This window comes from Streptomyces sp. NBC_00316 (genome assembly GCF_036158715.1).
GTDB lineage: Bacteria > Actinomycetota > Actinomycetes > Streptomycetales > Streptomycetaceae > Streptomyces.
Map to the genome: position 1 here is coordinate 1,089,503 of NZ_CP108023.1, position 56,291 is coordinate 1,145,793.

Annotated in this window: 54 protein-coding genes (1 of these 54 cut by a window edge); 22 read left to right on the forward strand and 32 right to left on the reverse strand. The window is 70.4% G+C overall.

Annotated features, from left to right (window positions below; all coding sequences use genetic code 11):
• Both OG878_RS04990 and OG878_RS04995 read left to right on the forward strand, forming a co-directional pair.
• Positions 1 to 639, forward strand: the 3' portion of a protein-coding gene (locus tag OG878_RS04990; RefSeq protein WP_328885622.1) for a hypothetical protein. It extends 78 nt beyond the left edge of the window; 639 of the gene's 717 nt are visible here — the last part of the coding sequence; the start codon falls outside the window, past its left edge; the stop codon is at positions 637 to 639.
• An 823-nt stretch (positions 640 to 1,462) separates the two neighbouring features.
• On the forward strand, positions 1,463 to 3,904 hold the full coding sequence (locus tag OG878_RS04995) for a phosphoketolase family protein (protein ID WP_328885623.1): 2,442 nt from the start codon (positions 1,463 to 1,465) through the stop codon (positions 3,902 to 3,904).
• Between the two features lie 252 nt (positions 3,905 to 4,156).
• Here the strand turns inward: OG878_RS04995 and OG878_RS05005 are convergent, their stop codons facing one another.
• The 6 genes from OG878_RS05005 to OG878_RS05030 form a co-directional block, all read right to left on the reverse strand.
• Positions 4,157 to 4,297, reverse strand: a complete 141-nt coding sequence (locus OG878_RS05005; protein ID WP_328885624.1) for a hypothetical protein — start codon at positions 4,295 to 4,297, stop codon at positions 4,157 to 4,159.
• Between the two features lie 113 nt (positions 4,298 to 4,410).
• Entirely contained in the window at positions 4,411 to 5,304 is an 894-nt protein-coding gene (nadC, locus tag OG878_RS05010) for a carboxylating nicotinate-nucleotide diphosphorylase (RefSeq protein ID WP_328885625.1), read from the reverse strand.
• 90 nt (positions 5,305 to 5,394) lie between these two features.
• Positions 5,395 to 5,568, reverse strand: coding sequence for a hypothetical protein (locus OG878_RS05015; RefSeq protein WP_328885626.1), 174 nt, complete (start codon positions 5,566 to 5,568; stop codon positions 5,395 to 5,397).
• 97 nt (positions 5,569 to 5,665) lie between these two features.
• Positions 5,666 to 7,111: an MFS transporter gene (locus tag OG878_RS05020; protein WP_328885627.1), complete on the reverse strand. Its 1,446-nt coding sequence runs from the start codon at positions 7,109 to 7,111 to the stop codon at positions 5,666 to 5,668.
• A 154-nt stretch (positions 7,112 to 7,265) separates the two neighbouring features.
• A complete protein-coding gene (locus tag OG878_RS05025) occupies positions 7,266 to 7,724 on the reverse strand; it encodes a MarR family winged helix-turn-helix transcriptional regulator (RefSeq protein WP_328885628.1) in 459 nt (152 codons plus the stop codon).
• A 58-nt stretch (positions 7,725 to 7,782) separates the two neighbouring features.
• Positions 7,783 to 8,754: a hydroxyacid dehydrogenase gene (locus OG878_RS05030; RefSeq protein WP_328891135.1), complete on the reverse strand. Its 972-nt coding sequence runs from the start codon at positions 8,752 to 8,754 to the stop codon at positions 7,783 to 7,785.
• Positions 8,755 to 9,082: 328 nt separating this feature from the next.
• Here OG878_RS05030 and OG878_RS05035 point away from each other — a divergent pair, with 328 nt between their 5' ends.
• From OG878_RS05035 to OG878_RS05050, 4 genes are all read left to right on the forward strand, one after another.
• A complete protein-coding gene (locus OG878_RS05035) occupies positions 9,083 to 9,937 on the forward strand; it encodes an ABC transporter permease (RefSeq protein WP_328885629.1) in 855 nt (284 codons plus the stop codon).
• Positions 9,934 to 10,851 (forward strand): carbohydrate ABC transporter permease, encoded by a 918-nt coding sequence (locus OG878_RS05040; RefSeq protein ID WP_328885630.1) that lies wholly within the window; start codon positions 9,934 to 9,936, stop codon positions 10,849 to 10,851. Before OG878_RS05035 ends, OG878_RS05040 begins: the two co-directional genes overlap by 4 nt.
• Before the next feature lie 55 nt (positions 10,852 to 10,906).
• Positions 10,907 to 12,553, forward strand: coding sequence for an extracellular solute-binding protein (locus tag OG878_RS05045; protein ID WP_328885631.1), 1,647 nt, complete (start codon positions 10,907 to 10,909; stop codon positions 12,551 to 12,553).
• 81 nt (positions 12,554 to 12,634) lie between these two features.
• Complete coding sequence (locus tag OG878_RS05050; RefSeq protein WP_328891136.1) at positions 12,635 to 13,684, forward strand: LacI family DNA-binding transcriptional regulator; 1,050 nt, start codon at positions 12,635 to 12,637, stop codon at positions 13,682 to 13,684.
• Between the two features lie 236 nt (positions 13,685 to 13,920).
• On the opposite strand, the gene OG878_RS05055 is transcribed toward OG878_RS05050, so the two are convergent.
• Positions 13,921 to 14,703, reverse strand: coding sequence for a hypothetical protein (locus OG878_RS05055; protein WP_328885632.1), 783 nt, complete (start codon positions 14,701 to 14,703; stop codon positions 13,921 to 13,923).
• Positions 14,704 to 15,017: 314 nt separating this feature from the next.
• Here OG878_RS05055 and OG878_RS05060 point away from each other — a divergent pair, with 314 nt between their 5' ends.
• Positions 15,018 to 15,902: an LLM class F420-dependent oxidoreductase gene (locus tag OG878_RS05060; protein WP_328885633.1), complete on the forward strand. Its 885-nt coding sequence runs from the start codon at positions 15,018 to 15,020 to the stop codon at positions 15,900 to 15,902.
• Positions 15,903 to 16,234: 332 nt separating this feature from the next.
• On the opposite strand, the gene OG878_RS05065 is transcribed toward OG878_RS05060, so the two are convergent.
• A complete protein-coding gene (locus OG878_RS05065; protein WP_328891137.1) occupies positions 16,235 to 17,200 on the reverse strand; it encodes an aldo/keto reductase in 966 nt (321 codons plus the stop codon).
• Between the two features lie 316 nt (positions 17,201 to 17,516).
• The gene (locus OG878_RS05070; protein WP_328891138.1) at positions 17,517 to 18,464 is read right to left on the reverse strand and encodes an NADP-dependent oxidoreductase; all 948 of its coding nucleotides are present in this window, start codon (positions 18,462 to 18,464) and stop codon (positions 17,517 to 17,519) included.
• Between the two features lie 114 nt (positions 18,465 to 18,578).
• Here OG878_RS05070 and OG878_RS05075 point away from each other — a divergent pair, with 114 nt between their 5' ends.
• Together OG878_RS05075 and OG878_RS05080 are read left to right on the forward strand one after the other, a co-directional pair.
• Positions 18,579 to 19,538 (forward strand): GlxA family transcriptional regulator, encoded by a 960-nt coding sequence (locus tag OG878_RS05075; RefSeq protein WP_328885634.1) that lies wholly within the window; start codon positions 18,579 to 18,581, stop codon positions 19,536 to 19,538.
• Positions 19,539 to 19,668: 130 nt separating this feature from the next.
• A complete protein-coding gene (locus OG878_RS05080; RefSeq protein ID WP_328885635.1) occupies positions 19,669 to 20,373 on the forward strand; it encodes an NADPH-dependent F420 reductase in 705 nt (234 codons plus the stop codon).
• Positions 20,374 to 20,557: 184 nt separating this feature from the next.
• On the opposite strand, the gene OG878_RS42185 is transcribed toward OG878_RS05080, so the two are convergent.
• A complete protein-coding gene (locus OG878_RS42185; RefSeq protein ID WP_443049059.1) occupies positions 20,558 to 20,686 on the reverse strand; it encodes a hypothetical protein in 129 nt (42 codons plus the stop codon).
• A 255-nt stretch (positions 20,687 to 20,941) separates the two neighbouring features.
• On the opposite strand from OG878_RS42185, the gene OG878_RS05090 reads away from it, so the two are divergent.
• Positions 20,942 to 21,526 carry a DUF302 domain-containing protein gene (locus OG878_RS05090; RefSeq protein ID WP_328885636.1) on the forward strand — a complete coding sequence of 195 codons (585 nt, stop codon included), beginning with the start codon at positions 20,942 to 20,944 and terminating at the stop codon, positions 21,524 to 21,526.
• Between the two features lie 3 nt (positions 21,527 to 21,529).
• Positions 21,530 to 21,658, forward strand: a complete 129-nt coding sequence (locus OG878_RS05095) for a hypothetical protein (RefSeq protein WP_328885637.1) — start codon at positions 21,530 to 21,532, stop codon at positions 21,656 to 21,658.
• A gap of 491 nt (positions 21,659 to 22,149) precedes the next feature.
• On the opposite strand, the gene OG878_RS05100 is transcribed toward OG878_RS05095, so the two are convergent.
• On the reverse strand, positions 22,150 to 22,995 hold the full coding sequence (locus OG878_RS05100) for an NAD(P)H-binding protein (RefSeq protein ID WP_328885638.1): 846 nt from the start codon (positions 22,993 to 22,995) through the stop codon (positions 22,150 to 22,152).
• Positions 22,996 to 23,144: 149 nt separating this feature from the next.
• Between OG878_RS05100 and OG878_RS05105 the strand changes: the two genes are divergently transcribed.
• The 5 genes from OG878_RS05105 (at position 23,145) to OG878_RS05125 (ending at position 27,719) form a co-directional block, all read left to right on the forward strand.
• Entirely contained in the window at positions 23,145 to 23,537 is a 393-nt protein-coding gene (locus tag OG878_RS05105) for a winged helix-turn-helix transcriptional regulator (RefSeq protein ID WP_328885639.1), read from the forward strand.
• A 378-nt stretch (positions 23,538 to 23,915) separates the two neighbouring features.
• On the forward strand, positions 23,916 to 24,803 hold the full coding sequence (locus OG878_RS05110; RefSeq protein WP_328885640.1) for an SPFH domain-containing protein: 888 nt from the start codon (positions 23,916 to 23,918) through the stop codon (positions 24,801 to 24,803).
• Between the two features lie 124 nt (positions 24,804 to 24,927).
• Positions 24,928 to 25,458 carry a universal stress protein gene (locus OG878_RS05115; RefSeq protein ID WP_328885641.1) on the forward strand — a complete coding sequence of 177 codons (531 nt, stop codon included), beginning with the start codon at positions 24,928 to 24,930 and terminating at the stop codon, positions 25,456 to 25,458.
• Positions 25,459 to 25,939: 481 nt separating this feature from the next.
• Positions 25,940 to 26,758 carry an SDR family NAD(P)-dependent oxidoreductase gene (locus OG878_RS05120; RefSeq protein ID WP_328885642.1) on the forward strand — a complete coding sequence of 273 codons (819 nt, stop codon included), beginning with the start codon at positions 25,940 to 25,942 and terminating at the stop codon, positions 26,756 to 26,758.
• 172 nt (positions 26,759 to 26,930) lie between these two features.
• A complete protein-coding gene (locus OG878_RS05125) occupies positions 26,931 to 27,719 on the forward strand; it encodes a GNAT family N-acetyltransferase (RefSeq protein ID WP_328885643.1) in 789 nt (262 codons plus the stop codon).
• 130 nt (positions 27,720 to 27,849) lie between these two features.
• Here the strand turns inward: OG878_RS05125 and OG878_RS05130 are convergent, their stop codons facing one another.
• Together OG878_RS05130 and OG878_RS05135 are read right to left on the reverse strand one after the other, a co-directional pair.
• The gene (locus OG878_RS05130; protein ID WP_328885644.1) at positions 27,850 to 29,799 is read right to left on the reverse strand and encodes an NAD-binding protein; all 1,950 of its coding nucleotides are present in this window, start codon (positions 29,797 to 29,799) and stop codon (positions 27,850 to 27,852) included.
• 325 nt (positions 29,800 to 30,124) lie between these two features.
• Positions 30,125 to 32,641 (reverse strand): ATP-binding protein, encoded by a 2,517-nt coding sequence (locus OG878_RS05135; protein WP_443049234.1) that lies wholly within the window; start codon positions 32,639 to 32,641, stop codon positions 30,125 to 30,127.
• A gap of 623 nt (positions 32,642 to 33,264) precedes the next feature.
• Between OG878_RS05135 and OG878_RS05140 the strand changes: the two genes are divergently transcribed.
• Positions 33,265 to 33,639, forward strand: a complete 375-nt coding sequence (locus OG878_RS05140; RefSeq protein WP_443049060.1) for a hypothetical protein — start codon at positions 33,265 to 33,267, stop codon at positions 33,637 to 33,639.
• A gap of 180 nt (positions 33,640 to 33,819) precedes the next feature.
• Positions 33,820 to 34,377, forward strand: coding sequence for a hypothetical protein (locus OG878_RS05145; protein WP_328885646.1), 558 nt, complete (start codon positions 33,820 to 33,822; stop codon positions 34,375 to 34,377).
• A gap of 10 nt (positions 34,378 to 34,387) precedes the next feature.
• Here OG878_RS05145 and OG878_RS05150 read toward each other — a convergent pair whose 3' ends face one another.
• Entirely contained in the window at positions 34,388 to 35,479 is a 1,092-nt protein-coding gene (locus OG878_RS05150; RefSeq protein ID WP_328885647.1) for a PP2C family protein-serine/threonine phosphatase, read from the reverse strand.
• Between the two features lie 158 nt (positions 35,480 to 35,637).
• Between OG878_RS05150 and OG878_RS05155 the strand changes: the two genes are divergently transcribed.
• A complete protein-coding gene (locus tag OG878_RS05155) occupies positions 35,638 to 35,835 on the forward strand; it encodes an antitoxin (RefSeq protein ID WP_328885648.1) in 198 nt (65 codons plus the stop codon).
• Positions 35,832 to 35,954, forward strand: a complete 123-nt coding sequence (locus OG878_RS05160; RefSeq protein WP_328885649.1) for a hypothetical protein — start codon at positions 35,832 to 35,834, stop codon at positions 35,952 to 35,954. Before OG878_RS05155 ends, OG878_RS05160 begins: the two co-directional genes overlap by 4 nt.
• A gap of 44 nt (positions 35,955 to 35,998) precedes the next feature.
• On the opposite strand, the gene hypE is transcribed toward OG878_RS05160, so the two are convergent.
• From hypE to OG878_RS05235, 16 genes are all read right to left on the reverse strand, one after another.
• Positions 35,999 to 36,988 carry a hydrogenase expression/formation protein HypE gene (hypE, locus tag OG878_RS05165; protein WP_328891139.1) on the reverse strand — a complete coding sequence of 330 codons (990 nt, stop codon included), beginning with the start codon at positions 36,986 to 36,988 and terminating at the stop codon, positions 35,999 to 36,001.
• 121 nt (positions 36,989 to 37,109) lie between these two features.
• Positions 37,110 to 38,234, reverse strand: coding sequence for a hydrogenase formation protein HypD (gene hypD / locus OG878_RS05170; protein WP_328885650.1), 1,125 nt, complete (start codon positions 38,232 to 38,234; stop codon positions 37,110 to 37,112).
• A complete protein-coding gene (locus tag OG878_RS05175; RefSeq protein ID WP_328885651.1) occupies positions 38,231 to 38,551 on the reverse strand; it encodes a HypC/HybG/HupF family hydrogenase formation chaperone in 321 nt (106 codons plus the stop codon). Before OG878_RS05175 ends, hypD begins: the two co-directional genes overlap by 4 nt.
• A 48-nt stretch (positions 38,552 to 38,599) precedes the next feature.
• Positions 38,600 to 41,008, reverse strand: coding sequence for a carbamoyltransferase HypF (gene hypF / locus OG878_RS05180; RefSeq protein ID WP_328885652.1), 2,409 nt, complete (start codon positions 41,006 to 41,008; stop codon positions 38,600 to 38,602).
• On the reverse strand, positions 41,005 to 41,916 hold the full coding sequence (gene hypB / locus OG878_RS05185; protein ID WP_328885653.1) for a hydrogenase nickel incorporation protein HypB: 912 nt from the start codon (positions 41,914 to 41,916) through the stop codon (positions 41,005 to 41,007). Before hypB ends, hypF begins: the two co-directional genes overlap by 4 nt.
• A 3-nt stretch (positions 41,917 to 41,919) precedes the next feature.
• The gene (locus tag OG878_RS05190; RefSeq protein WP_328885654.1) at positions 41,920 to 42,312 is read right to left on the reverse strand and encodes a hydrogenase maturation nickel metallochaperone HypA/HybF; all 393 of its coding nucleotides are present in this window, start codon (positions 42,310 to 42,312) and stop codon (positions 41,920 to 41,922) included.
• 128 nt (positions 42,313 to 42,440) lie between these two features.
• A complete protein-coding gene (locus OG878_RS42190; protein ID WP_443049061.1) occupies positions 42,441 to 42,545 on the reverse strand; it encodes a DUF6893 family small protein in 105 nt (34 codons plus the stop codon).
• A 29-nt stretch (positions 42,546 to 42,574) separates the two neighbouring features.
• Positions 42,575 to 43,114 (reverse strand): hydrogenase maturation protease, encoded by a 540-nt coding sequence (locus tag OG878_RS05195; RefSeq protein ID WP_328885655.1) that lies wholly within the window; start codon positions 43,112 to 43,114, stop codon positions 42,575 to 42,577.
• Positions 43,111 to 44,559: a hypothetical protein gene (locus OG878_RS05200; protein WP_328885656.1), complete on the reverse strand. Its 1,449-nt coding sequence runs from the start codon at positions 44,557 to 44,559 to the stop codon at positions 43,111 to 43,113. Before OG878_RS05200 ends, OG878_RS05195 begins: the two co-directional genes overlap by 4 nt.
• The gene (locus tag OG878_RS05205; RefSeq protein ID WP_328885657.1) at positions 44,556 to 45,257 is read right to left on the reverse strand and encodes a DUF6084 family protein; all 702 of its coding nucleotides are present in this window, start codon (positions 45,255 to 45,257) and stop codon (positions 44,556 to 44,558) included. The genes OG878_RS05200 and OG878_RS05205 overlap by 4 nt, the downstream gene beginning before the upstream one ends.
• Complete coding sequence (locus tag OG878_RS05210) at positions 45,254 to 45,916, reverse strand: DUF5947 family protein (protein ID WP_328885658.1); 663 nt, start codon at positions 45,914 to 45,916, stop codon at positions 45,254 to 45,256. The genes OG878_RS05205 and OG878_RS05210 overlap by 4 nt, the downstream gene beginning before the upstream one ends.
• Positions 45,913 to 46,524, reverse strand: a complete 612-nt coding sequence (locus OG878_RS05215; RefSeq protein ID WP_328885659.1) for a hypothetical protein — start codon at positions 46,522 to 46,524, stop codon at positions 45,913 to 45,915. The genes OG878_RS05210 and OG878_RS05215 overlap by 4 nt, the downstream gene beginning before the upstream one ends.
• The gene (locus tag OG878_RS05220) at positions 46,521 to 48,305 is read right to left on the reverse strand and encodes a nickel-dependent hydrogenase large subunit (protein ID WP_328891140.1); all 1,785 of its coding nucleotides are present in this window, start codon (positions 48,303 to 48,305) and stop codon (positions 46,521 to 46,523) included. Before OG878_RS05220 ends, OG878_RS05215 begins: the two co-directional genes overlap by 4 nt.
• A 106-nt stretch (positions 48,306 to 48,411) precedes the next feature.
• On the reverse strand, positions 48,412 to 49,497 hold the full coding sequence (locus OG878_RS05225) for a hydrogenase expression protein HypE (RefSeq protein WP_328885660.1): 1,086 nt from the start codon (positions 49,495 to 49,497) through the stop codon (positions 48,412 to 48,414).
• A 59-nt stretch (positions 49,498 to 49,556) separates the two neighbouring features.
• Positions 49,557 to 51,341: a hydrogenase maturation protein gene (locus tag OG878_RS05230; RefSeq protein ID WP_328885661.1), complete on the reverse strand. Its 1,785-nt coding sequence runs from the start codon at positions 51,339 to 51,341 to the stop codon at positions 49,557 to 49,559.
• 240 nt (positions 51,342 to 51,581) lie between these two features.
• Complete coding sequence (locus OG878_RS05235; RefSeq protein ID WP_328885662.1) at positions 51,582 to 52,106, reverse strand: DoxX family protein; 525 nt, start codon at positions 52,104 to 52,106, stop codon at positions 51,582 to 51,584.
• Positions 52,107 to 52,319: 213 nt separating this feature from the next.
• On the opposite strand from OG878_RS05235, the gene OG878_RS05240 reads away from it, so the two are divergent.
• Positions 52,320 to 54,335: an NADPH-dependent 2,4-dienoyl-CoA reductase gene (locus tag OG878_RS05240; protein WP_328885663.1), complete on the forward strand. Its 2,016-nt coding sequence runs from the start codon at positions 52,320 to 52,322 to the stop codon at positions 54,333 to 54,335.
• 62 nt (positions 54,336 to 54,397) lie between these two features.
• Positions 54,398 to 54,958: a PadR family transcriptional regulator gene (locus tag OG878_RS05245; protein ID WP_328885664.1), complete on the forward strand. Its 561-nt coding sequence runs from the start codon at positions 54,398 to 54,400 to the stop codon at positions 54,956 to 54,958.
• Positions 54,959 to 55,234: 276 nt separating this feature from the next.
• Here OG878_RS05245 and OG878_RS05250 read toward each other — a convergent pair whose 3' ends face one another.
• A complete protein-coding gene (locus tag OG878_RS05250; RefSeq protein WP_328885665.1) occupies positions 55,235 to 55,588 on the reverse strand; it encodes a BBE domain-containing protein in 354 nt (117 codons plus the stop codon).
• Positions 55,589 to 55,688: 100 nt separating this feature from the next.
• Positions 55,689 to 56,054, reverse strand: a complete 366-nt coding sequence (locus OG878_RS05255) for a hypothetical protein (RefSeq protein ID WP_328885666.1) — start codon at positions 56,052 to 56,054, stop codon at positions 55,689 to 55,691.
• Positions 56,055 to 56,291: the final 237 nt, after the last annotated feature.

Below are 56,291 nucleotides of genomic sequence, written 5' to 3' on the forward strand. Positions count from 1 at the left end.
GTGGTCGGCTCAGCGCTCGCCCTGTTCGGCATGATGGAGTTCGACGAGCGGTGCATGCAGGGACTGACGCAGGGACCGGGTCGGCTCCTGCGGGTACGGGATCAGGCGTTTCCGCCTGCCACCATCTGCGAGTTCCAACGTGGAGAGGTGTCGTCCGTCGGAGGGCACGGAGTGCTCGGCGTGCTGCTCTGGGCCAGTCTGCTGACCATGGTGACCTGCCTGTTCGTAGCCCTGATCGCGGAGTGTCTGGATCCGCGCCTCGGAAGCGGTCTGGTGGTGCCGATGCCCAGAGGTGCGAAACTCCGCCGCACGCGAAGGGCGTTCGTCGTCACCGGCGCCGTGTTCCTCATGTTCTACGCGCTGGTCGGATGGCGACTGCTGGCGGGGCCGTCGTCGGCCTGCTCCGCAGGCGCGGACTGGGGGACCAATCCGCCACGGACTCTGGAGTACAGCTTCTTCCCCCCTCAGGCCACCTGTCAGTACTCCAGCGGCTTGACGCACCAGATGAACCCCGGCTGGATGGCGTCGCTGGCAACCGAGTTGGCCATCCCCGCGCTCATCGCGGGAGTCGGCTTCATCCTCGCCTGGCGGCGCTGGAGCACGGAACGACGGGCGACGCCACACGACACCACCCCCTGAGTAAACCGCGGGCGACCACGGATGGATGGATGAGGCACCAAGGAATGAGTTACCGGCCGACGTCGAGGTGGGGTAAAGGCCGACACCGGACACCTGTCCGCCGATGTGCCGACGAGAACGATCTTGGTCCCCTCTGACGGTCGGGAGCCCGCGAAGGGGATCGACTCCCCTGCGTCGGCGGAGGCGTGCGGCGGGTGACGACCTCTGTCACGGGATCGAAAGTCCGGTGACGACGCGGGAGCGGACCTCGTGAAAGGTCCTGACGCCGGGCCGGGCGGCACGATGCGGGCGCGGTTGCGCCCGGCCGGGCAAGGATTCACGCTGGGAAGGGCCGGGCCGGGGTGTTCGACGAGCTGGGGGTCGTCGGTTCCGCCTGATCCCGACCCGGGGCACCGTTGCCCACGGCGCGACAACCGGCTGCGAGGACCTCGTCGCAAGGGTGACGCGTCGGCTCCGCGCCGCGGCCGGACCGATCCGTGGTGTGTCCGTGGAGCCGAGGAGTCCGTCGCCATGGGCCAACCGGTTCGCCGCCTCCGAGTCGGACCGCGAACAGGTCGCCGCTCCGGTGCAGACACCGCTCGCCACACCATCCCGACCGCCGCGAGAGGGGTCCGGCGGGAGCCCCGGCCTCGTCCGTCACCACGCGTGGCGAGGCCGAGGAGGACCGCCCGCCTCGCGCGCACTCACGACGTGGCCCTCGTGACCGGCGTGCCTGCTGCCGTCGTGCATTCGTGCACCGCTGATCGCTGTGGGCCACCAGTCCGTCGTGGCGCTGCGTACTCCCCGGTCGTGGCAGCCGGGCTGTACCTAAGGGAAGGTTGGGATGGACATGGACGGAACGCAGACTACGGCGACCCGAGTCGCCGCGGGCCCACTCGATCCGGAGCAGTTGCGCCGGATCCACGCGTGGTGGCGGGCGGCGAACTACCTGTCCGTCGGCGAGATCTACCTGATGGACAACCCACTGCTGCGCGAACCACTGCGCCCCGAACATGTGAAGCCGCGACTGCTCGGGCACTGGGGCACCACCCCGGGGCTCAACTTCATCTACGCCCACCTCAACCGCTGCATCACCCGGCGCGACCTGGACATGATCTACGTGATGGGTCCCGGTCACGGCGGGCCGGGACCGGTGGCGGCGGCATGGCTGGAAGGCACCTACAGCGAGGTCTACGCAGACGTGCCCCAGGACACGACCGGACTCAAGAAGCTCTTCACCCAGTTCTCCTTTCCCGGCGGCATCCCCAGCCATGTGGCCCCGGAGACCCCGGGATCGATCCACGAGGGCGGCGAGCTCGGCTACGCGCTGTCGCACGCCTACGGCGCCGCGTTCGACAACCCCGGGCTGACCGTCGCCGCCGTCGTCGGCGACGGGGAGGCGGAGACGGGCCCGATGGCGACCAGCTGGCACTCCAACAAGTTCCTCGACCCGCAGCGGGACGGTGCGGTGCTGCCGATCCTGCACCTCAACGGCTACAAGATCGCCAGCCCTACCGTGCTCGCCCGCATCGAACCCGAGGAGCTGGACCAGCTGCTGCGCGGCTACGGCTACGTCCCCCATTTCGTGGAGGGTTCCGACCCTGCGGAGATGCACCAGGACTTCGCGGCCACCATGGACCGGTGCCTGGACGAGATCGCACGGATCCAGCGGCGCGCCCGCCGGGACGGAGTCACCGAGCGGCCCCGCTGGCCGATGATCGTCCTGCGCACGCCGAAGGGGTGGACCGGCCCCAAGGAGGTCGACGGGCTGAAGGTGGAGGGTTCCTGGCGCTCGCACCAGGTGCCGTTCAGCAACGCCCGCGGCGACGACGCACACCGGGCGGTGCTGGAACAGTGGATGCGCAGCTACCGCCCCGAGGAACTGTTCGACGAGTCCGGCGCCCCGGTACCCGAGATCCGTGACCTGCACCCGGCGGGTGACCGGCGGATGAGCGCCAACCCGCACGCCAACGGCGGTGTGCTGCTGCGCGACCTACGGATGCCGGACTTCCGCGACTATGCGGTGCCGGTCGAGTCACCTGGCACGGGTGCGGTGGAGTCGACCCGGGTCCTGGGCACCTTCCTGCGGGACGTGATGCGCCGCAACATGACCAACTTCCGGGTCCTGGCGCCCGACGAGAACAACTCCAATCGGCTGGGCGCCATCCTCGAGGCCACGCAACGCACCTGGGAGGCCCGGATGGAGCCGGACGATGTGGGCCTCGCCGTCGACGGACGGCTGATGGAGATCCTGTCCGAGCACACCTGCCAGGGTTGGCTGGAGGGCTACCTGCTGACCGGCCGGCACGGGTTCTTCTCCTGCTACGAGGCGTTCATCCACATCGTCGACTCGATGTTCAACCAGCACGCCAAGTGGCTGAAGACCACCGAAGGCATCGAATGGCGGCGTCCCATCGCCTCCCTCAACTACCTTCTGAGCAGCCATGTGTGGCGGCAGGACCACAACGGGTTCTCCCACCAGGACCCGGGCTTCATCGACCACGTGGTGAACAAGAAGGCCGACGTGATCCGGGTCTATCTGCCGCCGGACGCCAACACGCTGCTGTCCACGGTCGACCACTGCCTGCGGAGCAAGCAGTACGTCAACGTCATCGTCGCCGGCAAGCAGCCGCAACTGCAGTACCTGGGCATGGACGACGCGATCGTGCACTGCACCAAGGGGATCGGGATCTGGGAGTGGGCCAGCACGGACGCCGGCGTCGAGCCCGACGTGGTGCTGGGCTGTGCCGGCGACGTACCCACGATGGAGACCCTCGCCGCGGCCGAGATCCTGCGCGGCTGGTTCCCGGAACTGCGGGTGCGGGTGGTGAACGTGGTGGACCTGATGCGCCTGCAGAGCGAACGGGAACACCCGCACGGACTGTCGGACCAGGATTTCGACGCGCTGTTCACGACCGACCGGCCGGTCATCTTCGCCTACCACGGGTACCCGTGGCTGATCCATCGCCTGACCTACCGGCGCACCAACCACGACCAGATCCACGTCCGCGGCTACCTCGAGGAGGGCACCACCACCACCCCCTTCGACATGTGTGTACTCAATCGGATCGACCGGTTCGACCTGGCCATCGACGTCATCGACCGCGTGCCCCGGTTGCAGGGGATCTCCGCGCACCGCCGGGAGGAACTGCGCAACAAGCTGATCGAGCACCGCCACTACGTCCGCACCCACGGCGAGGACCTGCCCGAGGTCCGCGACTGGCAGTGGTCGGCGATCCCCGGACGGACCACGCCCGCCGAGGACCCGCAGGGGACCGCTCCGTGAGTACGGCCGCCGGCCACGGGCACGTCCGGGCCGGTGGTTCCCGCCGTGCGACCCGGCACTTCCCTGCGTGCGGGGCCCGTCGCGCGCGGAAAGACCCGACTCAGGGGCGAGGACCGTGAGTTGGGCCCGGCCACGGGCGCCGAGCCCGGTCATCGCCCGGCTGATGTGGGTCTCCGCGGTGTACGGGCTATGTGCGCGGCACGGCTGACAGGTGACCGGTCCGCCTCACCGGCGCCTTGGCTGTCGTCAGGGTCAGGGGGCGGGTGACGCGGGCCCGGGGATGACGATCGGTGCCACGGCCTCGGCGCGGCCGCGCGCCACGGCGGTCTCGACCTCCTCGCGGGTGACTTCCTTGAAGAGGCGCTCCCCCTGCGCGTCGGTGATGTCGATCACGATGCCGGTCGGTGCGGTCTCAACCTGTGGGTATTCCGCGTCGAGCGGGCCGGCTGGGGAGCTCCCGGGCCGGTCTCCACGCCTCAACCGCAGGCGTTGGTGGATGGGGTGGTTCACTCCTTGGCGACAACATCGACGTGCCTCCGAGGGCTCCGGTCCCGGATCCGGCTCAGGAGCAGGGTGAGGTCGAAGGCGGGTGCGCTGTGGGTGATGGCGCCGACGGAGATGGCGTCGACTCCGGTGAGCGCGATCGCTTTGACGCTGTCCAGGCCGACGTTTCCGGAGGCTTCGATGCGGGTGCCGTGTGCCGCGCGCATCGCGACGACCTGGCGTATGTCCGGCAGGGACATGTTGTCCAGCATGATCCACTCGACTCCGGTGCGCAGCGCCTCGGCTGCCTGGGCCACCGACTCGACTTCGACCTCGACGGCGATGCCGGCGGCGTTGTGTGCGCGGACGGCTGCGACGGCGGCGCCGACCCCGCCCGCCGCGGCGATGTGGTTCTCCTTGAGCAGCACCATTGCGGCCAGGTTGAGGCGGTGGTTGCTCGCCCCGGCGGTCGCGACCGCGTACTTGTCCAGGGCGCGAAGCCCGGGTGCCGTCTTGCGGGTGTCCAGGATTCGCACCGGCAGTCCGGCCACCGCGTCCACGAACGCCGCGGCGTGGGTGGCGATGCCCGACATGCGCTGCAGGAAGTTCAATGCGGTGCGCTCTCCGGTGATGATGGCGCGCGACGGTCCGGTCAGTTCCGCCAGGCTCTGTCCTGCCTGAACACGTTCTCCGTCCTTTACGTGCACACTCACCTCGACGTCGTGGCCGAGCTGTCGGTAAACCTCGCCGAGAATCGGGAGGCCGGCGACCACGCCGTCTTGTCGGGCCAGGATGCGCGCGTGGGCACGCGCGTCGGCGGGCACCGCCCAGAGTGTGGTGACGTCGTCGCCGGCGCAGTCCTCAGCCAGCGCGGTTCGCACCGCCGACTCTCGGACCTGCGCATCGATTTCATTCATCGGGAGCCTCCGGTAGGGAAAACCGCGAAATTCGTGCATTCGGTGAAGTCGGTGCAGCTGCGGCGCCCGGCTTGGGTCGCAGCCGCGCTCTCACAGTCGCAGCCTTCGAACGTGAGCGACGGTTGCGGCACCGGCGAGCTCGACACGGGGGCCCGACGGCGTGCACCGGACGGTGGCCGTGATCGAGGAGGGGCTGCCGAGGCTCTCGCCCATCTCCACGGTGAGTTCGATCGCGCCCTGCCCGGCCCGGTGGGCGGCGAGCACGCGGTGCTGTTCGCGTTGGCGATGTCCTCCGGTACCCCGATCGAGGGTGCGAACATGCGGGCCGCCACGTCGGGCCGCCGCCCTTCCGGCGGGCCGGTCATCGACTCGACCGGCCCTGGCTCGGCGTGCCGGTCGGGGCTGCGGTCGGGTTGGTCCCGGGCGAGCGTTGGCGGGCGAGAGCGAGGCCGGCCATGGTCGTGATCGCCATCGCGGCGATGCCGACCAGCGCTGCCGTGGTGTAGGCGCCGTCGTTCGGGAAGAGATGGCCGGTGTCGGTGCCGGTGGCCAGGACCAGGCCACCTATGGCGCTGCCCAGGGAGTAACCGACGCTACGGACGACATAGTTGAAGCTCATGGCGCTCGACGTCTCGCTCTTGGGGGTGACGGCCAGGATGACGCCGGGCATGGCGGCCGAGAAGCTGCCGACACCGAAGCCCAGCACACCCATTGCTACGAACAGTTCGGCCAGGTTCGACCGGGCCGCCGCAAAGAGGACGAACCCGCCACCGACGACGACGGCGCTGCCGGCCAAGAGCAAGGGGGCGTCGACCCGTTCGCGAACCCGAGGCGTGAGCTTGCCGGCGACGAACCCCAGCACAGAGAACGGGACAAGGACCAGCCCGGCGACGAAGGTGGTCAGCCCGAAGCCGTAACCGGCGCTTTTCGGCGTCTGCGCGTACCGGGTGATGAGCGTGAGCAGGAGGTACATGCCGATCCCGCCGATGAACATGGCGATATTCGCCCCGGCGACCGCCGGGTGCCGCACCGCCCGGACATCGACCAGGGGCGTCTTACTGCGCAGCTCGGAAGCGGTCCAGATGCAGAGCAAGAGCACGGCAACGATGGTGAGGACCACCGCCACGGCGAGGTGATGGCTCCATAGACTCGTCTCGCTTGCGAGGAACAGGACGAGGAACAGTCCACCCGCCAGGACGAGCGCGCCCGCTACGTCCACGTGAGCGGAGCGGCCTTCGGGAGCTACGGGGATGGAGCGCCACGCGGCCAGGAAAGCGATAGCGGTGACGAACAGACCGAGGCCATAGGCGGCCCGCACCCCGCCGAGCTCGGCGAGCAGCCCGGCGAGCGGGTAACCGACGCCGGCCCCGATGATCGAGACCACCGAGATCAGGGCGATCGTGGCCGCGCTGCGCCCCTCGGGAAGATGGTCACGGGCCACGCCCATCATCAGCGCCGTCAGACCGAGCCCGACGCCTTGGGCCGCCCTACCGACAAGCAGCCACGCGAACGGCAGCGGCAGCACGGTGAGCGCACTGCCGGCGACGACGACCGCCAGCGTGGCGAGAATCGTGGCTCGTCGGTGTGGGCCGGCTCCGAGCCGGCCGAGGACGGGCGTAGCGACGGCGCCGCTCAGCAGCGCGATGGTCAGCGTCCACTGCGCGCTGTCGAGTGAGACGTGGAACGTGGTCGCCACGCTGGTGATGAGCGGCGTCCCGAGGCTGGCGACTGCCGCCACGACCAGGGCGATGAACATCAGGGAGGGGACCAGCAGCCGCGCCTCGGAGTGCTCCGGGGTAGTGCTCATCGGTTGGTCCCGGTCGTGATGTGGTCGAACAGGCCGGGACGGATGCGAGTCCGGACCCCTTCCGCCCACGGCTCGTCCAGCTCGGCGACCATCTCCCGCATCCGCCCCAGGCCTCCGTCGGAGTTTGAGTGACCCCGCCGAGTGAACCAGCCTGTCACTGCTTCGACTCTTCTCGATCTTGACTGTCGAGCTCTGTCAGATGCAGCAGCGCCGGAAGGGCTGCCACCAAGGCCTCGACCTCGTCGTCAGTGAGTTTGTCGATCAACTGCCCAAACGCATCGACGCCCGCCCGGCGCCGCGCCCGGACGTAAGACGCGCCGGCCTCGGTCAGACACACCAGCGTGACCCGCTTGTCGGACGTGTCGCCTCTGCGCTCGACCAGCCCGGATTTCTCCATCACCCGAACCAGGACGGTCATCGCGGGCTGGGTGACACCCTCAATCACGGCCAAATCGGTGATGCGTCGTGGGCCGGTCCTGTCCAGGGTGGCCAGGGTGGCAGCGGACGTGAGGCTCAGGTCACGTGGAAGACGCCTCACGGCCCTGGTAGCCAGTCCGTAGAGGGCTGACCCGATTGCAGTGGAAGCGCGACGAGTTGCGTCTTGACTGCCCATGCTTGAAGCATAGCATTTTTATATGAATGCTTTATGCATCTCTCGCCCGTGAGCGGCCTCAGGCGAGCCGTGTCAGGTCGGCTCGCCCGAGGCCGCCGCGCAGGGGCTGCCCGCGGGCGAAGCGCTCCGCCTCCTCGACGGCGTAGACGCCGAGGCGGCGCACCTCGCTGCCCTGGGCACCCGCGAGATGCGGGGTGGTCAGGACGTTGGGGAGCGTGAGGAGGGGATGGCCGGCGGGGAGCGGCTCCGGGTCGGTGACGTCGAGGAAGGCGTCCAGACGGCCCGAGGCGCATTCACGGGTCAGGGCGTCGGTGTCGAGCAGGCTGCCGCGCGCCGTGTTGACGACAGTGGCCCCGTCCGGGACGAGCGCCAGCATCGCCGCGTCCATCAGGTGCTGCGTTTCGGGGAGTTGGGGGGCGTGGATGCTCACCACCGAGCTCCGGCGGCAGAGTTCGTCGAGCGGGACCAGCTCGGCGCCCAGGGATGCCGCCTCCCGCCCGGTGACGTACGGGTCGGTGAGCAGAAGGTGGTAGTCGCTGTCCGAAGCGGAGAGCCGGGCGAGCACGCCGCGGCCGATACGCGAGGCGCCGACGATGCCGACCGTCCGGCCGTCCGCGCCCTCCCGCTCCGAGAATGCGGGCCAGCCCTCCCCGTAGCGCGCAGCGGTGGACAGGGCGCGTTTCGAGGCGAGTGTGATGACGGCGACGGTGTAGTCCACGACGGGGCCCGCGTTGGCGTCCGCCGCCGAGGAGACGAGCAGACCGCGCTCCCACACCGCTTCTGTGACCAGGCTCTTGACGGATCCCGCGGAGTGGACGACCGCCTGCAGCCGTGGCGCCAGGGCCAGCACATCCGCGGCGAGCGGCGGGCAGCCCCAGCCGGTGATCAGGAGCTGCGTGTCGGCGAGGACGGCGCCCGCCTCCGTTCCGGTGAGCGACCCCGTCAGCGGTTCGTCCGCCAAATCGACGCAGCGCAGCAGCCGTTCACGCAGCTCGGGCGGGAACACCGCCCGTGCCACGTCAAGACCCATGGCCAGCGCGGTGGTTGGTCGGTCGGCCACGGCACCCACTCTCTGACTGTAACCGGTTCCACAACAGTGCAGGAGGTTAGAGCGATTTCTCGCGAGAGGTCAAGAGGACCATGGACGCGATGGGTTGACCGCCTCATGTAACCGCTTTAGATTCCTCGCACCTTGTTCCCACGACGGAGGGGTTGCCGTGCCCACGGTGACAGAGAATCGGACCGGCGGCGGAGCGGTAGAGCCACCCATCGAGCGGACGTATCCCCCTAACCCACCCAATCCCTCAGGCAATTACAGGTGGAAGCGTTTCCATTCGAGTCGGACCCTGGTGCTGCTGATGCTCCCGGGGCTCGTGTACTTCCTGCTCTTCCACTACGGCGCCTTCGTAGGCAACGTCGTGGCGTTCAGGGAGTACGTGCCGTTCGACGGACTGTGGGCCAGCCCCTGGGTCGGCGCCGAGAACTTCAGCCGGATGTTCGGCGACCCGGACTTCTGGCACGCCACCTGGAACACCCTGGCGATCGCCCTGCTCCAACTGATCTTCTTCTTCCCCGTACCGCTGGCCATCGCCCTGCTGCTGCACGGCCTCACCTCGGACCTGCTGCGCCGCTTCGTGCAGTCCGTGGTCTATCTGCCGCACTTCCTGTCCTGGGTCATCGTCGTCGCCCTCTTTCAGCAAGTCCTTGGTTCGACGGGCCTGTTGAACAGCGTGCTGGGCGATGCAGGGCTGCACACGGTCGACATCATCGGCAACCCCGACGCATACAGGCCGCTCGTCGTCGCCCAGGTCGTCTGGAAGGACGCCGGCTGGGGCACGATCATCTTCCTCGCCGCCCTGATGCAGGTCGACGAGCAGAGTTACGAAGCGGCCGCCATCGACGGCGCGGGCCCATGGCGCCGCTTCTGGCACGTCACCCTGCCGTCCATCAGGCCCGTCATCGTGCTCCTGCTGATCATGCGGCTCGGCGACGTACTGTCCGTCGGCTTCGAGCAGATGCTGCTGCAGCGGTCCACGGTGGGACCCGGCGCCGGGGAGATCCTCGACACCTTCGTCTTCTGGCAGGGCCTGGTCGGCGGTGACACCGGATACGCGGCCGCGGCGGGCCTCTTCAAGGGAGTCGTCGGCGCGGCCCTCGTCTTCGCGGCCAACAAGGTCGCGCACCGGCTCGGAGAGCAGGGGATCTACAAGTGACCACCACAGCGAACCACGCACGCCCGGCCCGGCACATCCGTCCCGCCTGGGCGGAGAAGCCCAGGCCCGTCACCCAGGCGGGCAAGGCCGTCGCCCTCACCGTCCTGCTCGTCCTGGTCCTGGTGCCCTTCCTGGTGATCGTCTCCACCAGCCTCGCCTCCAACCAGGAGGTGGTCGACAACGGCGGCTGGGTGCTCTGGCCCTCGCACCCGACCACCCGCGCCTACCGGCAGATCCTCGACGGCGGCATCGTCACCAAGGCGCTCGGGGTGAGCGTCGGCGTCACCCTGTGCGGGACGCTCCTCTCGCTCGCCTGCACGACGTTCCTCGCGTACGCGCTGAGCCGTCCCAAGGTCTTCGGCGCCAAGCCGGCACTGATGCTCATCCTCTTCACCTTCCTCTTTCCGCCAGGCATGATCCCTGCCTTCCTTCTGGTCAAGGGGATGGGGCTGCTCGACAACTACGCCGCACTGATCGCCCCCGTGCTCATCAATGTCTTCAACCTGGTGGTCCTGCGCGGCTTCTTCCAGGGGATACCCGAAGAGCTGTACGAGGCCGCCCGCCTGGACGGCGCGGGCGACTGGCAGACCCTGTGGCGCATCGTGCTGCCGTTGTCCAAGGCCGCGCTCGCAGTGGTCGGCCTCTTCTACGCGGTGAGCTACTGGAACGCCTGGTTCCATGCCTCGATCTATATGAACTCCGACCACTGGCCGCTCCAGCAGGTCCTGCGCACCTATGTCATCGGCGGCGCACAGATCGCCGACACCGGGGCCAGCGAGGCGGGCATGATCTCCGCCCCGCAGACGACGCAGATGGCGGTGCTCGTCATCGCGACCGTACCCATCCTGATCGTCTACCCCTTCCTGCAGAAGTACTTCACCAAGGGCGTGCTCACCGGCGCCATCAAGAGCTGACCCCCACCTCTCCCACACCCCAGCCCCAGAGCCGACTCGAAGGGTTTACCTCGCCATGTCCTCCTCCCTCTCGCGCCGCACCCTGCTGCGCTCCATCGCCGTCGGTGGCGCCGCGATCGCCGCCCCCTCCGGACTCACCGCATGCTCCACCAGCTCCAAGGACCGTCAGGTCAGCAACGCCGGTACGAAACTGGCGCCCTGGCCCGCCTACGTCGCCGCCCCCGTACCCGCGCCCGAACTCGCACCGTCCTCCAGCGGCGTACAGGCCGGGTACACCCGCTACCCCGACAAGCTGGTCAAGGCGGTGGCCGACAAGCCCGGCAGGGGCGAGAAGATCAGGGTCATCACGATCACCTACGGCACCCCGCCCAAGCCCGCCTCGCAGAACAAGTACTGGGCCGCGATGAACGAGGCCCTCGGTGTGGACATCGAGTTCACCGTCGTACCCGACGCGGACTTCGACGCCAAGATGGCCACCGTGATCGCGGGCGGCGACCTGCCCGACATCATCAACGTCGGCGGCGGCCATGTGCTGCCCAGCAAGGAGCAGTTCGTACGGGCACGCTGCGCCGACCTCACCGAGTTCCTGTCGGGCGACGCGATCAAGGAGTACCCCAACCTCGCCAACATCCCCACCTACTCCTGGCAGGGCCTGGGCCGGATCGCGGGCCGGCTGTACGGTGTGCCCATCGAACGCCCGAAGCCGAACGAGGCCATCTTCATCAACCGCACCGCGTTCGACGCCGCGGGCTACAAGCCGGGGATGTCCGCCGAGGACTTCGCGGCCGTGGTGAAGGAGGCCTCGACGTCCAAGAAGTTCGCGCTCGGCTCGTCCATGTCCACCGTCTACGGGCACAAGACGCACGCCATGTGGCACGGCGCCCCCAACGACTGGGAGATCAAGGACGGCAAAGCCATCGACATGTGGGGCACCGAGGAGTTCAAGGCGACGCTGGAGTACCTGGTCGCCAGGAACAACGACAAGGTGTTCTACCCGGACGCCTCCTCCACCTCCACCGTCGACATCAAGACCCTCTTCTACAACGGCACCCTGCTCTCCATGGCGGACGGCTTCGCCGGCTCCCTCCTCCCGGCTCAGCAGGGCATCAAGGGCGCGTACGAACTCGACGTCCTCACCCCGTACACCGTCAGCGGCGCGACCGCCCACTACCAGCAGAACACCGGCTATTTCGGTGGCACCTACTTCAAGAAGGCGTCGAAGGACCGCATCAAGCTGCTGCTGCGGGTCCTGGACTGGCTGGCGTCGCCGTTCGGCTCCGAGGAATACCAGCTGATGCACTTCGGCGTCGAGGGCACCCACTTCACCCGCGACGCGACGGGCAGTCCCCTCCTGACCTCGCTCGGCCTGATCGAGAACAAGATCAATGTGCCGTTCGCCTACCTCTGCGACGCCCCCACCGTGCTGTTCGTGCCCGGCGACCCCGAACTCACCGAGCGGGTGCACGCCTGGGAGCAGCAGGTGATGCCGATGATGAAGCCCAACGACAGTGCGGGCCTGGTCTCGGAGACCCTCAGCAAGCACAACGCGACCCTCAGCCAGCTCCTCAGGGACGGGACCACCGCTGTCATCTCCGGCCGCAGCAAGCTCTCCGACTGGGACTCCATTTACAAGAAGTGGCGCAACCAGGGCGGTGCCAAGGCCGCCGACGAACTGGTGAAGGAGTTCGAGTCGGCCCACTGACCAGCAGGTAGGGCAAGATGGTCCCGGGTGGCAGCCGCACGTGCTGCCGCCCGGGGCGGCGAACGACCAGAGGGGGCAGTGGTGGGGGAACGGGTCACCATCCGTGATGTGGCGGCGCGTGCCGGGGTCTCGGTGGCGACCGCCTCCCGGGTCCTGTCCGGCACCCATGCGACCTCGGCCGGCGCCCGGACCAAGGTGCTCCGTGCCGTCAAGGACCTCGACTACGTGATCAACCCGCACGCCCGCGCCCTGGCCGGCACCGGCCGCAAGACCGTCGCCGTCCTCATCTCCCAGGTCACCAGCCCGTTCTACGCGAAGGTCGCCCAGGGCGTGGAGGAGGAGAGCGCCAAGCGCGACCGCCTCTGTCTGGTGTGTACGACCGGGGGTGACCCGGCCCGCGAACTCGCCGTCGTCCAGATGATGCGCGAGCAGGCGGCGGAGGCCGTGGTGCTGGTCGGCGGGGTCGCGGAGGACGAAGAGTACCGGGCGCGCATGGCGCAGTACGCCCAGGCGCTGGCCGCGGCCGGTTCGCGTCTGGTGCTCTGCGGACGGCCCACGCCCGCACCCGATGTGCCTGCGATCGTCGTCGAGTACGACAACGAGGCGGGCGCGCATGCCGTCACCAGTCACCTGCTGGGCGCCGGACACCGCAAAATCGTCCTGCTGGGGTACGAACCGGGGCACACCACGGGCGAGGCGCGCGTCGCCGGATACCTCAAGGCCCTCGCCGACCACGGGCTTCCGCCGTCGGCGGCCCGGCTGCACGGCACCCACTTCAGCCGGATCGCCGGGTACGAGGTGATGCGCGGGCTCCTCGACGCGTGCGACGGGCGGCCCGACTTCACCGCGGTCGTCGCGGGCGACGACGAGAGCGCGGCCGCCGCGATGCGCGCCCTCCAGGAGCGCGGGCTGCGGGTGCCCGAGGACATCTCCGTCGTCGGCTACAACGACGACCCGGTGGCCGCCGAGGTCACCCCCCGGCTGACCACGGTCCACATCCCTGCCGAGGAGCTGGGCCGCACCGCGGTCCGGCTGGCGCTGGACCGGCCGCCGGCCACCGGTCCCGAGCGGCACGTCCTGGGCACGCACATCGTGATCCGCGAGAGCGTCAGGCCGCTCCCCCGCATCTGACGTGTACCCCTGGTCGACGGCCACGCACCGCGGCGTACCCGGCCCGGACCGTCCCCGTCGGCGGAAGGCGTGCGCGTGCGCCGCATCCCGGCGATCGCCGTCGCACCACTCCGTCGGCTGCTCACCGCGTGCCCCGGACAGCAGCCGGACACCCGGAGCCCGCCCGCGCCGGCCGGCCGCCCTGAAGCTCTCTCCGCGATGAGCCGGGACCGCATGGCGCATGCGTGTCGCCACGCCTATGAGGTCTTGCCGTTCTTGGACACCCGGTAGTACTCGGCCATCGACGTCTGCAGCTCGAACACCATTCCGTACTGTCGGCGAATGTCGGCCACGGTCTTCGATGCCGGCTCACGCAGGCACCGCGTCACCGGCGGATCGCTCTTCACACACGGATCCGGCTCCGCGACCAGACTCTTCTTGGCACTGCGCACGGTGTCCCACGACAAGGTCTGCCAAGGGTCGAAAACCTGGGCCGGTTCGGGTGTGCCGGGGCCGGTCGGGTTCTGGCCGTGGCCCCGGTAGTAGGCGACGAGGCGTCTGCGGAAGTCGTCGTGGCCGAAGGGGATCGTGCCCGCGGCAGCGCCGGCGGAGGAGTCGTGGTCGCCGGCGGTGAAGATGCCGTCCAGGACGTCGCCGATCCGGTGCGGGTCGGCCCCGTAGTAGGCGGTGACGCTCATGGTGCAGCGGATCTTGTACTGGTCGTCGCCGGTCTGGAAGAACCACTCCTTCGCCGCTCCCCCGACACACCGGTCGTTCACGGTCACCAGACCAAGGGTGAGAGGTGTGTTCTCGTCGTAGGCGCGCACCATCGTCCGAAGGGGTTCCTCGGCCGCCTCCCTGGACTGTCGGGCCTGAGTGCTTCCCGCAAGCTCGCGCACTTCCTTCGGACCGGTGGCACGGTCCTGGGAAGAACACGCGGAGAGGGCGAGGAGGAGGCCGAGGAGGCCGAGGACGCCGGGAAGGCGTTCGGTGGCGTTGCGCACGGCGGATACAGCGGCCGTCGCCCGGTTCGCAGTCATGTGGCCATCGTTTCGCCGGAGTTGACATCCTCCATCCGTACAGATACTCATCCAGGCCCCGGAGGTACCCGGCTGGGAGCGGTCCAGGGCTTCTCCGGCGTCCGCAGAGTACGGGCACGCCTGCTTGCCGCCCGTCCGCGGATTCGGGCAACCACCACCGTGATGGTGTGCTCGGCGTACGTGGGGTGAGCAACCCGCTCCACGCCCATGCCCAAGGCAAGGCGCGCCGCTCAACGGCCGAATACGAGGACCGTCTTGCCGGGGCTGGTACAACCGACCTCGAACCTCAGTCTCCCGGCGACAGGAACGGTCCCATGGGTTTCAGCGACAGTGACGCACCGCGGGCCACGACCATCGGCCGGTACGGCGTGTGGACCGCGGCTCTGCACGCCTCTGACTCGGCCCGTGCCACGGAAGTCGTCGAGGCCGCCGCGGAATTGGAGGAACTCGGCTACGGCGCGCTCTGGCTCGGCACCAGTGGCGTCGAGGACGCGGCCCGGTTGATCGACGCGACCGCGACCATCACTGTCGCCACCGGCATCCTCAGCATCTGGCGATACGAGGCGGAGGACACCGCCGCCCGGTGGTCCGCCCTGGAGACTGCCCATCCCGGCCGCTTCCTGCTCGGCCTCGGCGTCAGCCACGCCAAGCTCGCAGAGAAGTACGAGCGCCCCTACGCGGCGATGAACAACTATCTGGACGCCTTGGACGCTGCCGGAGTCCCCGCCGACCGCCGGGTCCTCGCCGCCCTCGGCCCGAGGATGCTCGGGCTCGCCCGCGACCGCGCCGCGGGCGCCCACCCGTACCTGGTCACCCCGGAACACACCGCCCAGGCGCGGGAGAAGCTGGGCAAGGGGCCGCTGCTCGCGCCGGAGTTCACCGTGGTCCTGGAGGCCGATCCCGACCGCGCACGAGCTGCGGCCCGCCAGATGCTCGCGCTTTACCTGCAGCTGCCCAACTACACCGACAGCTGGCTGCGGCTGGGGTTCACCGAGGACGACTTCGCGAGTGGCGGCAGCGACCGCCTGGTCGACACACTCATCGGCTGGGGCGACGAGCAGAGGGTCCGCGAGCGGATCGACGCCTTCCTCGACGCGGGCGCCGACCACGTCGCCGTGCAGGCGCTGGCCACGGATGGGGATCGGGGCGCTCCGCCCCGCGAGGACTGGCGACGGTTGGCTGCGGCACTGGAACTGTGAGCGCACCCTGCTGTCGCAACCCTGAGGGTGAATCCCGATAGCGCGCCGCCTTGCCGAGCTCCTCCGGCACACGGAGTGCGGTGGTGAGACGTTCCCCTGCGCCTGCCCGTCACCACAGAGCCCACGACCGGAGACCTCCGCCGCCCCGAACGCGGGGATATCCTCCGAAGAATTCCTCAGCGGCTCTGAAGCCCGTGCTGATCGCCTCGCCGGTCGTCCGTGTGGCCCGGGCCCGAGCATCCAGGCCCCTGAGGCCGGCATCGGCCACGGCCGGGAGATACGGGGGTGAGCCGCGTACCGCCCGGCCGCAGCCATGGCAGGGCGCCCGTGGATCAGGAGTAGAAGTTGCGCTGCCACCGGTGCTTGGCCAGCACGGCGAGCTGGTCGGCGGTGAGCGGACGCCCGTCGCTCAGCGCCGTGTTGCGCTCGACATTGCGTACGGTGCGCATTCCGGGGATGACGGTGGAGACCGCCGGCGAACTCAGCACGAAACGCAATGCGTGCTCAGCGATCTCATCGGCGGCGATGCCGAGGTCGGCGACGATGGCGGCCACCCGCTGTTCGACCTGTGCCGGGCGGTCGTCACGGAAGTAGCGGTTGCGCCAGTCGCCCTCGGGGAATGTCGTGCCGGCGGTGATGCGGCCTGTGAGGCCGCCCTCGTCCAGCGCCACCCGCACAATGACACCGACGCCGTGCTCCTCACAGGCCGGCAGCAGCTCGTCGGCTGGCGCCTGGTCGAAGATGTTGTAGATGACCTGCACGGTGTCCACGGCGCCGCTGCGCACCAACTCGAGGGCGGTTTCGGGCTGGTGGTCGTTGATGGAGACGCCGAAGAGACGGATCTTCCCTTCGTGCTTCAGCTCGGCGATCGTCTCCAGCCAGTCGCCACGGCCGAGCCAGTCATCGTTCCAGACGTGGAACTGCAGTACGTCGAAGTGGTCCAGGCCGCTGGTGCGCAGGCTGGTTTCCAGGCTTGTGCGGATGTGCTCGCCCGGGAAGGTCTCGGCCGGGTCCAGACCGCCGGGCGCCGGCCACATGCGGTTCATGGGCGGCACTTTGGTCGCGACGCGCACCTCGTCACCGGCCCGCTCGCGGACGACCCGGCCGACGATGCGTTCACTCTCACCGTAGCCACGGGCGGTGTCGATGAAGTTCACGCCGAGGTCGATGGCACGGTGCAGGGCACGTACGGATTCGTCCTCCGTGGCGCCCACCCAGCTGGACTCGCCGATGCCCCAGGCGCCGTAACCGATCTCTGACACGGACAGTCCGCTGCGTCCCAGCTCGCGGTAGCGCACAATCATCCTCCACGTCATGGTTCCCGTCCGGCCGAGCCGAGGACTCCGCCGGAATCACGTCGACGATAAGCGACGTGGGCAGACAGGGCAGGTGGCTTTCGTCGGCCTTTCGGAGCGACGGATCGTCGCGTGCACGAAGCGTCCGGCCATTCCGCGCCCCGGTCCGGGGACGAAGAAGGGCGCGCCGGGGAGCTGCGCACGTCCGCGAGGCCGGGCCCGGAGCCGGCGTTCGCACTTCCCGTTCGTCAGGCATCCGGGCCGTGCCGTTCGCAGGGCGCGAGCTGTCAGGCCCGCGCCCTGCGGCCGCGGCGCCCGGTCAGATCGTTCCGTGCTCCTCCACCACCAGGACGATCTTGCCGGTGGTGCGGCCGGTCTCGCCCAGGGCGTGGGCCTTGGCGGCTTCCGCCAGGGGGAACGTGGCCTCGATATGAGCGCGTAGCGAGCCCGCCTCGACGAGTGCGGCGATCGCGTTCATGCCGGCGTGGTCGGCCTCGACGAGAAGGGTCTCGACGCGGACGCCCGACTCGGCGGCCCTCGCCGCTTCTTCCGGTGAGCCGCCGCTCAGCAGCGAGACGAGGATGCCGCCGGGACGGAGGACGTCCAGCGAGCGGGCGCGGGTCTCCCCGGAGAGGGGGTCGAGGACCATATCGATGTCCTTGACCACTTCGGCGAAGTCGACCGTACGGTAGTCGATCACTTCGTCCGCGCCGAGCGAGCGGACGAAGTCGTGCTTGGGGGCGCTTGCGGTGCCGATGACGTAGGCGCCGCGGGACTTGGCGATCTGGACGGCGAGGTGACCGACGCCTCCGGCGGCCGCGTGGATGAGGACCCTCTGCCCGGGGCGGACTTCGGCCGTGTCGACGATCGCCTGGTACGCGGTGAGGGCGGCGAGCGGGAGGGCCCCGGCCTGGATGTGGTCGATACCGGAGGGCTTGTGGGTGAAGGCGCGGGCGGGACCGGTCACGTATTCGGCGTGGGAGCCGACTCCGTACGGGTAGGGCAACATGCCGAAGACCTCGTCCCCGGGCTTGAAGAGGGTGACGCCGTAGCCGACGGCCTCGACGACTCCGGAGACGTCCCAGCCGAGGACGAGCGGAAGCCGGTCGAGGAAGAGGCCGTGCGCGCGGTGCTTCCAGTCGGTCGGGTTGACGCCGGCTGCACGGACGGCGACCAGGATCTGGCTGGGTCCGGGGACGGGCGTGGGAATCCGGACCTCGTTGAGCACCTCGGGGGCTCCATGGGTGTCCTGGCTGATGGCGCGCATGGTGGCGGGCGTCTGGGGTGTGCTGTTCGCGGTGGTCTGGCTCATGACTTCAGCGTCGCCGAGTCCGCCGTTCGGTACCATGGCATGATTGCCATCTTTCGACGGGATCCTGCCATGGGAAACGAGCACCGTGTCGTCGTTCTCGCCCTGGACGGGGTGTACCCGTTCGAGCTGGGCATTCCGAGCCGGGTCTTCGGGGCGGCGGAAGGCCGCTACACAGTCCTGACCTGCACCGTCGACGGTAGGCCGGTGCGTACCAACGCCGACTTCTCGATCACGGTCGAGCACGGCCCGGACGTTCTGGCCACGGCCGACACCGTCGTCATCCCGCCCTTCGACACTTCTCGCATCACGCGGGGGGTGTCTCCGGACGTGGCGGAGGCACTGGCCACCCTGACACCGGGCACACGACTGGTGTCAATCTGCACCGGAGCGTTCGTCCTCGCGGCCGCCGGACTGCTCGACGGCAGGCCGGCCACCACGCACTGGGCGCTCGCGGGCATCTTCCGCGAGTGGTACCCACAGGTGGCCGTGGATCCGGACGTCCTGTTCATCGACGACGGCGACGTGCTGACCTCCGCGGGTGCCGCGTCCGGCGTCGACGTCTGCCTGCATCTGGTGCGCAAGGACCACGGCAGCGAGGCCGCCAACCGGGTGGCGCGGGCCTGTGTCGTACCGCCGTGGCGGGACGGCGGACAGGCCCAGTACATCGAACAGCCCGTCCCCGAGCCCGGAGCGAACGGCACGGCCGCCACCCGTCAGTGGGCGCTGGAGAACCTTCACGAGCCGCTGACCCTGGCGGAGCTCGCCGGTCATGCCCGCATGAGCGTGCGCACCTTCGCCCGTCGCTTCGACGAGGAGGTCGGCACGAGTCCGGGCAGGTGGCTCATCCAGCAGCGGGTCGCTCGGGCGCGGCACCTGCTCGAATCGAGCGACCTGTCGGTGGACGAGATCGCCGGCCGCGTGGGTTTTGCCGCCGGGACCTCACTGAGACAGCACCTGCACGCCTCGATCGGCGTGTCGCCGCTCGCTTACCGGCGCACCTTCCGAGGCGCGCTGCCGGCGAGCAGCTGACGGACACCTCGGTTCGCGCAAGGTCGAGCCCCGCACGGCCGGCACCCTCGGGGCACACCGGTTGCCGTACTCATCACCCTGCCCGACGGCGAGTTCGACGCGCTCAGCAGCCCCGCCTGACCGACTCTGGATGGCGAAGCCGGATACCGGAACCATCCTCGAAGGACAGCTCATGAAGATCGGCATCATCGGAGCAGGCAACATCGGCGGCAATCTCACCCGCCGTCTCACCGCCCTCGGGCACGACGTGTCCGTGGCCAACTCCCGCGGCCCCGAGACCTTGGCCGCCCTGGCGGAGGAGACCGGAGCGACCCCGGTCACCTCCACCGAAGCCGCCCGCGGCGCGGAAGTCGTCGTGGTGACCATCCCGCTGTGGAGGATCCCCGGTCTGCCCTCCGGTCTCTTCGACGGCGCGGCCGAGGGATTCGCCGTCATCGACACCGGCAACTACTACCCCAAGGAGCGCGACGGCCGGATCGCCGCGATCGAGGAAGAGGGCCTGACCGAGAGCCGCTGGACCGAGCAGCACCTCGGCCATCCGGTCGTCAAGGCGTTCAACGGCACCTTCGCCCAGGACATCCTCGCCAAGCCGCGGCCGGCTGGGGACCCCGAGCGGATCGCCCTGCCCGTCGCCTCGGACGACGTGACCGCCAAGGCGACCGTCCGCGCCCTGATCGACGAACTCGGCTTCGACACCGTGGACGCCGGCGGCATCGACGACTCATGGCGCCAGCAGCCCGGCAGCCCTGTCTACGGGCTCCGCGCCGACGTCGCCGGCGTGACGAAGGCCCTCGCCGACGCCTCACCCGAGCGCAGGTCGGACTTCCGGGCCTGAGAACTCCTCAGGAATGAGACTGGGACCGCTTTTGGGCCGCGCCGAGCTGCCCTCTCGCAGGAGGAGTCGATCACCGCCCGCGACCACTCCGGTCTCCTCGCAGCCCGCAGCTTCTCCAGCAGCACGACGTGCAACTGGTCCCCCATGCCGGCCTCGTTCCACGCGTCCCGGCGCCGCCGGCAGGTCACGCCGGGGCCGAAGCGCAGCTCCGGGGCAGGTACTCCCGCTGGATGCCGGTGTGCAGCACGAACAGGATCCCGCACAGAGCGTGCCGGTCCGGCGGCTCGGTGAGCGAACACAGTTCATCCGACACGGCCCACGGCTGCGACTGTCCTTCCCCGCGACCAGGCCCACGAGCAGACAAGCCAACAGCCACATGATCAACGACTTCTGTTGGCGCCTCTCACCGCAAGGGCATTGGGCCGTCAGCCGGGGTACGGCCTGGTGCGCGCCCGCCGGGGACGGGCCCGCCGGTCCCCGGCCGAGCAGTACATTTCGTCTATTTTGCGTAGACTTTTCTCGGGCTGTGATCGAGACGGGACAACCGCGTCAGCGGAAGGACAGGAAAATGGCCTCCACACCCACCACGGCCGACTGGTCAGCTGAGAACTATGAGGCGCGCCGGCTCACGATCGCGGCCGGCGACTACGACGACCTGCTGGCCCGCTTCGAGTCGATCGTGCCGACGGTTCCGATGGCCGCGGTCGACGCGCTGATCGAGCGCGGGGCCGACTGGGACGAGATGCTGGAGCTCATCGACAAGGCCGCGCCGTACGGGTTTCTCGTCTACGCCCGGATCGACGTCGGCCCGACGATGGCCTCCGCGGGCGACGGCGGCCGTGGCGTCGAGTACCTGATGGGCAACCACACGATCGCCGAGCGGATGTACCGCCATGACCAGCGCGCGATGCTGTACGCACCCTTGCGGCTCTTCCTCTACGAGACGCCGGACGGCAAGGCGTACTTCGCCCTGGACCAGCCGAGCCCCCAGCTCGGGAGTTTCGGCGATGAGCGCGTCCTTTCGGTCGGCCGCGAGCTCGACGCCAAGGTTGCTGCCCTGCTGGGCGCGCTCGGACTCCCTGTGCCTGCGGGGCTGCTCGGACAGGACCAGCAGGCGCCCGCCCGACCCGCCGCCTCGACGCCGGGAGACTGACCGATGGCGAGAACTTCGGACGCCAAGGACAGCATGATCGAGAGCGTCGTCGTGCGGCTCCGGCGCGGCCACGGCGTCGCAGGCACGGCCTTCGCCGATGTCCTGGCCGACAGCGGCGCTCCGCGAGGCTGAGGGCTGTCCCGTAGGTGGAGCACCAGTTCCCCGGGGGGGCGGACCCAGCTCTCTGAGCCGGCGACCCGGGGCAGTGCCGAGGCTGTTGCGGAGAACCTCGAGGCCTGGCAAGGCGACGACGTCATGCGCACGCGGTCGGCCGCGAGTTCAACCGGCTGCTCGCCGAGCCGATCAACGAACTGGGCGGCGTCGTGCCCGAGCTGCTGACCAGCTGACACGGCGGGGAGCGACCCCGACGACCTTCGCAACCGCTGCCGCTCGGTGGCGGTCCGGACCACCGGACGGGCGGCGGCAACAGGCAGGGCAGGCAGGGCGATCAGCAGAAGTGGATGACGTCGGGCATCCGCAGGCCCCGGCGGTCGCCCTTCCCCGAAGGACGGCGCCGGGGCGCTCCGGCTGTCCGGGATCGTCCTCCGCGTGAACCGGGGCATCCGGGTGGCACCGCCGGCGACGGCCCCCGGGAACCTCGGCCGCGGCCGACAGCGCAGGTCCTACCGGAAGGCGGCGATGTGACGCTGGACCCAGTCGGCGAAGGTGCGGGGCGCGCGGCCGAGGACGCGCTCGACGTCGGGGCTGATCCGCTGCTCGGCGGCGTTGGGCTCGCCCAGGGCATCAAGGGTGGTCTCGACCACGGGCCCGGGCATGAACTGCAGCATCTGTGCGTGCGCCTCGTCGCGGGTCTGCTCGATGAACCGGATGGGCTCGCCGAGCGCGTCGCCGATCGCCTCGGCCCGTTGCCGGGGCGTGCTGAGGGCGGGCCCGGTCAACTCGTAGAACTGCCCGGCGTGACCGTCCTCGCGCAAGGCTGTGGCGGCGACCTCGGCAATGTCGGCGGGGTCGACGGTCGGCAGGCCGACGTCACCGAACGGCGCGGCGACCGTCCGCTGGGCACGAACCGACTCGACCCAGGCGTACGCGTTGGAGCTGAAGCCACCGGGTCGCAGGATCGTCCAGTCCATGCCCGACTGCCGGACGGCGTCCTCGATGGCCCGCATCATGCCTCCATGGGACGCCGACTGCGGTCGGGTGGCGGCTCCTATGGAGGACAGCAACACGATGCGTCCGACTCCGCCGGCTTTCGCGACGTCGAGGATGTCCCGTGGGCTCAACAGATGGGCACTGGGCCCGCCATCGTGCAGGAACAGCGCGTCCGCGCCGTCGAGAACAGTCCGAAGGCTCTCAGGGGTGGTCAGGTCCGCCTGCTGATGTCGGACGCCCTCCGGCACGGCGGCGTCCGAGACCCCTCGGGACACCGCCGTCACCTGCTCACCGGCTGCCGCGAGTGCCTGCACAAGCGGTCGGCCAACGTTGCCGGTCGCTCCCATAACTACGATCATGATCAACTCCCGTGTCACTTCACCGTGTTCTTCACGCCCGAGTGGGCGAGAGACGTCACAGGCGGGGTGGCCTCGCTGCGACCCGGCGACGCTAACACCGTCGATATAGTAGGTACCTACAGGAAAGTGACTATCCAAAAGGAGGGCACATGGCCGGCAACGCAACCTGGACGGCACCGGCGTCGACCGACCCGGAACAGGCCTGCCCGATCGGCCCGGTCGTGGACATTGTGTTCAGCCGGTGGACCACACCGATCCTGTGGAGCCTCAACATGCACGGCCGGCAACGGTTCGTTGAGCTGGAACGACGGATCACCAAGATCACACCGAAGGTACTGACCCAGCGGCTGCGCCAACTCGAACGCGACGGCCTGATCGTGCGCACCTACCACCCAGAGGTCCCCCCTCGGGTCGAGTACGAGATCACCGAACTCGGCCGCAGCCTTGCCCCGATCTTCGCCCATCTCACCGAATGGGCCACCACCAACCTCGACAGCGTCGAGCGGGCCCGGCACGACTACGACACCGATTCGGCCCGGTAGCGTGTCGCCGAAGACGGCCCGGACCTCGGCGAAGGCTCCAACGACGGTGCGCTGAAAGGGGGGCGGCCTCGGCAGGCTCGGAGCGCCCTCGACTGCGCCGCCCAGCTCCACCTCACCGCCATCGACACCCGACGACGCACATGCGCACGACTGACTCCGGAGTCAACCCCCGAAGGACTTCCGCAGCCGGCCGCCAAGGGCTGTCCCGTCGACCGGATGCAGCCCGGGACGGTGAGTGGCGCAGGCCGTGACACCTGCACAAGTGAGGCCGGTGGCACGCTTCTTGACGATTTCCTTACGTCGGTACCGCATCCGGTGACTGCTTCGGCTCTGTCCTCAGTGGTGTCGAACCCATCCCTCGTGAAGGAGTCCGCAACCATGGATGGCACCGTCGTTGGAGTTGTGGTCGTCGTCGCCTGCGTACTGCTGGTGCTGCGCAGCGGAATGCGTGTGGTCAACCAGGTGGAGCGAGGAGTTGTGTTCCGCTTCGGCAAGGCGCTGTCCGGCCATCGGCAGCCCGGCATCACCTTTCTCGTCCCGTACGCCGACCGGATGCGGAAGGTGAACGTCCAGGTGGCGACGATGCCCGTGCCGACACAGGAGGGGATCACCCGGGACAACGTGTCGGTGAAGGTCGACGCCGTCGTCTATTTCAAGGTCGTCGATCCGGTACAGGCCACGATCGAGGTGCAGGACTACGTCTTCGCGGTCGGCCAGATCGCCCAGTCCTCGCTGCGTTCCATCATCGGCAAGAGCGATCTGGACGATCTGCTCTCGGACCGCGAACGGCTGCACGAGGGACTGGCGTTGATGATCGACAGCCCCGCGGCCGGCTGGGGTGTGCACATCGACCGCGTCGAGATCAAGGACGTGCAGCTGCCGGAGTCGCTCAAGCGCTCCATGTCCCGGCAGGCCGAGGCGGAGCGGGAGCGGCGGGCCCGGGTGATCACCGCGGACGGTGAGTTCCAGGCCGCGCAGCAGCTCGCCAATGCCTCGCGAATCATGGCCGACACGCCGGAGGCCATGCAGCTGCGGCTGCTGCAGACGGTGGTCGAGGTGGCGGCCGAAAAGAACTCCACTCTGGTCATGCCGTTCCCGGTGGAGCTGCTGCGGTACTTCGACCGGGCGGCGCAGCAGTTCGGGAAGGACAGCGGCGCAACGGCAGCCGTCCCGGCCCCGCAGGGTGACACGGTGGCTCCGGCCCCGCACGGAGAGGCAGTGGTTCCGGCCCCGCACGGAGAGGCGGCGCCCGACCCTCGCGCGTGACGCCGTCAGGGGCCCGTCAGGGTTGTCCGTCCCGGCGTCAGGGAGTTGCCAACACGGCATGGACCCCCGCGTCCTCGGGTCTTCCATGGGGGCAGGAAGCCGACGTGACGCGAGGAGTGGCGGAGTGACGGAGCGAGCCGTTGGGCGGCATGTGGTGGCCGGTGTGAGTGGCTCGCTGGGCAGCCTGACGGCGCTGCACCGGGCCGCGGCCGAGGCCCGGCGCACCGATGCCGCCCTGCGGGCCGTGCTGGCCTGGTCGCCTCCCGGCGGCGAACTCGGGCACCGTGGTCCGCCGAGCCCCCTCCTGCTGGCCGAGTGCCGTCGGGTGGCGGGAGAGCGGCTGCTCCAGGCGTTGGACACGGCGTTCGGTCCCGCCGGGCCCGGGGTGCCGATGGAAGGTCTGGTCGTACGGGGCATACCGGGCGCCGCGCTGATCGCCTCCGCGAACAGCCCCGATGACCTGCTGGTGATCGGGGCCGGGGCGCGCGGCCTGCTGCGGAGGGCTCTGCACCCCTCGGTCGCCAGGTACTGTCTCGCGCACGCCGCCTGCCCCGTGCTCGCCGTGCCGCCCTCACCGCTGCAGGAAGACATCGACGCCGTCCAGCGGCGCATTGTCTGGCACATGCCTCTGGATACACGGGAATTGGCGGACTGATCCTCCGACGGATCACTTCGTGCCACCCGGGAGAAATTCCACCTCTCTCAACCTTGTATGCCGATCACCCGCCCGACGGCGCCTCTCGCGGAACTCGACCGCACACCCCTGGACCATCCGTCGAAGACCTTTGGCGAAATGGTCCCTACTCACGGTCAGGAAGCTGTCAGAAGGTCGTAAATTCGGGCACAACGGCCCGATTGGCGTATCGAAGGCACTTAGACTCTGAACGCCGCTCAAAGACCGCGGACGTCCACGGCCTGACCGTGCCAAAGGCCCGGTCACGCTTTTCGCGGCGGAAACGCGGCGGCGTCTCCTCCGCACCGCGTCCGCGCACGGCCTTTCCGGTACCGGGGCCCCGGTACCGGAAAGGCTCAGCGGCACCTGCTTTCCGAATGCCCCGGTGCTCGCGCTGTGCGGGAGGCCGGGCGGCCCTCCGGAAGGTCTTGCGCGATGTTTCCCCCCGTCCCCCGACAGGCCCATGCCGTTCCGGCCCCTCGCGGCCCACTGCCGACGAATCCCGAGGGCCCGAGGCCGCCGCGGCCCCCGCACCGGGAGCCCCGCCGACCGGGAGCTCCGGCCGGCGCTCCGCTGCTGTGCGCCGCCGCCCAACGCCGAGGAGGCGCAGGCCGCGACCGACCGGCTGATCGCCTCCGCCGGCATCAGCGAGTCACAACTGTGCTCCTACGCCGCCGACTTCGCCCACTTCGACGAGGTGAAGGCGATGGCCCGGCGGGTCGTCGAGACCCACCCGCACCTGGATGTGCTGGTCAACAACGCGGGCATGGCGGCGCCCGAGCGGCACACGGTCACCGCCGACGGCAACGAGATCGCCTTTCAGGTGAACTTCCTCGCGCACTACCTCCTCACCGACCTCCTGGAGCCCGCGCTGACGAGCGACCCGGGAGGCCGCGTGGTCAACGTGTCGTCGGCGCTGCACCGCACCGGGTCCATCCAGTGGAGCGACCCCAACCGCGCCCGCCGCTACTCGCGGCTCGCCACCTATGCGCAGTCGCAGCTGGCCCTCACCGTCTTCGCTTCCGACCCGCGCGTCACCGCCGTCTCCCTCCACCCCGGAATCTGCGAGACCGGACTGCTCTCCCTCTACGGCCACCACGGGGCCACCGCCGCCGAGGGTGCAGCCCACGTGGTGCGGCTCTGCGACCCGGCCGTCGAGATCGTCAACGGTGCCTACTACGACCGTGACGAGCGCGTCGCCCCTGCGCCTCCGGCCACCGAGGAACGCACCGTCCAGCGCCTCAACAAGCTCGCCACCGCCCTCACCAGCCACACCGCCTGAAGGATCACCGCATATGGCGAAACGCGCCCGCAAGAAGAAGGCCCGCCGCAGGAACAAGGCCAACCACGGCAGCAGGGCCGCGAACTAGCGGCTGAATCCGCCCCGGGGGTGGCCTGTACCCGCCGTACAGGCCACCCCTTCCCTGTACGTCCGGCTCCCGGAGGGAACCGCCATGATCGAACTTCCGCCGCACCAACTCCCCGCCCACTCCCGCTGGTTCCCTGCCGCGGCGCCGGGACCGGCAGCCCTTGCCGAACACGTCCTGACCGCCGGGACCGGCCGCTTCTGGGCGGACCGCGCGGTCCAGCCGCGCGCGATCGCCGTCGACTGCGCCGCCCATGTGCTGCTGCGCGGCGATCCCGGCGCACTCACCCCGGCAGATCTCGCGCCGCTCGCTTCGCGCTACATCGAGGCGCCCACCCGGTTCCTTCCCGTTCTCGGTGCCGCGTTCGACCGGATCATGCCGTGGGAGCGCATGATCTACGTACGTCAGGAGGAGCCGACGTCGCTTCCGCGCGCCCCCAAGGGTGTGACCGTACGCCCTATCACCGCCGCCGATTCCGGAGCACTCGGCGCACTCGGTCCGGGTTCCTCCTGGATATCGGACAGCTGGGGCGGACCGGCCGGGCTCGCCGCTTCCGGGTACGCCTGGGGCGCATTCCGCAAGGACGAAGCCCTCGCCGTGGCCTGCACCTATTTTCTCGGCAGCGCGTACGAGGACGTCGCGGTCCTCACCGCCCCCGACCACCGGCGCCGGCAGCTCGCCCTCACCTGCGTGACCAAGCTCTGCACCGACATCGCGGCACGCGGCCACACCCCGAGCTGGAGCTGCTCCCGCCACAACAGGGCCAGCCGGCTGCTCGCCTGGAGCGCAGGTTTCCGCCTGGTGCGTGAGTACATCCACCATGCCACCGGTGTCGCGGCCGTCCACGGAATGCCGGGGACGAGAATCCCCGCATGATGCGAGGCCACATGCCCTCCGTGCGGGTCGTGTACGGCCGCCGCGAACGGTCCGTACGCAGCCCGTCCACATCCTGACGCGCGGGGGCGCGCCGCGCTCGTCCGGAGCACCGGGCCTGCGAAGTACTCCGTCAGCACAGAGGGCCCGGACCGCCGTCGGCCCGCCCGGCGCCCGGCTCGTCCGGCGCGGGCCGTGCCGGATGGGGCTGAACACCCGTCATCAGGATGTCCAGACCCTGTCTGGTCGTCGCCAGGACCACGCGGTCGCCGGCCCGCAGGACGCGGCCGTGCGGCGGGCGCCAGTCGAAGCCCGTGCGGGACGGGATCCAGAGCCCGCCGAGCGTGTCGGTGGAGGACGACGAGGACGGCACGGACGTGGCCGCGGTCTCCCCCGGGCCTCCTGCCGCACCCACGGCCAGCACCCGCCATTCGTTCTGCCTGAACGCCTCGTGTATCGAGAAGCCCTCCAGCTCGGGGTGGCCGCCCACGTCCACCACCGTGAAGAGCAGCACGCCGCGCTCGACCGGCATCACGCCCAGCACATGGCGGCCCATCATGGCTGCCGCGAAGGACGGTGCGGCCAGCGCGGAGACGCTTCGGCTGCGCGTGAGGGCGTGCGGGTAGGAGGCGCGCATCGTGCGGGACACGGTGGCGGCGAAGTCGTCGTCGTACAGCCGTATGACGATTCGAACGTCCGGGTTCGCTTCGCGGGCGGCCATCGCCAGGTCCAGGTTGGCGCTGTCGTCTCTGGTGAGGACGAGCAGGGACTTGGCGACGGCGATGCGGGCGAGGTCGAGTACCCCCGGTGTGGTGGCGTCCTCCAGGAGCAGCGGGACGCCCAGTTCGCGGGCGAGCGCGACACCGCGGGCGTGCGGGTCGCGTTCGACGACGACCACGCGGTGCTGGGTCCTGCCCAGCCGGGCGAGCACCCGCGTACCGACCTTTCCGAGGCCGACGAGCACGATGTGGTCGCCGAGTTCCTCGGTCGGCGGGTGGTTCGCGGAGGCCGACCGGAACGCCTCCGTGGCATTCATGGCGGCGGCCACCACCAGCGGTAGCACGGCCAGCCCGACGAATCCGGCGATGAGCTGGAGCACCCGGCGCGCGGGTTCCTCGTCGGTCGCCGGATCGCCCATGGTGAAGATGTCCAGCAGCGGCAGATACACCGCCTTCCAGAGCGGTACGCCGTCCACCAGCACCAGGGTGGCCAGCGACAGCAGGATCACGACGGCGGCCAGCAGCCCGAAGACGGACATCACTTCGCGCGATACGAAGACCTTCCACGGGAGATGGGTGAGTCGGTCGCGCAGCCAGCCGCCGACCGTGTGCGTGTCGGCCGGGGCCTCCTGGGCGTGGTCGTGGGTGACCTCCTCCAGCATCAGCCGGCCGTGGGTGAACTGGCGGTGGTAGGAGGTGATGGTGTCCGGCAGCAGCTGGGTGCCGTCGGCGCCGGGGGTCTCGGCGCTGTCCTGGCTGCGCGGATCGTCACGGTGGGCGCCGGACAGCACGGCAAGCGTGGCGAGGTCGGAAGCGTGCGGCGGGGTGCCGGCCGGGCGGACGGCGCCCCGGAAGACCTTGCCCTCGACCTGAAGGGTGTGGCCCTGTCCCAGCGCGGCAGCGGCGACGAGTTCGGGGACGGCGGTGTCGGCGTCGGAGAGCACCGTGGTGGACGCGTCGACGAACCCGGCGTCACTGTCCGGCTGCTCCCGGGCACTGACGGCTCGGTCCAGAAGCTGTTCCAGGTGGCGGCCGCGCTCACGGTTGTACATGCGGATGACCAGCCGGATGGCGGGGTTGAGGCTACGGGCTAGGAGCGCGGCCATCATGTTGGTCTGGTCGTCGCCGTAGGTGAGAGCGAGGGCTGCGGCCTGCTCGACCCCTGCCGCCCGAAGGGTCTGCTCGTCCGGCCGGGCCGAGATCAGCAGCGCCACGGGCGAGTTGGGGTCGCGGTGCAGTGCGTCGATCTCGCCTCCGTGCTCGCCCCCGCGCGACGGCAGTACGACGGTGACGTTCTCGCCGCACACGGCGTCCAGCTCGACGGCGAGCCGACGGGCGAGGCCGTCGTCCCCGCAGATCACCATGTGCTGCGATCGCAGGTCAACCCGTGTCGAGGAATGGGGAGTCGAGGTCATACTCTCTGGACCGCCGAAAGGGCATCGCCGGTTTCCCGGGGTGCACCGGTTCACCGTCAAGGTTCCGTATGCAGCCTGGAGACGGCCAAAGGCCTTACGCCCGCGTGATGTTAACCGGACCTCCCCGCGCCGGGGCCTCAGCCCGAGCACGGTCAGCGCGGCAGCGAGCAGCAGCGCATCGCGCGTCGCAGGTGTCCGTAGCCCAGACGATGCAGTGACGCTCGTACATGGCTTCCGCCTCGACCGTCCTCTCGCCCCCTGGCACAGGGGTGTCTCACCGGTCGCGCCACTCGTCGGCACCGGGTTCGACGAGTCCGACGAGCTCCCGGGGTTCGGCAGCGGGAAGGGACAGGACCATGGTCAGACCGCCTCCCGGGGTGTCCTCGGGGGTCAGATTGCCCGCCATCGCCTCGGTGAGCCCGCGGGCCAGCGCGAGCCCGAGCCCGACGCCGGTGGTGTTGTCGGTGTCGCCCATCCGCTGGAAGGGGGCGAAGGCGGTTTCGCGGTCGGCGGCGGGGAGACCCGGACCTCGGTCGATCACCCGGAACTCGACGCGGTCGGCGAGCGCGCTGGCCGTCAGCAGGACGCTCTCCCCGCGCGGACTGTAACGGGCTGCGTTGCTCAGGAGGTTGGCCACCACCCGCTCCAGCAGAGGCGGGTCGGCCATGACGGCCGGTCCGTACGCCTGGCTCTGCACGTCGATGGCCGGCCCGTCGGCCGGAAGCGACTCCAGGGCCGTCGGCAGCACTTCCTGCAGTGCGGTGGCGCGCAGGCTGAGCGTCAAGGCACCCGCCTGCAGACGGCTCATGTCGAGAAGGTTCTCGATGAGCCGGTTCAGCCGGGACATCGACTCCTCGGCGGTGGCGAGGAGTTCGTCGCGGTCCTCATCACTGAAGTCGACGTCGCGGCTGCGCAGCGAGCTGACGGCGGCCCATCCGGCGGCCAGCGGGGTGCGCAGGTCGTGGCTGACGGCGGCGAGCAGGGCGGTACGCATCCGGTCGGCGGCCTTGACAGGTTCGATCTCGGCCGCGGCCTCGACGAGCCGGGCACGCTCGACGGCAGCAGTGACATGTGCGGCGAACGCGGTGAGGACCCGGCGGTCGGAGGCGGACAGTACACGCCCGCGCAGCACCAGGTACGCGTCGTGCGCCACCGGCACCTGTACGACGGGGCCACCGGAGCCCTCGGCACCGCCCGTCACGGCCGGTCCGTCCGCCACCGGTTCGTCGACCAGCTCCGCGGAGTCCATCCCGAAGGTCTCCCGCGTACGTTCCAGCAGCGCCGGAACCGCCTGGTCGCCCCGGACGATGGAGCCGGCCAGTGAGGACAGTGTCTCCGCCTCGGCCGTGGCGCGGACCGAGCGACGCGAGAGCCGCAGCGACCGGTCCACGACGGCGGCCACCGTGCCCGCCACCACGGCGAACACCACGGTGGCGAGCACACTGTTGAGGGTGGTGAGGGTGAACCGGCCGACCGGCGGGATGAACCAGTAATTGAGCAGCAGCGACGCCGTCACCGATGCGACCAGCGCCGACACGACCCCGCCCACACAGGCCACGCCGACCACGGCGAGCAGGAACAGCAGCGCCTCGCTCGTCAGGTTGAGACTTCCCCGCATGTGGTCCAGCAGGAAGGTGAGGGCGACCGGGAGGACGAGGCCCGCCACCGGGCCCGCGATGAGCCGGGAGGTCGGCAGCGTTCGGCGGCGTGAGGGCAGCAGCCGTCCCCGTCCGGCCCGTTCGTGCGAGACCATGTGCACGTCGATGTCGCCGGACATGGCCACGACCGTCTCTCCGATGCCGCGTCCGGTGACGAACCGCTCCAGGCGTCCGCGGCTGCTGGAGCCGATGACGAGCTGGGTCGCGTTCTCGGCACGGGCGAACTCCAGCAGCGAGGTGGGGATGTCGGCACCGACCACCGAGTGGTAGCTGCCGCCGAGGCTCTCGACCAGCGTGCGCTGCCGGGCGAGCGCCGCCGACGACGCTCCGGCGGCAAGCCCGTCGCTGCGGGCGATGTGCACGGTGAGCAGATCTCCGCCGGTCAGCGGCGTCTCCCCGGTTCCCCCGGGGTGAGGAGCATGGGAACGGTCCGCGATCCTGGCCGCCCTGCGGATGATCGTGTCGCCCTCCGGTCCGCCCGACAGCGCCACCACGACCCGCTCGCGGGCCTCCCAGACACGGTCGATGCCGTGCTCGGAGCGGTAGTTCTGCAGCGCCTCGTCGACCCGGCCCGCCAGCCACAGCAGGGCCAGTTCCCTCAGGGCGGTGAGGTTTCCCACCCGGAAATAGTTGGCCAGTGCCGCGTCGACCTTCTCGGGGGCGTAGATGTTGCCGTGGGCCATCCGGCGGCGCAGCGCTTCGGCGGACATGTCCACCAGCTCGATCTGGTGTGCCCTGCGGACCATGTCGTCGGGGACGGTCTCCCGCTGCGGCACCCTGGTGATCTTCTCGACGACGTCGTTGAGGGATTCCAAGTGCTGGATGTTGACGGCGGAGACGACGTCGATCCCGGCGGCGAGAAGTTCCTCGATGTCCTGCCAGCGCTTGGCGTGGCGCCCGCCGGGCACGTTGCTGTGGGGCAGTTCGTCGACGAGTGCCACCTCGGGCCGCCGGGCCAGGACCGCATCGAGGTCCATTTCCTCGAACTGCACGCCACGGTACGTACGTCGGGCACGGGGCAGGATCTCGAGGCCCTCGCACTTCGCCTCGGTGTACCGGCGTCGGTGGCACTCGACGAACGCCACCACCACGTCGGTGCCGCGCTCGGCCCGGCGTCGCCCCTCGTCGAGCATCCGGTAGGTCTTGCCCACCCCTGGTGCGGCGCCGAGGAAGACCTTCAGCCTCCCGGGCCGCCGGGGCTGTCGGGCCACTGCGGGCGGGACAACCGGTTCCACCACTGCACGCGCCTCCTCACGCCGAACGCGCACCCTGGATCGCTGGGTCCGGCCACGACGCCGGGGCACGCTGTGTGCTCACGATCATCATCGGCCGGGGACGGCCGGATCGCGGCCGAGCTCGAGGACATTGACGCGGTTCTGACCCGGCGGCCCGGCAACCCGCCCCTGCTCGCGCCGGCGGCCCGATTCCCCGGCTGGTCCCCAGGCGGTCCGCACACCGCGACAAGCCGAGTGAGCCGCCCGTCCGCATGCCCCGGCGAGGCAGTCTCCCGACCTCAACTCGACCTGTTCCAGAGGAGTTTCGTGGAAGAAGTCGAACTCCGGAACACCCAACCGCATCGCTGTGGCCAGCGGCCGGGTGCCGGCCCCACCCGCCCCGGCCTACGATCGCCCGGTCTTTAACGTCCCCTTGATGAGCCACCTGCGGACAGGGTGAAAGCGGTGTACCGGGAAGTCTGGTCGGCGTGACGGGCCGTGCGGTCCGATCTCGACACGGGGGGCGGCATGCCCTCGCCCCGGTGGTACGCCGCTCCGGCATCGCACTCGAACCCGACCACACCGAGCGCGAGGAGGCTGCCGCCCGGCTGAAGCTCGCGCACGCGGGGCTGCGGCGCCTGGACGAACTGTCGGAGCTCGAAGCCGTACCCGAGGTGGTGCTGGACCGCCTCCACCGCGCCCTTCAGGCCCGCCTGGAGCACGCCCGGGACCGGCTCGGCGACGAGTCTCCCGGCGAGTCCTCCGACCATGTCCACCGGCAACTGCGCCGCGATCTGATTCTGAAGGAGTCCGCCGAACTCCAGCGCCTCTACGACGACCGTGGGATAAGCGACACCACCCGTCGCCGGCTCCAGCGCTCCCTGGACCTGGAGGAGGCACGGCCGGGCGACGCCTGAGGGCGCGGTGTTCCGGATCGCCGCGCACCCCTGGTCCCCTGCAGGCGTCCTCCGTCGTGCAGCCTCCTGACCACGCACGCGCCGGTGAACCGTCATTCCCGCATCAAGACACGCCCGTACCCCGTCAGCGGTCCGTCAAGGTCCCGGACGGGGCCGACGACGGTGCCTACCGTCGCTCTCATGGGACGACGGACCACCCGCTTCGCGACGGAGCATCAGGGGACACCTGCGCGGCCGGCCGGGCCATCCGCGTACGACGCCGACTGGGCACGGGGCGCCCGGTCCGCCATCGGCTTCGCCGCGCTGCTCCTCGGGCTGCTGGTGACGATCGACGCGGTGGCGGGCAGGTTCTCCGTCCCGCGTGCCGCGATGTGGGCTGCTCTCGCTGCGGTGCTGTTCGTGGTGCTGTGGCCGGACCGGGTCCGCGTGTGTGCGGGTGTGCTCGTCTCGCACGGGCTGCTGCGTCGCAGGGTCGTACACACCGACCGGCTCGTCTCGGTGCGCTGGTCCGACGGGATCGCACAGCGCCTGGTGCTGCGCGACGCCGAGGGCGGCCGTGCCGAGATCGACCCGAACGTCCTGGTGTCCCATCCGCAGCTGTGGCACATCCTGTACGCGGACGCCCGGACGAGTATCGAGCGCGGAATGCTGTGCTGCGGGGAGACCGCACTGCGGCAGCTCGCGGCGCGGGTCGACCGCCGGACGGTCCGCGTCGTCAGGACCTCCGGCCCGGGGTGACCCCACACGGTCACGCCGGCGGGCGATGCAGCGCCAGGAGCGCCTGGTCGTCGTGGTTCCTGCCGCCCGAGTGGCGTCGTACGTCACGGATCAGTGTGTCGAGGGTCTGCGACGGCGTGGCGGATGGTCCTCCCCCCGCGCAGCGCCGGAGCAGGACGGGCAGTCGGGCGGCGGCGTCGTAGAACGTGCCGTCGGCGTCCCTGGACTCGGTGATGCCGTCCGTGTAGCAGAGCAGGGTCGATCCGGGCGGGAACGCGAAGGTGTCGACCGTGAGGGCCCAGTCGCCCAGCGTGATCATCCCCAGTGGCGGCGCCTCCTCCGTCGGTTCGAGGACGGTGGCCGCCCCCTGTGCGTCGAGGAGCAGCGGCGGCGGATGGCCCCGGTTCACCATCCGTACGACGTTCAGGTCGGCGGAGAACTCCGCCAGCAGAGCCGTGGTGAAACCCTCGTGCTGCTCCAGGCCCCCGCGCCGTCCTCCCTCGCGCAGCAGCGCCCTTTCCAGCGCGAGCACGAGCCGGCCGAGGTCCTCGGCCTCGTCGGCGGCGTACCGGAAGGCGCCGATGTCCGCGCAGACCGCGTTCACCGCGCTCAGTCCCTTGCCCCGCACGTCCCCGACCATGAGGCGGGTGCCGTGCGGGGTGCTCTGTACCACGTACAGATCCCCACCGATCATGGCCTCGTTCTCGGCGGGCACGTAGCGGGCGGCGATCTCCAGTCCGTCGAGCCGTGACGGCGGCCGGGGCAGCACGGCACGCTGCGCCACGGCCGCGACGTGGAGCGCGCGTCTGGTCCTGGCGTGCTGACGGTGCAGGCTGCGGTTGATGAGCACGGCAAGCACCGTGACGGCCAGCAGCGTGATCTGGTTGGCGACGCCGCGGTGCCATCCGAAGGTGCCGTCCACCCACGCAAGACCGGCGTGCACCGCCATCGACGCCATTCCCACCGCGACGATAGTGCCGGGCGTCAGCATCGCAGCGGCCGAGACCGGCGCGGTCATCAGGAGCGGAGCAGACGTCACCTCCCTCGGCGTCGCCAGGTCGACCGCGACGGCCAGCACGATGACACCGACGGGGATCCACAGGGCTCTGCTCAGCTGCGCCACTCCCCCACGCTCCACGCAGGGCGCTCGCGCCGCATCCGGGGCGACCCGAAATGTGTACGCGCCTCTGACATGCCGTGTCCGGCGAACCATGCGGATGCGAAGTGCGGCACAAGTGGCGACGCTGGAGGGGTCAGGGTGAACGCACCCGAGGAGGACCCATGTCCATGATGGACAAGCTCAAGCACATGCTGAAGGGCCACGAGCAGCAGGCAGGGAAGGGGGTCGACAAGGCGGGTGACGCCATCGACGCCAGGACCCAGGGCAAACACGCCGGTCAGGTCGACGCCGCCCAGGACAGGCTCAAGGACCAGCTCGGTACGGACCGGCCGCCGGACAGGCCACAGGACCGCCCGTGACCGGTGAACAGGCCGCTGCCGCCCCGTACGCCCGTGCCGTGGGCGTACGGGGCGGCCGGCCGTCGGTGACGAGCCTGGTCGTGTTCCGCACGGAGGCGGCCGCCCGCAGCGTGGCCTGAGCAGGACGGGAACGCCCGGTGACGGTCGGCGGACGGCGCTCCCTTCAGCAGATCCGGGGCAGCTGCTCACCGATCGGCAGGTCGACCACGCGCGTCCCGCCGAGCCCGGTGCGGGCCACGACCATGCCGGGGTGCGCCGCCACGGCCTCCCCGATCACGGTCGCCTCCGCTCCCAGCGGATGTGCCCGCATCGCTTCCAGGACGGAGTCCGCGTGCTCACGGGGGACGAAGGCGACCAGTTTGCCCTCGTTGGCGACGTACATCGGGTCCAGACCCAGGATGGCGCAGGCGTTGGCCACGGCGGGCGGGACCGGGATGTCGCGTTCCTGGACGACGACACCGGTACCGGATGCCACCGCGATCTCATTGAGTGCCGCGGCGAGCCCGCCACGTGTGGGATCGCGCAGCACATGCAGGTCGGGGGTGACCGCGAGCATGGTCTCCACCAGCCCGCCCAGAGCCGCGCAGTCGCTCTCGATCTCCACGCCGAACTCCAGGCCCTCGCGCACACTCATGATCGCCACGCCGTGCACGCCGATCGGACCGCTGACGATCACTGCGTCACCGGGGACCACCCGCTGCGGGCGCAGGTCGACGCCGGCCGGTACGAGGCCGATCCCGGCGGTGTTGATGTAGATGCCGTCGCCGTGTCCGGCCTCCACGACCTTGGTGTCACCGGTCACGACCTCGACGCCGGCGGCGCGCGCGGCTGCGCCCAGTGCGTGGGCCACGCGTGCGACCACCGGGACCTCGACGCCCTCCTCCAGGATGAAACCGCAGGAGAGGTAGGCGGCCCGGGCGCCGCTCATGGCCAGGTCGTTGACCGTGCCGTTGACCGCGAGGTCGCCGATGCTGCCGCCGGGGAAGAACAGCGGCCGCACGACGAACGAGTCGGTGGAGAAGGCCAGCCGGGCACCACCCAGCGGCACCACGGCGGAGTCGGTCAGTTGCGCGAGCACGTCGCCGCCGAAGGCGGGCGCGAAGACGTGCTGGACCAGTTCGGCCGAGAGTGCCCCGCCGCCACCGTGGCCCATCACCACCCGCGGCTGGTCGCGCAGCGGCGCCGGACAGGTCCATGCCGTGAGGTCGAGGACGGGGGACTCGGCGGGGACGACGGCCGGCGTGGTCACGGCGGTGTTCCGTGCTTCTGCGGTCTCAGGCAACGGGGCTCGCCTCCCTGGGGGCGGTCGGAATGTCGAGGCGCCGGTAGAGGTAGTAGGCGGCGCATGCGCCCTCGCTGGAGACCATGGTGGCCCCGAGCGGGTTGCGCGGGGTGCAGGTGGTGCCGAACGCCTCGCACTCGTGGGGTTTCAGCAGCCCTTGCAGGACTTCGCCGCTGCGGCATGCGGCGGGTTCCTTCGTGTCGATGCCGGTGACGGAGAAGCGGTACTCGGCGTCGTAGTCGCGGTAGCGGGTGGAGAGCCGCCAGCCGCTGTCGGGGATGGTGCCGATGCCGCGCCAGGCGCGGTCGGTGACTTCGAAGACGTCCTCCAGCATGGCGAGCGCCGCCGGGTTCCCCTCCGGGCGCACGGCACGCGGGTAGGCGTTGTCCACCGTGTGCTCGCCGCGCTCCAGTTGCAGAACGGTTCGCCGGACGCCTTCGAGGATGTCCAGCGGTTCGAACCCGGTGACCACGATGGGCACCCGGAACCGTTCTGCCAGCTCGGGGTACTCCCGCACACCCATCACGCTGCACACATGGCCCGCGGCGAGGAACCCCTGCACCCGGCAGGCCGGCGACTGCATGATCGCCTCGATGGCCGGGGGGACCCTCACATGGGACACCAGCAGGCTGAAGTTCGAGATGCCCAGCCGCCGCGCCTGATACACCGTCATGGCGTTGGGCGGTGCGGTGGTCTCGAACCCGATCCCGAAGAAGACCACCTCGCGGCCGGGGTTCTGCTGGGCGATCCTCAGTGCGTCGAGCGGCGAGTACACGACCCGCACGTCGCCGCCCTCGCTGCGGACCCGGAACAGGTCGCGGCCGGTTCCGGGGACCCGGAGCATGTCCCCGAACGAGCAGAAGATCACCTCGGGGCGGGAGGCGATCTCCAGCGCCTTGTCGATGACCTCCAGCGGCGTCACGCAGACGGGGCAGCCCGGACCGTGGATCAGTTCGATCTGTTCCGGCAGGAGTTGGTCGATGCCGTGTCTGATGATGGTGTGCGTCTGTCCGCCGCAGACCTCCATCAGCGCCCACGGCCGGGTCACCGTCGCATGGATGTCGTCGAGCAGCCGACGCGCCAGGTCGGGGTTCTGGAACTCTTCGATGTACTTCACTGCTGTACCTCCTCCGGTACGTCCGCGCCGGCGGTCCTCGACGGCCCGCCGGCCTCTGCGGCTAGTTCCCACGGGTCTCCGAACTCCTCCTGGAGCAGACCGAGTTCGGTGAAGAGTTCGAGCGTCCGGCGGGCCGACTCCTCGTCCAGTCGCTGCAGGGCGAACCCCACGTGGACGATGGCGTACTCGCCGACCCGCAGGTCCGGCAGGTATTCCAGGCACACTTCCTTGACCACGCCGCCGAAGTCGACGGTGGCCATCCGGGTGCCGTCACGCTCCTCGATGTCCAACACTCTGCCGGGTACCGCCAGACACATGGCTGCTCCTTGTTGTGGGGGCTCTGCCCGGCCCTGCCGGGCGGGGCGTCAGTCGACGACGGCGCCCGTGCGCGCAGCTCCGGCGCGGGCGGCCACCATGAGCTGGCCGAGCGCCAGTCCGCCGTCGTTCGGGGGTACCTGCCGGTGACGCAGGACGGTGAAGCCGTTCCCGCTCAGCTTCCGGGCGCACAGGCAGGAGAGCAGGATGTTGGCGAACACCCCTCCGGTCAGGGCGACTTCGTGCAACCCGTGCTGCTCGCGGGCGGCGATGCACACCTGGAGGACGAGGTCCGCGACGGCCGCGTGGAAGCGCGCGGCGACGAGCGCCGGCGCGGTACCTGCGCGCACCTCGTCGACGACGGCTGCCAGGACCGGCGACGGATCCATGACCAGCGGCTGCCCGTCGCCCGTGGCCGCGGGGCGCAGGGCGAAGCGGTAACAGGGCCCGGGACCGTCGGCAGCGCCGGCCGCGGCTGCCTCCAGCTCGACGGCGGCCTGGGCCTCGTACCCGGACCGGTGGCAGACGCCCGCGAGCGAGGAGACGGCGTCGAACAGCCGGCCCATGCTGGACGTGGGGACGCAGTTGAGGTTGCGCTCCAACTGGCGGAGCAGCACGCGCCGTTCGTCCGGCGCACAGACCGCCGCGCACGGCAGGTCGTCCGTGGGGGCGATGCCTGCCGCGTACAGATGGGCCAGTGCCATCCGGTAGGGGCGGCGTACGGCGGCGTCGCCGCCGGGCAGCGGGACGTAGGCAAGGTGCGCGAAGCGGTGGTACGCGTCGTAGTCGGCGAGCAGGATCTCGCCGCCCCACACCGCCCCGTCGTCCCCGTAGCCGGTGCCGTCGAACGCAACACCGATCACCCGGCGGCTGCCGTCCCGGCCGTGCTCGGCAAGCGCGGCGGCGATGTGGGCGTGGTGGTGCTGGACGCGCACCACCGGCCGGCCGTCGGCCGCGCGCGAGGCCCACTGGCCGCTGCGGTAGCCGGGGTGCCGGTCGGTGGCCAGGAGGCCGGGCCGCACGCCGGTGAGGGTCTCCAGGTGCTGTTCGGCGCGTGCGAAGGCCTGCTGCGTGGCCAGGTCGTCCATGTCGCCGACATGGGCCGAGAGCCAGGCCCTGCGCTCCTCGGCGAGGCAGAAGGTGTTCTTCAGGTCGCCGCCGGTGGCGAGGGTCGCCGGCACCGAGTACGGCAGGACGATGGGCAGCGGGGCGTATCCGCGTGAGCGGCGTACGATCAGCGGCTCCCCGTCGCAGATACGGACCACGGAGTCGTCGCACGGCACATGGATCGGGCGGTCGTGCGTGAGCCAGCCGTCGGCCAGACGGTCCAGCCGCTCCAGCGCCTCGTCGTCGTCCGTGACGATCGGCTCGCCGGCCACGTTGCCGCTGGTCATGACGAGCAGGCGCGGTCCCGGCGGGTCGCCGGGCAGACCGAGCAGCAGGTGGTGCAGCGGGGTGTACGGGAGCATCACGCCGAGGTCGGGGCTGCCCGGGGCAACCGCGTCGGACGGCCACGGGGCGCCGGGACCGGGGCGCGCGCCGGCGCGGCGTCGCACCAGGACGACGGGACGGACCTCGCCGGTGAGCAGGGCCCGCTCCTCGCCGTCCAGGTGGACGAGGTGCGCGACGTCGTCGACGTGCCGGGCCATGATGGCGAACGGCTTGTCCCCACGGGCCTTGCGGCGGCGCAGCAGGGCCACCGCGTCGGGGTTCTCGGCGTCGCATGCGAGGTGGTAGCCGCCGAGCCCCTTGACCGCGAGTACCGCACCCTCGGACAGCAGCCGGCGGGCCTGCGCCACCGGGTCGCTTCCGGATGCGTACTGCGGGGGCAGCGAGCGGTCCGCCGGCCGCAGGAGCAGACGCAGCCGGGGGCCGCAGGCGGGGCAGGCGACCGGCTGGGCGTGGAAGCGCCGGTCGGCGGGGTCGGTGTACTCGTGGGCGCAGTCCGCGCACATCGGGAAGCCGGCCATGGTCGTGTGGGCACGGTCGTACGGCACTCCGGTGACGATGGTGAACCGGGGCCCGCAGTGTGTGCAGGTGATGAACGGGTGGCGGTGGCGCCGGTCGGCCGGGTCGGCGAGTTCAGCGAGGCAGTCGGCGCAGGTCGCCACGTCCGGAGGGACCAGTGTGCGGGCCGGTCCGCCGGGCAGGGAGGCCACGATGCTGAAGCGGGACCCGCCCGCGGCGGGGACCTCGGTGTGGTCGACGGAGTCCACCTGGGCGAGCGGTGGTGCGTCGGCGGCGATCCCGTCGCAGAACAGCGCCACGGCGGCCGGGGCGCCTTCGACCTCGGCGACGACGCCTTCGGTGGTGTTGGTGACGTGTCCGGCCAGGCCGAGTCCGGTGGCGCGGGCGTACAGGTAGGGCCGGAAGCCGACGCCCTGTACGACACCTCGGACGACGACCCGCCTGCGCTGGACGGCTCCGGCGACGGCGGCGCCGGTCTGTGGGGTCGTCACGAGAGGTACTGCGCCCCGGACACGGGTTCGGTCGTCATGACGAGCGGCTCGTCGGGGTGCGTGTGCGTGTGGGGGCCGGTGTGCGGGTGCTCGTGCGTGCCGAGGTCCGAGTGCGTGTGCGTGAGGGTGTGCGTATGGGTGTGGGTGTGCGTGCCTCCGTGGTCGTGCGAACTGTGCGCGCCGTGGTCGTGCGGGGTGTGCGCGCCACGCGTGTACGTGTGCTGTCGGGCCATCACCGGGGTGTGGACCGGGGCACCCTCCCCGATGGCCAGGGCCCGGTCGAGCAGTGAGCCCACCCCCTGACCGCGGCGGGCGGCGGTCAGGAGGATTTCCACACCGGGGTTGACCTGCTGGACATGGGCGCGGAACGCGGCCTCGTCGAATTCGACGGCCTCTGCGATGTCGGTCTTGGTGACCACGACGAGATGGGCCAGTCCGAAGGCGGTCGGATACTTCAGCGGTTTGTCCTCGCCCTCGGTCACGGAGGCCAGGACCACCCTGAGCGTCTCCCCGAGGTCGTACGCCGCGGGGCAGACCAGGTTCCCGACGTTCTCCACGAAGAGGATCCGGGTCCCGTCCGGCAGCCAGTTGTCGAGGTGGCGGCCCAGCATCGCGGCCTCCAGGTGGCAGAGGCCGTCGGTGAGGACCTGCTTGACCGGAGCACCGGACCGGGCGAGGCGTGCGGCGTCGTTCTCGGTGGCGAGGTCGGCGGTGAGCGCGGCGACCGGAACGCCCCGCTCGCAGGCCAGGGCGAGTTCGCGTTCGAGCAGTTCGGTCTTGCCGCTGCCCGGACTGGAGAGCAGGTTGACGACGGTGGTGCCGCGCGCAGTGAGGCCGGCGCGCAGACTGTGGGCCGTCGCGTCGTTCTTGGCGAGTACCGCCTGCTGCAGGTCGACTTCACGGCACATCGTTCAGCACTCCTGGGAGATCGGTTCGCGAGCGGGTTCGGGGGCGGCGCCGTCCTCCCAGCGCACCCCGGCGATCTGCAGTTCGCGGCCGCAGAGCAGTTCCGCGGTCGCCTCACCGCAGGCCGGGCAGCTCAGTTGCGGTGGCATGCCGACCGCCCATTCGTCCGCGCACGGCGCACACCGCGCGCGGGCGGTCACGGATTCCACGATGAGTTCGGCGCCTTCCAGGACGGTTCCGGCGCAGGCGAGTCCGAAGGAGAAGGAGAGGGCGTCCGGGACGACTCCGGCCAGTTCACCCACCTGGAGCCGGACGCACGTGACCGCGGTCGCTCCGCCGGCCCGGGCGGCCTCGGCCACCTGGTCGACGACGGCCATGGCGATGGACATCTCGTGCATGGGGTTCTCCGTCCTGCCGTGCGTCATTACAGCGGCGGGCGATGCGGGCCGGCGGCCCGGCTCGCCGGTACCCGCACGGCACATGCACCATTCGGTGCAGCCGTGCGCCGGGGCGGGTGCGGGCGTGGTCACATGTTGCGCATCCGCAGATAGCGCCGGAAGTCGGGCAGGATCTGCACGGCGACGGCGGCGAGTGCGGCAGCGGCGAGACCGCAGACGAGGGTCTTCTTCATGGTGGTTGATTCCTTCGGGTCGGTTCGGGTCAGGACCGGGTGGCCGTCCGCCGGACGGCACCGGTGCGGTCTTCTTCTCGTACGAGATCCAGGACCATCCGTACTGCCGCCGGCACCGCGGCGGCCACGGGGGCGCTCAGCCCGATCCCCTCGTCGACGCTCTCGGGTTCGCAGCCGACGACGAGGATGCGCCCGGGCGGGACGGCGCCGGTGCCCGCGCACAGCGTGCCGAGCAGTGCCAGGACCGCGTCGGGGGTCATCCGGTGGCCGTCGAGCACGGCGCCGCCCGGCTCGGCGGCGGCGGGTTCACCGGCCTCGATCAGGTACAGCGTTCCGGGGACGCCGCCGCGCCGGGTGGCGTCGATCAGGACGAGCGTGTCGTATCCGTCGAGGAGCTCGTAGGCGAGGTGGACGCCCCGTACGCCGATGTCGACGGCCTCGACGTGATCGGGCAGTGCATGCGCGGACAGTGCGCGCACCGTCTCGACTCCGAAGCCGTCGTCGCCGAGGAAGATGTTCCCGATCCCGGCGACCAGAGTGCTCGGGCGCTGCGGCGCAAGGGTGTTCACGCGTCCTCCAGGGGAGCGATCTCGTCCGGCTGGAAGTACAGGAAGCGCCCCTGCTCACGGCGGATGTCCGCGCCCGGGTCGCCTTCGACGGTGACCGCGAGGTGCACTCCTCCGTCGACGTCGTGCAGCACCGCTTCGACCTGCGCGCTGCGGCCCTTGAGGAACAGGTCCTGGGCGTCGGTCCGCCGCAGCCCCGGTCGCAGAAGGACACGGCTGCCCACTCCCACGGACCGGCCGTCCACCAGGATCCGGTCGCGGGACGGGTCGGCGGTGTCCCCGCCCGCCGGGTCCCACCACGGGGTGTCGGGGCGGAGCACGCCGCGGGCGTCGACCAGGTCCACGCCGTCCGGCAGGGCGTCCGGCGGGTCGGGCGGGGGTGTGTCGGGTCCGGTGACCTCGCGCAGGGCCCGTACCGCTCCGTGCAGCCGCTCCAGCACCTCCGGGGGCATCGACTCGGCCAGGTCGATGACGGCGGCCGCCCGGGGATCGGTGCCGCGGGCCTCGCGCTTCTCCTGGTCGGTCAGGGCCGCCGTGCGCAGGGCGAGGATCTCGTCGATCTCGGTGGCGTCGTAGAGCGTTCCGGGGCTCTCGGGAGCGATGGCCGGGTGGTCCTCCAGGATGATCGGGGACGACAGGACCAGGTCCGCGCGATCCGGCTCGCCTGCGAGAACGGGCCAGGTGTGCAGGTTGCGGCAGGCCGCGACCGCGCCCTTCGCCCACTCCGGCGGGTCCGTCATCGACAGGAAGGATCCCGCGCTGAGACCCAGCAGGACATGGGTGGCGACGAGCGACCTCGCGAGTGCGGCGTCGCGGTCGGTGCCGGCCGGGTCCGGTGTCCAGGTGCTCGTGTTCTCGACCACCGCGGTGAGCCGCATGACCCGGTACGGGCCGTCGAGTTCGCGGACGGACAGCCGGACGACACCGCTGACCTCCTCGCAGCGGCGGACCAGGCGGCCCACCGTCCGCCCGTCGGCGTCCAGGACGGGTTCGGTCTCCTCGCGGGCGGCCCGGGTGAAGGGCACGGTGACGCCGTCCCCGGTCAGTTCGGCGACGTCCACGAGCACTTCGACCCGTTCCTCGGCGCCTTCGTCCCACGGGACGAGCACCCGGTCGGCGAGGTCGAGCCGGGTCACGGTCTCGAACGTGCCGTCTTCACGGGCCTGTTGGACGGTGCGTCGCTGAGCGTGCAGGAACCGGGCCTCGACGGCGAGGGCCGCGCCGGGCCTCGGCTCCATCAGGCACTCGGTGTGCTGGAACTCGTGCTCCTCGCGGTCGGCACCCCAGCCGGGCGGCACTAGCACCCCGAACTGCCAGCGCAGCCGGTTCTTGGCCGCGGAGGCCCGGTACGGGTACAGCACATACCCTTCGAAGAGAACGGTGTCGGCCACCTGCCGTGCGGCGGCGAACCGGGACTCCAGTGCGGGCGTGAGCAGGGATGCGGTCACGGCGCCGTCCTCTCGGTGACGCGGGGGAGCACGGCCCGGTGCGCGGGGCGTTCCGGCGGCGGTGGTTGCGTGACGTCCGCAAGTCCGAGCAGCGCCTGGACGGTTGCCTCCCAGGACGGCAGTGCCTGCCGCGAGCGGAAGGCCAGCAGTGCGTCCATGGTGTCGCGCGGCAGCCGGATCCAGCCGCAGCCCGGGAAGTGCTGCTCGACCATCTCCCGCCACACCTCCACCGGCATCCGGAAGGACGCCTCGCGGTCCCAGGGCACCGGCTCGACGTGGAAGCCGGCGTCCCCGGTGAAGGCGGTGCCGGAGAAGAGCAGGAGGAGCGGCACCTCACCGTCCCGGAGCGCGTCGAAGTACCGTGTCGCGGCGATGTCGAGGTCGTAGGTGCACGGCACCACCAGGTCCGTCTCGGTCTCGCCGGTGAAGGACGGGACCATGAGGGTCACCTGGGCGAACTGCAGGGGCTGGAGCGTGCTGCCCCAGCGTGAGCGGTCGCCGAACAGGTCGTGCAGTGCGTCGGCCTCGGCCGGCTCGTAACCCCGCCGGGCCGGTTCGATACGGATCTGGCAGCGCAGGGCGAGGGCGTGCACCCGGGCTTCCTCGGAAGCGGTGATGCGCAGCCTGAACACCAGGGTGGGTCCTGCCGCATACGGGTCGGCGCGGACTCCGGTGCACGTGAAGGCGAATTCCGTCATCCCGGCCGCCCCGTCCCCTGGGTCCGGGCACGTTCTTCGACATGGGCGAAGAACGCCTGGAGGTCGGCTCTGGCCTCGGCTCCGCCGTCGAAACCCTGCCACAGCAGGCGCATGCGTCCCACCAGCTCGTAACAGATGTCGATCGGCACGAGGTAGCACTCGGCCCGGCCCTCCGTGCGGCGCATCAGGAGTGCCTCGACGTCGGGTTCGAGCAGGGCGGCGAGGCTGCTGGCGCCGAGCACGGTCTGCCAGGTCTCCGGGTCGAGTTCGCTCTCGGTGGCTCCGGCCGGGCTCGGGTAGAGCGCGACCAGCCGGTCCAGTGCCGCGTTACGGAAGAAGAAGGCGACGCCGACCGGGATCTGCAGGCGCTCCCACGCGCCGTCGTCGAGACGGTGGTCCGCGTCGCACAGATAGCGGTCCGGGACGGTGCGGAAGCGTCCGCGGGCTGCGCCCTGCCGTTCGAAGAGCAGGGCGCACGGAATGCACGCGCAGGCGAGCGAACGCTTCTCGGTGTCGACGAGATGGCGGTGACCGCTCTCGGTGACCGGCACGCCGCACAGCTCGCAGCGCTCCTGCCGGGGTTCCGGCGGCCCGGCGAATCTGCGCAGGCCCCGGGGCCGGGAGACGGGGGCCGGACGCTCGGCCGGGGCCGCGCTCATGTCGTCTTCGCCGGGGCGCCGTGCCCGGCTCCGGCGGTTCCGGCGGGCGGGCGGGTGGCGATCTGCAGCAGGGGCGGCTCCCGGTCGGTGGCCGTGGACTCCATCTCCACGCGGTTCACTTCCGGTACGTAGCAGGCCAGCGCGTCCTCGACACTTCGCTGCGCCGCGGCGGGCGTGGCCGTGCAACCGCAGCCACCGCTGTCCGCGGACGAGGGCCGCAGCCGCAGAACACCGGTCTCCTCGTCGAAACCGACGACCTCGACGGGGTCGCGCACGGAGTCCAGGGCGCGTGCGATGCGGGTGCGGGTGTCCTCGGGGTGCAGATCGTGCAGGGCCAGCAGGCTCGACACGAGTTCGTCGTCGAGGAGTGCGGCGAAGGGGCCCTCGCCGGCTCCACCGTCCGCCGGCGCGCCGAGGCGGTCGACGATCCGGGCCAGACCGGCGCCGTAGAAGTCCATCAGGACCCGTACCAGTTCCTCGGCCGCGGCGCATACCTCCCGGTCGCCCGTGGTGGTCAGACGGTCGAGCAGTTCGTCGACCCGGTGCCCGGCTTCCACGGCGTCGAGGGCCCTCGGCGTCGCGACGGCCGGCGGGGCTGCGGCGCTCATCCGGCCAGTCCGCTCAGTCCGGTCGGCACGTGCATCTTCTCCACGGTCCTGCCGCCGCCGACGTACATGTGGACACCGCACGGCAGACAGGGGTCGAAGCTGCGCACGGCCCGCATGATGTCGATGCCCTTGAAGTTCTCCGGGGAGTTCTCCTCGAAGATCGGCGTGTTCTGCACCGCGTCCTCGTAGGGGCCGGGCGTGCCGAACGTGTCCCGGGTGCTGGCGTTCCACGGAGTGGGCGGATAGGGATGGTAGTTGGCGATCTTTCCGTCCCTGATCACCATGTGGTGCGAGAGCACGCCGCGCACGGCCTCGGTGAAGCCGACGCCGATGCTCTCGTCCGGCACGTCGAACTTCTCCCAGGTCTGGGTGCGTCCGGCGCGGACCTCCTCGAGTCCCTTCTCCGCACAGTGCAGCGCGATCGCGGCGGCGTACGCCTGGAAGTAGGTCCGCGCGCGGTTGCGTTCCAGCGCGTTGCTCCACTTCGGGATCTTCCACTCGAAGGTGGTCTCCGGCTTGGTCATCGTGCGCGGCAGGTTGATGACGACGCTGTGGCCGGTGGCCTTCACATAGCCGACATCGACGAGCCCGGACAGGGCGGTGGACCAGAGGCGGGCGATGGGACCGCCGCCGGTGTCCAGCGCCAGGTGGTCCTTGCCGTCGAACCAGCGCGGCGACATCACCCAGCTGTACTTGTCGTCGAAGTTCCGCTTCTGCGGTGCGGGAATGGTGTGCTGGTTCCACGGGTGGCGCGGGTCCACGGGGTTGCCCAGCGGGTCGTGGGTGACGAACTGTTCCTTGCCCTCCCAGTCGTCGTAGTACGAGCTGCCGAGCAGGATCCGGATGCCGAGGTTGATCTCGGTGAGGTCGTTGGTGACCAGTTTGCCGTCCACGATTACACCGGGGGTGACGAACATCTTCCGTCCCCAGTCCGTCATGTTGGCGTACGTGAAGTCGCAGTACTCGGGGTCGTTGAGCGCTCCCCAGCAGCCGAGCAGCACCCGTCGCCGGCCGACCTCCTCGTACCCGGGCAGCGCCTCGTAGAAGAAGTCGAACAGGTCGTCGTGCAGAGGGACGACCCGCTTCATGAACTCCACGTACCGCATGAGGCGGCTCAGGTAGTCCGTGAAGAGCTGGACGGACGCGACCGTTCCCACACCGCCCGGGTAGAGCGTGGAGGGGTGCACATGGCGCCCCTCCATCAGGCAGAACATCTCCCGCGTGTACCGGCTCACTTGAAGAGCCTCGCGGTAGAACTCGCCCTCGATCGGATTGAGGGAGCGCATGATGTCGGCGATCGTGCGGTAGCCGTGCTCCCCTGCGTGCGGCGCCTCGGTGCGCTCGGCGAGCTCCAGGACTCCCGGGTTGGTCTCGCGGACCATCTTCTCGCAGTAGTCGACCCCGACCAGGTTCTCCTGGAAGATGTTGTGGTCGAACATGTACTCCGCGGACTCGCCCAGGTTGATGATCCACTCACCGAGGTGCGGCGGCTTCACCCCGTAGGCCATGTTCTGCGTGTACACGGAACAGGTGGCGTGGTTGTCGCCGCAGATGCCGCAGATGCGGCTGGTGATGAAGTGGGCGTCCCGGGGGTCCTTGCCCCGCATGAAGACGCTGTACCCACGGAAGACCGACGAGGTGCTGTAGCACTCCGCGACCCGTTTCTGCTTGAAGTCGATCTTCGTGTGGATGCCGAGACTTCCTACGATCCGGGTGATCGGATCCCAGGCCATCTCGACGAGGCCGCTGCCGTCGCCGGCCGCCTTCGTCGTGGGTGTCATCGTGTGTGCCATGACCCTTCTGTGGAGCGGGAGTTGTGGGAGAGGAGCGGGAGGGAAAAGCCTTCGGCCGCCGGGGATGCGCCGCCCGGACGGGAGACGGGACCGGTCACCAGGGCGGGCGGTACCCGGTGGTCAGCTTCTGGCCCGTGTGACGCCACTTCGGTTCCCGGTCCACGGTCCTGGCCGTGACCGACCGGAGCCTGCGGATGACGGCCCCGTACGCCCCGCTGGCGGTGCTGGAGACCTTGCCACCGGGCGGTTCGTCCATGAACGGCATGAACTTGTCGGGGAAGCCCGGCATGGTGCAGGCGATGCAGATGCCACCGACGTTCGGGCAGCCGCCGATGCCGTTCATCCAGCCGCGCTTGGGGACGTTGCATTTCACGACCGGGCCCCAGCAGCCGAGCTTGACCAGGCACTTGGGCGAGTCGTACGTGGCGGCGAACTGGCCCTGCTCGTAGTAGCCGGCCCGGTCGCACCCCTCGTGCACGGTGGCACCGAAGAGCCAGGTCGGACGCAGCTTGTCGTCCAGCGGAATCATCGGGGCGGAGCCGACTGCCTGGTAGAGCAGATAGGTGAGGGTCTCCGAGAAGTTGTCCGGCTGGATCGGGCAGCCCGGCACACACACGATCGGGATGCCCGCCTTCGAGGTCCAGTCCCAGCCCAGGTAGTCGGGCACGCCCATGGCACCGGTCGGATTGCCGGCCATCGCATGGATGCCGCCGTAGGTGGCGCAGGTGCCGATGGCGACGACCGCCAGGGCCTTGGGCGCCAGCCGGTCGATCCACTCACTGGTCGTGATCGGCTGACCGGTCTCCGGGTCGTCGCCGAAGCCGCACCAGTACCCCTCCTGCTTGATCGACTCGTTGGGGATGGATCCCTCGACGACCAGCACGAAGGGATCGATCTCGCCGCGTTCACCCTTGAAGAACCACTCGATGAAGGTGTCCGCACCGCCGACCGGACCGCATTCGAAGTCGATCAGGGGCCAGTGGACCTGGATCTTCGGCAGGCCCGGCAGCACACCCAGCACGATCTCCTCGATGCTCGGCTGCATCGCCGCGGTCAGTGACACCGAGTCGCCGTCACAGCTCAGTCCCGCGTTGATCCAGAGGATGTGGATCGGGGACTCCTCGTCGGCGGCCGATCCGTCCGTCCGGGCACCGGCCGTGTTCGCTGTTGCTGCACCCATGGGGATGCCTCCTTGGGGAACTCTGGGGTGAAAGCACACATATCGGCCTCCATGTCCAGCTAACAGGCAGCCGGTCCCGGGAGGTGGGCGAGCGCCGCCGTTGTAGTGACATCGCGGTCCGGAGCGGCGGCCGCTCGCACCGGGCCCCTGCCGTGTTCGCCGCCGCCGGTGCCGTGCGGCGTCCGGACCGTGGGCTGTTTGCGTACGAAGGCCCGGCGCAGCGCGTGGTGGGGCGCGTCCGGATCGAAGAAGATGGACCGCATCGCGGCGAGTTCCTCCTGCCGGTGGGCGGCCAGGGGCTTGACCGCCTCCTGGCGTTCCAGGGCCGTCTTCTTCCGGGCGATGCGGGCCCGTACGGCGTCCGACGAGGCCAGCCGCGCGGCCAGCCGGACGGCCTCGCCTGCGAAGTCCTCGGACGGGCAGGCGATCGTCCGGTCCACCAGGCCGATCCGCTCGGCAGCCTCGGTGCCGAGCGGGAGCGCTTCCCGGACGAGCCGTTCGGCCGCCTCCGGCCCCACTCTGCGCGGCAGGGTAAGGGTCCAGTACTCGGAGCCGGACAGTCCCATCAGCCGGTAGTGCGGGTTGAGGACGCAGCCCCTGCGGCACCACACCTCGTCGGCGGCCAGCGCGAGCATCGCTCCGCCGGCGGCCGCGTTGCCGCCCACGGCGGCGACCACCAGTCGGTCGGTGGTGGTCAGCACGGCCTCCACCAGGTCGTTCATGGCGTTGATGTTGGCCCAGGACTCCTCGGCGGGATCGGCCGCCGCCTCGATGACGTTCAGGTGGATGCCGTTGGAGAAGAAGTCCCGGCCGCCGCCCAGCACCAGGACCGAGGTGGGGCGGGAGCAGGCGGACCGGTAGGCGTCCAGGAGACGTGTGCACTGCGCGGTGCTCATGGCCCCGCCGGGGAACGAGAACATGAGGTGCCCGACGGCGCCGGTCTCCTCGTAGCGGATGTCGGTCCAGGTTCCGCGGCGCCCGGAGGCGTCCGCCGGGACCGGAGCGTCGGGCAGCGGCGGCAGCCGGTCGCCGAGCGCCAGGACGGCGGGGAGCTTGAACGGGGCGGGGGCTCCCGGCCTGCGTCTGGCGCGCAGCTCCGGGATCCACACGGCTCCGTCGGCGGTCGCCCGGCAGATCGCGCCGGCCCGCGTGGCGAGCAGGTCACCGGGGCGGCCGCGCAGCCGGTCCTCGGGGTGCCCTCCGTGCAGGAACCACTCGCCGCCGGCCAGTTCGTCGAGTACGCCGGGGTGCGAGTCGGCCGCCCGCAGCTTGCGCAACACCGTCTGCGTGGAGTCGGACCGCCAGTCGATCCGCCGCAGTTCCTGACGGAAGTACGGCCGGGTTCGGCCCGTGGCCGACGCGCCGTCCTGGGGCCGGGGTGTGTACGTGCCCGAGGCGAACCGGTCGAGGGCCAGCAGGACCGCCTTCAGCGCCGCGTCGGAGACCTCGTTGCGATACAGGTCGCTCTTGCCCACCTGCGGTACGGAGAAGTCGGCCGACGCCCAGACGTCACCGGCGTCCATCTCCTCGTCGGCCTGCAGCACCGTCACGCCCCAGCGGGTGGCACCCTCGTGGATCGCCCAGTCGAGCGAGGACGGTCCGCGGTCGCCCACCGGCCCCGGATGGACGACGAGGCAGGTGTGCGCGGACCAGATGTCCCTGGGAAGGGCCGTTCTGAGCATCGGGGCCACGATCAGCTCCGGCTCGAAGCGACGGACCGCGTCCCGCAGACGATCGTCCGAGACGGCGAGTTCGACCGCCACGGTGTGGCCCCGGTCCCGCAGCTCAACGTGAACACGCTGAGTGAGGCTGTTGAACGCACTCGCGACGAGCAGGATGTGCACGGCGGACTCCCGACGGCTCTGCGGCTCTGCGACTCCCGGCCGGTAACGGGTCCGGCCGGCTTCAAGCCTCGGCCCCGCGGGGTGGGCGCTGCCGCCGCCGTGGCAGCGAGTCACCCGAAAGGGAGGGTTCCTGCGCCCACTCGACGTCAGGGATGCGGGCCATCGGGGCGACGGTGCATCGGGACCGGCGCATGCCGGGCCGGTCGGCCCGGGCGGGCCCGTACCCGGCCCCGCCGCGGCTCAGGCGTCGTCCGCGTCCTTGCGCTGCCTCCTGGCGCGCTTCCCGATGACGGCCGCGGCCCCGGCCGCGCTGCCGCCGAAGGCGAGGGCGACGAGCCACGGCTGGTTGAAGACGTGACCGGTGGCGTGGTCGAGGGAGTACCGGCCGGGGCCGGTGAGTCCGATCGCGGCGGCGGTGAACCCGAGGAAGGCCGGGTACTCGTATCCGCCGCCCGTTGCGAAGAAGCCCGCGGGCGCGTGGACGGCGACGGCGGCCGACATCGCGCCGGCCGCGGCGGCTCCGGCGGCCGGGGTGGCGAGGCCGAGGGCCAGCAGGACCCCGCTGCACGCCTCGCCGGCCCCGGCGGCGACGGCGCTGTGCTTCGGAGGATGGAAGCCCATGGCCTCCATGCCCGCGGCGGTCCCTTCGATGCCCCCGCCGCCGAACCAGCCGAACAGCTTCTGACTGCCGTGCGCGACCAAGACCGCGCCGGTGCCGACGCGCAGGACGAGCAGGCCCAGATCACTCCGGCTGAGGCAGGTCATGAGGGGTCTCCATGGGTGTCGGGGGTTGCGTGGCGTACGGGGCCACGGATCCACTCTCCGCGCCGTGGAAGGTGAACGCGGTCCGGTGCTACTCCGTCCGGGGGTGGCCCCGGGCGGGGGCCCGATGCGACGAACGCCATTGTGCAACTTGTTGCACAATGGCATTCCGGTCGTCTACAACTGGCGCAACGACACTGCGCGAGGAGCCGCCGGATGACCCCGTACCCCCACCTGCTGAGCCCGCTCGACCTCGGGTTCACCACCCTGCCCAACCGGGTCCTGATGGGGTCGATGCACGTCGGCCTGGAGGAGGCCGAGCGCGGCTTCGAGCGGATGGCGGCCTTCTACGCGGCCCGCGCCCGCGGCGGTGCCGGCCTCATCGTCACGGGAGGCATCGCGCCGAGCGACCGTGCCCGCCCGTACCCCGGCGGCGCCAAACTGACCACGGAGACGGAGGTCGAGCAGCATGCTCAGGTCACCGCCGCCGTGCACGCGGCGGGCGGCCGGATCGCGATGCAGATCCTGCACTTCGGCCGGTACGCGCACCACCCCGATCTGGTGGCACCGAGCGCGATCCAGGCACCGATCAGTCCGTTCACACCACACGCCCTGACGGACGACGAGGTCGAGGAGACCATCGAGGACTTCGTGCGGACGGCGGAGCTGGCGCGGCAGGCGGGCTACGACGGTGTCGAGATCATGGGCTCCGAGGGCTATCTCATCAATGAGTTCATCGCCGCCGAGACCAATCACCGCACCGACCGCTGGGGCGGCTCGTACGAGAACCGCATGCGCTTCCCGGTCGAGATCGTGCGCCGGGTCCGCGAGCGGGTCGGCAGCGACTTCATCCTGATCTACCGCCTCTCGATGCTGGACCTGGTCCCCGGCGGCTCCTCGCTGGAGGAGGTCGTGCAGCTCGCCCGGGCGATCGAGGCGGCCGGGGCCACGATCATCAACACCGGAATCGGCTGGCACGAGGCCCGCATCCCCACCATTGCGACGTCGGTGCCACGCGGTGCGTACACCTGGGTCACCGAGAAGGTGCGTGGCGCCGTCTCCGTACCGCTGGTGACCAGCAACCGGATCAACACCCCGGAGGTCGCCGAGGAGATCCTCGCCTCGGGCCGTGCGGACATGGTGTCGATGGCCCGGCCGTTCCTCGCCGACCCGGACTTCGTCGCCAAGGCGGCCGCGGGCCGCGCCGACGCGATCAACACCTGCATCGGCTGCAACCAGGCGTGCCTGGACCACACGTTCAGCGGGAAGATCACCTCCTGTCTGGTCAATCCGCGCGCCTGCCACGAGACCGAGCTCACCCTGTCGCCGACCCGGACCCGCAAGCGCGTCGCGGTCGTCGGCGCCGGGCCGGCGGGGCTCGCGTGCGCGGTCTCGGCCTCCGAGCGCGGCCACGAGGTGACGCTCTTCGACGCGGCCGACGAGGTCGGCGGCCAGCTCAATGTCGCGCGCCGGATCCCGGGCAAGGAGGAGTTCAACGAGACACTGCGCTACTTCCGCACCCGGCTCGCGGAGCAGCGGATCGAGCTCCGGCTCGGTACGACGGTCACGCCGGACACCCTCGACGGTTTCGACGAGGTCGTCCTCGCCACCGGGGTCACGCCCCGCTCCCCCGCGATCGAAGGCCTCGACCACCCCAGCGTGGTCAGTTACCTCGACGTCCTGCGCGACGGGGCGCCGGTCGGGCAGCGGGTCGCGGTCATCGGAGCGGGCGGGATCGGCTTCGACGTCGCCGAGTTCCTGACGGACGGCGGCGACGCGGCGAGCCTCGACCCGGAGGTGTTCTTCCGGCACTGGGGGGTCGACACCCGGTACCAGGAGCGCGGCGGTCTGCGCCTGCCCGAACGCCCGAAGCCGCCGCGTACCGTCCACCTGCTCCAGCGCAAGGCGAGCAAGGTCGGCGCGGGGCTCGGGAAGACGACCGGGTGGATCCACCGCACGGAGCTTCGGCACCGCGGCGTGACGATGATCGCGGGCGTCGCGTACGACCGCATCGACGACGACGGCCTGCACCTGACCGTCGACGGCGAACAGCACCTCCTGCCGGTCGACACGGTGGTGCTCTGCGCCGGCCAGGAGCCGCGCCGCGAACTGTACGAGGAGCTGCTCGCCGCAGGCCGTACGGCGCACCTCATCGGTGGCGCCGACGTGGCCGCCGAACTGGACGCGAAGCGGGCGATCCGCCAGGGCACGGAGCTCGCCGCCGCACTGTGACACCGGGCGGCCGCGTCCGGGACCCCGGTTCCGGGCGCGGCGCCGTCCATAGGATGCACCCCATGTCACTCCCGCACGCGATCCTCACCGCCCTGCTCGAGAAGCCGTCGTCGGGGCTGGAGCTGACCCGCAGGTTCGACCGGTCGATCGGCTACTTCTGGTCCTCCACGCATCAGCAGATCTATCGCGAACTCGGGAAGCTGGAGGAGGCCGGACAGATCCGGGCCCTGCCGTCGGCGCAGCCGGCCCGCGGCCGGAAGAAGGAGTACGAGGTGCTGCCCGCGGGCCGTGAGGCGCTGGCCGCCTGGGTGGCACTCCCCGAGGACCCCAAGCAGATCCGTGATCCGCTGCTGCTGCGGATGCGAGCGGCGGCGGTGGTCGGCGCTCCGGGTCTCACCGCTGAGCTGCGCCGCCACCTGGCGTTGCACGAGAAGCAGCTGGCCGAGTATCTGGCGATCGAGAAGCGGGACTTCCCACCCGGTCGGGACTCCGAGGGGGACCGGCTGCGGCATCTGGTGCTGCGCGGCGGAATCGATCTGGAGAACTTCTGGATCGGCTGGCTGACCCGGGCTCTGGCGCAGGACACCGGTTCGGCCACCCCGGCGAGCCCGTCCGGCGCATGAAGACAACCCTGCAGACGGCTCATGTCGAGAAGGTTCTCGATGAGCCGGTTCAGCCGGGACATCGACTCCTCGGCCAGCACCCACATGAGCTCCTCACGCGCCACCCGGGCCCGCTCGACTCGCTCCCGCGCGGCATTCACCTCCGCCTGAGCCTGCTCCAAGACCTCCGTCCAGGACTCTGGCCAGCACCCATCGACCTTCCACAACCCGCCTCAGGACGTTGGGGGTACGGCCTGTGCCCCTCACCGGTCGGAAGGGGGCACAGGCCGTGCTCGGTCAGCGGGACGCGGGCGGGATGCTCTGGTCGTACTGGAAGACGTTGTGGGGGTCGTAATGCGCCTTGATCCTGCGCAGCCGGCTGAAGTTCGACCCCCAGTAGGCGGTCTCCCAGTCCTGCATGCCGATGTTCGGGACGTTGACGTAGGCGCCGTCCACGTAGGGGCGCAGTGCCTGGCTGAGTTCGGCGATCCAGGCCTGGGCCTGCGGGGTGAGCGGGTCGCAGATGCCCGGCTGGTCACTGCGCTTCCCCCCAGCCGACGCCGGGTTCGGAATAGAAGAGCGCGTCGCGGTGCGGGAATGCTGTACCGCCGCGGGGACTCTTCCTGACCGCTCCCCCGAACGCCTGAACAAAGAAGTTGCTGTCGTCCGTGGGGGCGTGCTTCATGAACTTGTAGATGACGTCGATCGCCTTGGTCGGGAACGGCTTCTTGGCGAACTGCGAGTAGAACTTTCAGTTCGCGGGTTCGTCCTCGATCGGGATCTGGAATCCCGAATACACGTCGCCCCAGTTTCCTACCTCCGTCGAAACCTTGGGGCTGTCGATCGACAGGATCGGGGCCAGCAGCTTTTTCGCCTCCGCAGGTGTTCCTTCCGCAAGGACCGCGAATAGCAGGATCTGGTTCCGGTGGACTTCGAGGTTCACCACGTCCTGGGTGTTCTGGGCGAAGACGATCACCAGCGGATAGTGAGAGAAGAGCTGGTCCCAGCCGAGACGCGCGTCCGTGTACCCGGGGTCCTCGGGGCGGACGATCCGGCCTGTCAGCTTTGCCGGCCCGCACTCCGCCCCATGCGCCTCGCCCCCGGATGCCCCGGTCACGGCGCTCGCACTGGGGGCTGCGGCGGCCGCGGCGCCCGACACGACGACCGCACCGGCACCGGCGACTTCCGTCGCCTCCAGACGAGATCCGTCAGCGCAGCGGCAAACCGGGGCGGCGCTTTGTGGCGCGCGGAAATCTGGCGGACGAGCAGTGGGCGGTGCTGGAGTCACTGTCGCCAAGGAACAAAAAAGTCCGGTCGACCGCCGATATGGACCAGGAGACAGCTGATCAACGGC

What these genes read in the sequence shown, in the direction of transcription:
- OG878_RS04995 (WP_328885623.1), top strand. Translation starts at nt 1,463, where the DNA reads ATGGACATGGACGGAACGCAGACTACGGCGACCCGAGTCGCCGCGGGC.
- nadC (WP_328885625.1), bottom strand. Translation starts at nt 5,304, where the DNA reads ATGAATGAAATCGATGCGCAGGTCCGAGAGTCGGCGGTGCGAACCGCG.
- OG878_RS05020 (WP_328885627.1), bottom strand. Translation starts at nt 7,111, where the DNA reads ATGAGCACTACCCCGGAGCACTCCGAGGCGCGGCTGCTGGTCCCCTCC.
- OG878_RS05025 (WP_328885628.1), bottom strand. Translation starts at nt 7,724, where the DNA reads ATGGGCAGTCAAGACGCAACTCGTCGCGCTTCCACTGCAATCGGGTCA.
- OG878_RS05030 (WP_328891135.1), bottom strand. Translation starts at nt 8,754, where the DNA reads ATGGGTCTTGACGTGGCACGGGCGGTGTTCCCGCCCGAGCTGCGTGAA.
- OG878_RS05035 (WP_328885629.1), top strand. Translation starts at nt 9,083, where the DNA reads ATGCTCCCGGGGCTCGTGTACTTCCTGCTCTTCCACTACGGCGCCTTC.
- OG878_RS05045 (WP_328885631.1), top strand. Translation starts at nt 10,907, where the DNA reads ATGTCCTCCTCCCTCTCGCGCCGCACCCTGCTGCGCTCCATCGCCGTC.
- OG878_RS05055 (WP_328885632.1), bottom strand. Translation starts at nt 14,703, where the DNA reads ATGACTGCGAACCGGGCGACGGCCGCTGTATCCGCCGTGCGCAACGCC.
- OG878_RS05060 (WP_328885633.1), top strand. Translation starts at nt 15,018, where the DNA reads ATGGGTTTCAGCGACAGTGACGCACCGCGGGCCACGACCATCGGCCGG.
- OG878_RS05070 (WP_328891138.1), bottom strand. Translation starts at nt 18,464, where the DNA reads ATGCGCGCCATCAGCCAGGACACCCATGGAGCCCCCGAGGTGCTCAAC.
- OG878_RS05075 (WP_328885634.1), top strand. Translation starts at nt 18,579, where the DNA reads ATGGGAAACGAGCACCGTGTCGTCGTTCTCGCCCTGGACGGGGTGTAC.
- OG878_RS05080 (WP_328885635.1), top strand. Translation starts at nt 19,669, where the DNA reads ATGGCGAAGCCGGATACCGGAACCATCCTCGAAGGACAGCTCATGAAG.
- OG878_RS05090 (WP_328885636.1), top strand. Translation starts at nt 20,942, where the DNA reads ATGGCCTCCACACCCACCACGGCCGACTGGTCAGCTGAGAACTATGAG.
- OG878_RS05095 (WP_328885637.1), top strand. Translation starts at nt 21,530, where the DNA reads ATGGCGAGAACTTCGGACGCCAAGGACAGCATGATCGAGAGCGTCGTC.
- OG878_RS05100 (WP_328885638.1), bottom strand. Translation starts at nt 22,995, where the DNA reads ATGATCGTAGTTATGGGAGCGACCGGCAACGTTGGCCGACCGCTTGTG.
- OG878_RS05105 (WP_328885639.1), top strand. Translation starts at nt 23,145, where the DNA reads ATGGCCGGCAACGCAACCTGGACGGCACCGGCGTCGACCGACCCGGAA.
- OG878_RS05110 (WP_328885640.1), top strand. Translation starts at nt 23,916, where the DNA reads ATGGATGGCACCGTCGTTGGAGTTGTGGTCGTCGTCGCCTGCGTACTG.
- OG878_RS05120 (WP_328885642.1), top strand. Translation starts at nt 25,940, where the DNA reads ATGCCGTTCCGGCCCCTCGCGGCCCACTGCCGACGAATCCCGAGGGCC.
- OG878_RS05125 (WP_328885643.1), top strand. Translation starts at nt 26,931, where the DNA reads ATGATCGAACTTCCGCCGCACCAACTCCCCGCCCACTCCCGCTGGTTC.
- OG878_RS05130 (WP_328885644.1), bottom strand. Translation starts at nt 29,799, where the DNA reads ATGGTGATCTGCGGGGACGACGGCCTCGCCCGTCGGCTCGCCGTCGAG.
- OG878_RS05135 (WP_443049234.1), bottom strand. Translation starts at nt 32,641, where the DNA reads ATGCTCGACGAGGGGCGACGCCGGGCCGAGCGCGGCACCGACGTGGTG.
- OG878_RS05145 (WP_328885646.1), top strand. Translation starts at nt 33,820, where the DNA reads ATGGGACGACGGACCACCCGCTTCGCGACGGAGCATCAGGGGACACCT.
- OG878_RS05155 (WP_328885648.1), top strand. Translation starts at nt 35,638, where the DNA reads ATGTCCATGATGGACAAGCTCAAGCACATGCTGAAGGGCCACGAGCAG.
- hypE (WP_328891139.1), bottom strand. Translation starts at nt 36,988, where the DNA reads ATGGGCCACGGTGGCGGCGGGGCACTCTCGGCCGAACTGGTCCAGCAC.
- OG878_RS05175 (WP_328885651.1), bottom strand. Translation starts at nt 38,551, where the DNA reads ATGTGTCTGGCGGTACCCGGCAGAGTGTTGGACATCGAGGAGCGTGAC.
- hypB (WP_328885653.1), bottom strand. Translation starts at nt 41,916, where the DNA reads ATGTGCCGTGAAGTCGACCTGCAGCAGGCGGTACTCGCCAAGAACGAC.
- OG878_RS05190 (WP_328885654.1), bottom strand. Translation starts at nt 42,312, where the DNA reads ATGCACGAGATGTCCATCGCCATGGCCGTCGTCGACCAGGTGGCCGAG.
- OG878_RS42190 (WP_443049061.1), bottom strand. Translation starts at nt 42,545, where the DNA reads ATGAAGAAGACCCTCGTCTGCGGTCTCGCCGCTGCCGCACTCGCCGCC.
- OG878_RS05205 (WP_328885657.1), bottom strand. Translation starts at nt 45,257, where the DNA reads ATGACGGAATTCGCCTTCACGTGCACCGGAGTCCGCGCCGACCCGTAT.
- OG878_RS05210 (WP_328885658.1), bottom strand. Translation starts at nt 45,916, where the DNA reads ATGAGCGCGGCCCCGGCCGAGCGTCCGGCCCCCGTCTCCCGGCCCCGG.
- OG878_RS05215 (WP_328885659.1), bottom strand. Translation starts at nt 46,524, where the DNA reads ATGAGCGCCGCAGCCCCGCCGGCCGTCGCGACGCCGAGGGCCCTCGAC.
- OG878_RS05220 (WP_328891140.1), bottom strand. Translation starts at nt 48,305, where the DNA reads ATGACACCCACGACGAAGGCGGCCGGCGACGGCAGCGGCCTCGTCGAG.
- OG878_RS05225 (WP_328885660.1), bottom strand. Translation starts at nt 49,497, where the DNA reads ATGGGTGCAGCAACAGCGAACACGGCCGGTGCCCGGACGGACGGATCG.
- OG878_RS05235 (WP_328885662.1), bottom strand. Translation starts at nt 52,106, where the DNA reads ATGACCTGCCTCAGCCGGAGTGATCTGGGCCTGCTCGTCCTGCGCGTC.
- OG878_RS05240 (WP_328885663.1), top strand. Translation starts at nt 52,320, where the DNA reads ATGACCCCGTACCCCCACCTGCTGAGCCCGCTCGACCTCGGGTTCACC.
- OG878_RS05245 (WP_328885664.1), top strand. Translation starts at nt 54,398, where the DNA reads ATGTCACTCCCGCACGCGATCCTCACCGCCCTGCTCGAGAAGCCGTCG.